Genomic DNA, 56,119 nt, shown 5'->3' with positions numbered 1-56,119 from the left:
AGCCGTACCACGTGGAACTGTCCCTACCGGCCGGCCGCGACGCGGTCTGGGACGCCGTCACGCAGGTCCCGGTGCTGCGGCAGTGGTTCGGGTGGGACTACGACGCCCTGGACGCGGAGATCGAGCAGATCTTCGTGACCGAGGCGCGGCTGTTGGCGCCGGAGCGGATGGGCTGGGCCGACGGCTCCTACCTGGAGGTCACCGGCGACGACGAGGCCTGCACGGTGCGCGCGATCCGGGAGGGGCCGCCGCCGGCCGACCCGGACCGGTACGACGGTATCGAGGAGGGCTGGAAGTCGTTCCTGACCCAGTTGCGGTTCCTGCTCGAGCGGAAACCGCAGGGGCGCCGGCGCACGCTGTACCTCACCGGCGAGACGACCGGACGGCAGGCGCTCGAGTTGGCCGACGGCGACTGGGAACGGTTCGGCAACCGGGTGGCCTGGACGGTGAACGCGGACGGCGACCTCATCGTGGTCTCCGCACGGCTTCCGCTCGACCGTCCGGGCGCCGGGCGCACCGAGGTCACGGTGTCGACCTACGGGCTGGACGACGCCGCGTTCGCGGAGCGCCGGGAGGCCTGGACGAAACGCTGGGCGCCGGTCGCGGCGGGCGCCGAGGTGACGACCGCCGACACTCCGGCACCGACCAGTTGATCCGCTCACGACCCGGCGTAAGTGCCCGCCCATCCGGGTAACGTTCCGGTCGGCCTGGCGCCGGTGAGGCCCCGGGGGCGAAGCCTGTGGGGGGTCACGGCGCCGCGGAAGCGGGACGGCGAGGGGTGGTGAGGGTCGTGACGGACGATGCGGCACGGGCGGACATGCTCGCCGACCCGGCACGCCTCCAGTCGTTGCAGCGGGCCTGCCTGACCGCCGAGCCGGACGAGGCGTTCGACCGGTTCGCCGGCCTGGTGAAGCGGTTGCTGGGCGTGCCCGTCGCGCTGGTCTCGCTGGTCGACGACGAGCGGCAGTTCTTCCCCGGCCAGGCGGGCCTCGCCGAACCCTGGTCCGGCAAGCGCGAGACCCCGCTGTCGCACTCCTTCTGCCAGCACGTGGTGATCGAGGGCCGGCCCAAGGTCTACACGGACGCCCGGCGGGACGCGCAGGTCCGCGACAACCTCGCCATCCCGGACCTGGGCGTGGTGGCCTACGCCGGTGTGCCGCTCACCGACGCCGACGGCCGTACCCTCGGGTCGCTCTGCGCCATCGACACCGAGCCGCGGGAGTGGACCGCGACCGAGCTGGCCGTCCTGGCGGATCTCGCGGCCGCCTGCTCGTCGGAGTTGCGCCTGCGCATCGCCCGGGAGCTCGCCGAGGACGCCCGGCGGCGCACCGAGACCGTGCACGACCAGCTCGCCATGCTGGCCGAACTCACCGAATCGCTGGCCGCCACACTGGACGTCGACGAGTCGTTGCGCCGGCTCGCCGAGGCGGTCACGCCGCGGCTGTCCGACTGGTGCCTGGTCTCCCTGATCGACGCGGCCGGCCGCAACCGCCACGTCGCCGCGGTGCACCACGACGCCCGGCGCAGCGCCGCGGCCCGCCGGTTCACCGAACTGATCGCGGACGAGATGACCGCCAACGCCATCCTGCTCGACGTGCGGCGCAGCGGTCAGCCGGTCCGCAACAACCGGGCCACCGTCGACGACATGCGTACCCGGGTGTCCAACCCGGAGACCGTCGACCTGGCGCTGGAACTCGGGTACGGCGCCCACCTCACCGCGCCCATCTCCGCCCCGGTCAGCCAACGGGTCCTCGGCACCATCACGTTCGTCAACGCGCCGGGGCGGATCTTCAGCGACGCGGACGTGCGCACCGCCCTGGACATCGGCCGGCGGGCCGGACTGGCCATCGACAACAGCCGGCTGTACAACGAGCAGCGCCACGTCGCCGAGGTGCTGCAGCGCAGCCTGCTCACCGATCTGCCGGAGATCCCCGGCATGGAACTGCACGCCCGCTACCTGCCCGCCCAGGACGGCGCCGCGGTCGGCGGCGACTGGTACGACGCGTTCGCCCAGCCGGACGGTTCGGTGATGCTGGCGGTCGGCGACGTGTCGGGGCACGACATCGAGGCCGCGGCCACCATGGGCCAGCTGCGCAACCTGGTCCGCGGGGACGCCTACGGCCGCGACGACGAACCGGGCCCGCTGCTGGCCCAGCTCGACCGGGCGGTACGCGGCCTGCACATCCCGGCCGCCGCCACCGCCGTCCTGGCGCAGGCGACCAGGCGGGACGGCGGGTACGCGGTGTCGTTCTCCAACGCCGGGCACCCGCCGCCGCTGCTGCTGCGCCCGGACGGCGAGGTGGACGTCTGGTGGACGCCGACCGAGCCGCTGCTGGGCCTGCTGCCCCGCACGGTGCGCACCACGCACCGGCGGACCGTCCCGGCCGGTTCCACGCTGCTGCTCTACACCGACGGCCTGGTCGAGGACCCGGCACACCTGATCGACGAGGGCATCGGCCGGGTCGCCGCGGTGCTGCGGGCCAACGCCGGAGCCCCCGGCGAGGACGTGTGCTCCCGGTTGATCGAAGCGGCCACCCGCCGGGCGGACGACATCGCCCTGCTGCTGATCCGGATGTCCTGAGCCGGCGGGATCAGCCGGCCCAGACCCGCAGGCCGTCCTTCGTGGCGGCCGCCTGCAGCCGCCCGTCCGGGGTGACCGCCTCGACCCGCCCCTTGCCGCCGACCACGACCGTGCCGTCCGGGGCGAACGACAGCCGCCCGGTCGACGCCGTGCACACCCCGTCGATCTGATTCCGGATGTCGCCGCGCCGGGACCACACCCGCACCGCGCCGTCCGCGCAGGCGGTGGCCAGCAGCGCGCCGGTGTGGTCGAAGCAGACCGCGCTCAACGCCCCCGGGTGCGCGCGTTTGAGCAGTACCCGCCCGGTCCGCACCTCGCGCAGCTTGAGCTGGCCGTCGTGCCCGGCGGTGGCCAGGTAGAGATCGTCGGCGGAGAACGCCACCGCGGGCACCGGTGCGCCGCACAGGTCGTGCATGAACTGCCGGGCCGGCCGGCCGGTGGCCAGGTCCCAGATCACCACCAGGCCGTGCGACGTGCCGACGGCCAGCAGCGTGCCGTCCTGGCTGAACGCCAGGCCGGCGCAGTGGTACTCCGACGTCGGCACCGCGAGGGCGAGGCGCTGGTCCGGGCCGGGCCCGTCCACGTCGAGCATGCTCCGGAGCGAGGACGCCGCGGCGGCGGGGTCACCGGCCGGAAACTCCGGACCGGCGGTCGGTGCGCTGCCCGCCGGACGCCCCAGGTACAGCCGGTAGGTCCGCTCGGGGGCGGCCAGATCCAGTCCGGGAACGCCACGCCGGCTGCGCAGCCAGCGCACCCCCGTTGCGGCGCGCGGCACGTCGAACACCACGCCGGTGTCCGTGGCGAACAGGAACCGGTCCGCGTCGACGCTCAGCCGGCCGGCCCGGGTGTCCGCCCAGGACACACGGAACCGTCGCGCCGAGGGGTCGTACCAGGCGGGCACGACGAGGGGGTCGCCCACACCGTCAACTCAAGCACCCGCCGCGTCCTCCCCGCCAGGGTCGGACGGCGACAGATCGGGCGCGGTTTCCGGCGGTCCGCCGTGCGTCCACGGGGTGTCCGCCGGGTCGGGGAACGTCGCGCCCGGGCGGTACGCCTCGCTGAGCGTGGTGAGCAGCAGATCCTCCCCGACGCCCGGCACACTGCCGGGCTCGGCGACCAGCTTGCGACCCATGCCGCCGGACAGTTCCAGCAGCACGTCCGTGCCGGCCGGGGTGGGCGTGAGCGACACGACCCGGGCCTTCTGCGCGGGGCGGGCCGGCGAGGTGAGCGTGGCACCCGGCTCGACCCGGACCGGTTCCGCGGTGGCGACCATGATGCGCGGGCGCAGCACCGGGCGTTTGCCGGTGTCGTCCACCCGGTCCGGGTCGGCCAGCGTGACCCTGCCGGTGAACGCCTGCCCGGTGAGCCGGTAATCGGCCATCACCAGCGGGTCGTCGAAGGCGCGCTGCACCGCGTACCGGCCCGCCGCGTTCTCCAGCCGGTGCAGGCGGGCGGCCGCCGCGACCGCGCCGTCCCGCCGGGGCTGCGGGGCGCCGCCGTCCGCGAGGTACTGCACGTACGCCGAGAACGTGTCCCGGTCGCCGTCCCAGCGCCCGGCCACCCGGTCACCGGCCGGCAGCGCGCGCAGCAGATCCAGCGACCGCCACACCTGTTCCCAGGCCGGGGTCATCTGCTCGCGCAGCACCGCGGTCAGCGCGGCGACGTCGGGTTCCGGGACGGACATCAGCGGGGCCAGCACGGCGTTGTCGAAGTCCGGGTCGGTGGCCGGGCCGGCCGGCGGTTGGAGTTCGGCGTCCCGGGCGGCCTCGACGCCGGTGCGGCCGGCGGGCGGCTCGATCCAGGCCAGCAGCGCCGCGAGATGCGCGTCCTCGACGCTGCTCTGCCCGGTCGCCCAGTGCAGCCCGAGCGCCTGCACCGCGTTGAGCAGCAGCGACGAGCCCGGCATCTCGGCGGAGTTGGCGAAGAACGTCAGCCACCGGCCGAGCAGCGGCACCGACGGCGGAACCGGATATTCGCCGTCCACCGACCGGAACCGGGTGGACCGCCCGAGCAGCCGGACGAACTCGACGCCACCGGTGTTGGGCACCCACAGCTGCGGCGCGTCGACGTACCGGTGCCGCACGTCCCGCCCGCGGTCGACGGCCACCGCCTCGGTCTCGCCGATGCACGAGTCCAGGTAGGCCAGAACCCGTTCGGCCAGCGCGGCGGCGAACGCGAAACGCTGGTCCCGGTTGCGCGGCTGCGCCACCACCAGCAGCTCCGGCGCGGCCCGGTCGGTACCGACCAGCGCGGCCAGCGGCGCGTTCGCCTCGCCCGCCATGGCCAGCGGCACCAGCACCAGCGGACGGTCGTGCACGTGCAGGTGGCGGACCGTGGCGATGGGCAGCGCCCGGCCACAGGCGAAGGCCTGCGCCCGGGCGAGGGCGGTGAGCGTACTCACCGGGTCAGGGCCTCCGCGCGCAGCCGGGCCGCGGTCCGCAGCAGCGCGGCCGCCTCGGCCTGTTCGGCGGCCGGTTCCCCGGTGCCGGCCGCGAACGCCAGCACCTCGTCGATCGTCTCGATGCCACCGAGCGCGTCCCGCACCGGCCGGCCCAGCGTGGCGGTGGTGCCCGCGGACTCGTGCCGGCAGAACACGGACAGCTCGCAGGTGGACAGGCATTCCGGCGCGTACCGGGCGGCGACCTGGTCGAGCGCGGCGATCAGCTCGGCCGGCGGCAGCGCCAGGTCGAACCGGACCGACGGCGGCAGCGCGGCGATCAGGCCGGACACGGACGCCAGCCGGGTGAGCTGGCGGCGCAGCGTGGCAAGCTGCTTGCGGACGTCCAGCACCACCGCGGTGGGCCGCAGCGAGAAGTTCTCCGGGCAGACCAGCACCACGTCGTGACTGACCAGCGTCTCGTCGTGGCCGAGTTCGGCGAGCAGCCGGCGCAGCGCCAGCACGTAGACGGCGGCCTGCACCGCGGCGCCGGAGACTTTCGCGCCGTCCGCCTGGCCGTCCACCACCGCGAACGACTTGATCTCCACCACGTGCAGCCGTCCCCGCACCTGCAACGCGATCAGGTCCGGTTCCAGGAACACCTGCTGACCGGCCACGTCGAGGGTGAGCAGCGGATGGTCGATCAGCGCCGCCCCGGCCGCCCCGGCCAGCAGCTCCCGGGTCCGGGCCTGCCGCGCGGCGAGCGTGTCGTCGGCGTCGGAGCCCAGATCGTCGTACCCGACGTCCGGCGCCTCCAGCCCCACCGTGTCCCGCAGCAGCGCGAGCAGCAGCGCACAGCCGTCCGCCTTGAGCATCGCCTCGAACCCGTTGCCCCGCGCCAGCGCGAACCGGGACTGCCCGAAGCTGCTCGGAAACCCGATCCGCTGCGCCAGGCGAGGCTTGTCCACCCCCGCCGCGTCCAGCACGGCCCGCCGCGTACACCCCGGATTACCGGTGAGCGCCGCGATGGTCCGGGCGTTGTGCCGCTTCGCCGGAACCGCACCCCGCAGCCGCGCCAGCTCGGCACCGCCCGTCACCCGAAACTCCCGCCCGACGCACACACACTGATCCCCGCCGGCGCGAACCCACGAGCCGGCGCACGCACACCGGCCCCCGCCGGCGCGAAACCACGAGCCGACACACGCACGCCGATCACCGCCAGGGCGAACCCACGAACCGACACACGCACACCGGCCCCCGCCGGCGCAGAACCACGAGCCGACACGCTCACGCCAGGCCCCGCCGGCGCGGAACCACGAGCCGACGCACTCACGCCGGGCCCCGCTGGTGCGGGACGGTGGCCATGCCGAACAGCTGCTGGCGCCGGGAGAGGAGGCGGGCACGGTCGGCCGCCGCGGCCCGGGCCGGTTCCTCCGCGGCCACCGCGTCGGCCAGGGCCGGGTCGGCCAGCGCGGCCCGCGCGACGTCGGCCAGCGCGGCCGGGTTCAGCGGATCGAACGCCTCCACCCCGTCCGGCACGCTCTCGGCGAGCCGGCGGAGGAGGGCCGCGGTGCAGGCGCCGGGACGCATCGGGGCAATCTCCGCGATCCGCACCACCATGGTGAGCGCGTCGGCCCGCGCCGCCGCCGGCGAACAGATCCGGTCCGCGACCGGCCAGGACCCCAGCGTCACGGTTCCCCGCGCCGGGGTGAGATCAAGGTGCAGACCAGGACAAATAAGGTACGACGAACGCCCAGTCCCGTCCCCACGCCAGCCTTCCGCGGTGGTCCAGGCCGTAGCGCCACCATCCGGCCCGCGTCCATCCCACCCGTGGGCCTCCCCGGCACCGAGCGCACCCGAACTCCCCACCCCACTTACCGAGCCCCCGCCGTGTGCACTTCCGGCACCCAGCGCGCCCGAACTCCCCACACCACTTACCGAGCCCCCGCCGTGTGCACTTCCGGCACCCAGCGCACCCGAACTCCCCACACCACTTACCGAGCCCCCGCCGTGTGCACCTCCGGCACCCAACGCACCCGAACTCCCCACACCACGCCCGGACCCCACGCCGTGTGCACCTCCGGCACCCAACGCACCCGAACTCCCCACACCACGCCCGGACCCCGAGCCGTGAGCACCTCCGGCACCCAGCACGCCCGAACTCCCCACACCACCCGCCGAACCCGCGCCGGGGGTATCTCCGGCGCGAAAGGCGTCCAGGGTTCCCGCGCTGCCGGTGAGCGGCTCCGCGCTGTGCGGATCCGGGGTGTGCGGATCCGGGGTGAGCGGATCCGGGGTGAGCGGATCCGGGGTGTGCGGATCCGAGGTGTGCGGATCCGGGGTGTGCAGCGCGCCGGAAGTCCCCACGCTGCCCGGTGGTGGCGGTGGGTCGGTGAAGTGCCGCTCCTCGTCGCGCAGCAGCGCGGCCAGCGCCGGCACGGACAGGTCGCCGTCGAGCAGGGCCGCGTGCACCTCGGCCACCAGCCGGAGCGGGGCCGGCACGCCCAGCAGCAGCAGGGCGTGGTGCGCCTGCTCCAGGGTGCTCGGCAGCGTGCTCAGGCGGGTCATCTCGGCGCTCTCGTCGCGGGATACGGCCAGGTCGACACTAGATCTTCGCCCACGGACCCGGCAATGTCCGTACGACCCACCACGATTCACCCAGCGGAGCTGAATAACCCCCACATATCGGACGGTGGTCGAGAGGCGCGCTACGTTCGGGATATGCCGAAGGCAATCTGGAACGACGAGATCATCGCCGAGAGCGACGACACCGTGGTGATCGAGGGCAACCACTACTTCCCGCGGGAGTCTCTGCGGGACGACCTGGTTCGCCCCTCCGACACGCACACCGTCTGCCCCTGGAAGGGCAAGGCGTCGTACTACAGCCTGCAGTCCGGCGAGGTGGAGAGCCGCGACGCGGTCTGGTTCTACCCGGACCCCAAGCCGGACGCCAAGGCGGTCCGGGACCGGGTGGCGTTCTGGAAGGACGTCAAGGTCGTCGACTGACCCGTAGGGCCACGTGGGCCGAGTGGCCCGCCCGCGTCAGGCGATCCGCGGGTGGGCCTCCTCGATCGTGGGCACCTCGAGGTAGTCCAGCATGTCCTGCTGCTCGGCCTGCCCCAGGGCGTAGAACGCCTCGTACGCCGCGGCCCGCGCGTGGGTGGTCTCGGCGGCGAGCAGCGCGATGATGCCCGACCAGGCCAGCGACACCCGGTCGAACAGGCGGGCGTCACGCAGCGACCGGAGCCGGCTCAGCATCGCCACCTTGGTGGCCGCGTCGTCGTCGGCCGCGATCCGGTCGGACAGCTCGAACAGAGCCTTGCCGCGGTACGGATGCTCGGCCTCCACCATCCGCGCCAGCTCGGCGTTGCTCATCTGCTCCACCGGCGGCGCCGGTCCCCGGCTGGGGAGTGGCGTGTTCATCTTCCGTCCTTCCTTGCCTGGCGTCAGCGTGCCCGGCTGTCGCGACCGCTCTCGAACCCGCCGCCCGGTGCCTGGTGCGGCAGCGACGGGCGGTTCTGGAACGTCGGAAACGGCGGCGGTGACGGCATCACCGGCGCCGCGGGCTCGTCGTCCGGCTCACCGGGGAACCGTTGCGCGAAGCTGTCCAGTACGGCGCGGCCGGTCTCGGTGTCGGCGCCGACCGTCTCGTCGACCGCATCGGCGACCCGCTCGGACAGGCCGGCCTGGGCCCGCCGCATCACCCGGAGGATCTCGGCGGACAGATCGGCAGCGGAGAGCCGCTGGACCCGGTCGGTCAGCTCCAGTGCGGTGACGTTGCCCGAACTGGCCACGGTGACCCGGACGCCGTCACCGGTCGCCGATGACGCCAGCCCCGCGACGCGGTCCGCCAGCGCCGCCGCGGCCTCGGCGCCTCCGGAGACCTGGGCGCTCCAGGAGCGGACCCATTCCTCGGCGTCGTCCAGATTTCGACCCAGCACAGTTTGTCCTCCGTTGCCGACTTTTCCCTGTGTCGGCGTTCTATGAGATCACGGCCGGGCAAACTCTTGCGACCCCCAGGGCGGCCACGCCGCCACATCACCCGACCCGGCGACCGCACCGTAATCTGGCGGCAATACATTGACCGTTGCCGGTCGGCAAATACCCGCCCGGCAGGAGGTAGGTGCCTTGCCCGAGGATGCGGAACCCGAGTGGCGCTCGGCGATGGTGGATCTCTCCGGCATGTCGCTGGCCGCCCTCACCGACCTGACCGAGGACGACGACTCCGCGCTGGCGCAGGCCGTGCGCCGGCTCGCCGACGACCTGGCCCGGCCGGGCGAGCCGATCGCCGGTTTCAACTCGGCGTTGTAGCGGCGTGGACCGGCTCAGCCTCTCCGACGCCGCGTACGCCGCGCTGGGCGCCGGGCGGCCCGACGCCGCCACCCTCGCCCACCTGCGCCGGGCCGCGCTCAGCCGGCACCTGCTGCTGCTCCGGGAGATCGTCCGGGCGGCACCGGACGAGGCCGGCCCGTGGTACGCACGCCTGTGCGCCGAGGAGCGCACCGCACCCGAACAGACCCGCGCCCGGCTCGCCGACCCGCTGTTCGGTGCGTGGGCGGCACACCGCCTGCGGGCGCTCCGCCACGGCGGGCCGCGGCCGGCACAGACGACAGAGCCGCACAAAACGGATGGAAGGCACGCAGCAAGAGCTCCGAAAGACGCGCGGCGGCTGAGCGTCGAGCACGACGGCCTCACGCTGCGCGTCCGGCTGGACGACACCGACCCGCGACGGGCCCTGCTCGGGCTCGTCCCGGCCGACCGGCTCACCGCGGCGGAAACCGCCCACTGGCAGACCTGCCTCACCGCGGCCTGGCGGCTGCTGGTCGAGCGGCACCGCCCGGACGCCCGCATCCTGGCCGCCGTGCTGGAGCTGGTGGTCCCGGTCCGGCCGGACCCGTCCGCCCGCGGGATCAGCGCCACCTCGGCCGACGCGTACGGCGCGGTGGCCATGTCGGCGCCCGCGGACGGCACCGCGCTCGCGGTCGGGCTGCTGCACGAGGCGCAGCACAGCGTCCTGAACGCGGTGACCGCCCTCTTCGACCTGGTCGGGGCGCCGGCGGTGCCGGACTACTCGCCGTGGCGGGACGATCCGCGCCCGCCGTCCGGGCTGCTGCACGGCGCGTACGCCTACCTGGCCGTCACCCGGTTCTGGCGGGCCGAGGCCGCCGCCACCGGTGATCCGCTGGCCGCCTTCGAGTTCGCCCGGTGGCGGGAGGCGGTGGCCGGCACCGCGGACCGGCTGCGGGCCGGCGGTGCGCTGACCGCGGCCGGGGCCCGGTTCGTCGACGCGCTGCGCGCCGAGGTCGGAACCTGGCTGGACGAGCCGGTCGAGCCGCGGGTGGCCCGCCTGGCCGGGCACGCCAACGCGGACCATCGGCTGCGCTGGCGCCTGCGCAACCGGGCGGTCGACCCGGGCGACGCGGCGGCGCTGGCGGCGGCGTGGCGGCGCGGGGCACGGCCGCCCCGGGTGGAGTCCCGGCTGGTGCCGTCGCCGCGCCGGGCCCTGGAGAACAGCGCCCGCCTCGATCTGATGCACCACTCGTTGCGCGGGGACACCGGGCCGGTGACCGTCCACCGGCCCGGCGGCCGCGCCTCGGCCGGAGACGCCGCCCTGCTGGGCGGAGACCACGGGACCGCACTGTCCGCGTACCAGAAAGGGATTGTCGCGGAGCCGGCGGACGACGCCGCCTGGACGGGCCTCGCCCTGGTCGCGGACCGCCTGGATCGCCTGGAGGTGGTGGTCGCCGGATACCGCGCGCTGGGCGCCCGCCCGGACCCGCTCGAGTTCGCCTCCTGGATTTCCGGTTAGCTCTGCTCATGTCGGCCGGGGTCGGGCCGATGTGCTCACCCGGAGGTGGAGCATGGCTCAGAAGACCGGTGGAGCGATGGACCGCGTACGACGGGGTACCGACGACGCGATGATCGTGACTTCCGTACTGATGGTGCTGTGGCCGTTGCTGTTCGCGGACCGCCAGCCGGGCCCGAGTGGCCTCCTGGTCCCGATCGGCGTGGTCGCGTTGACCGGCGCGGGACTGATCGCACTGACCCGCCGCTGGGCCCTGCTGCGCCACCTGCCGGTGGCCACCGCGGTCGCCATGGCGGCGTTCTGGCACTACCGGGACGGCAACGTCGGCCCGGAGCTGACCTGGCTGCTGATCGCGGTGTCGGCGATCCTGCTGATCCGCCAGTTCATCGGCACCCGCACCAACCTCACGTTGATGCGGGACCTGAGCCGGCAGCGCGCGGTCCTGGCCCGGCAGGCCTTCCACGACCCGCTCACCGAGCTGGGCAACCGGAAGATGTTCATGGACCACGCCACCGACACGCTGGCCGAGGCGGAAGACACCATGACCGCCGTGATCCTCGTGGACCTGGACGGGTTCAAGGAGGTCAACGACGTGTACGGGCACGCCATCGGCGACGAGCTGCTGCGGATCGCGGCGGAACGCCTGAACGCCACCGTGCGGGCCCACGACACCGTGTCCCGGCTGGACGGTGACGAGTTCGTGGTGCTGCTCCCCCGGCTGGTCGACGACCAGATCGCCGACACCGTGGCCAACCGCATCCTGCGTGACCTGGCCCAGCCGCTGATGATCGGCGACACCGTGCTGGCCATCCGGGCCAGCGCCGGCATCGCGCTGACCCGCGGCAACAGCAAGGACCTGGACGAGGTGATGCGCGAGGCGGACCTCGCGCTGTACCAGGCGAAGGCGGACGGCAAGGGCGTCGCGCGGCGGTTCGACCCGGCCCAGTTCGCGGCGGCCCAGCAGCGGCGCCAGGACGAGGCCGAACTGCGCCTGGCCCTGGCCGAGGAGCAGTTCGAGGTCTTCTACCAGCCCATCGTGGACCTGGACGGGGAGCACACGGTCGGCGTCGAGGCGCTGGTGCGCTGGCGCCACCCCGAGCGCGGGGTGCTGCCGCCGATCGCCTTCCTGGACATGGCCGAGTCGCTCGGCATGCTGCCGCAGCTCGGCGGCTGGGTGCTGGAGCAGGCGTGCCGGCAGGCCGCCGAGTGGCAGCAGCACCAGCCCGGCTTCGAGTTGAACGTCAACCTGTCCGCGTCCCAGCTGGGGAACCCGGAACTGGTCGACGAGGTCCGCGCGGTGCTGGAGTCCACCGGGCTGCCGCCGCACCTGCTGGTGCTGGAGCTCACCGAGTCGGTGGCCCTGGTCGACCTGGTGGAGTCCGCCCGGGTGCTGAGCGCGCTGAAGACGCTTGGCGTACGCATCGCGCTGGACGACTTCGGCACGGGCTTCTCGTCGCTGAGCCACCTGGGTGTGCTGCCGGTCGACGTGGTCAAGATCGACCGCTCGTTCGTGCAGGCCATGCAGGGCGGCAACGGTGCTTCGGTGGCCGAGGCGGTGCTGCAGATCGCCCGCACGTTCAACCTGGCGCCGGTGGCCGAGGGCGTGGAGGACGCGACCCAGGCGGAACGGCTGCGCGAGCTGGAGTGCGCGCAGGCGCAGGGTTACCACTTCGCCCGCCCGATGCCGGCGTCCGACCTCACCGACCTGCTGTCCCGCGAGTCGTCGCTGCGGCCCTGACCCCCGCCCGCTACAGCGGGGGCAGGTCGATGTCGGTCTCCAGCCGGGCGCCGGCCTGGGCCAGCCGGATCACCGGATGGTTCTCGCCGTACGCCTTGGTGAGCGAGTTCAGCGCCTGCTGCTGAGCGGTCTCGTCGGCGGCGTCCAGCGCGACGTTCCAGGCGCAGGCCGCGGTGTCCGGGTGGTCCGTCCCGCGGACCGTCCGGGACCGGGTCAGGGTGTCCGCGGCCAGCTCCCGCGCCGGTTGCGCCTCGCCCAGGTGCACCAGGTCGGCGGCCAGCCCGTTGGCGCAGCTCAGGGTGAACGGATGGTCGGCGCCGACGCTGCGCCGCAGACCGCTGAGCGCTTCCGCGTCGATGGTCCGGGCCTCCGCGTACCGGCCGCCGGCCCGCACCACGCCGGCCAGGTCCGCGGCCGCGGCGAGCGTGAACGGATGCTCGTCGCCGAGCACCGCGTGATAGCGGGCCACCGCGCGTTCGAGCAGCCGGTGCGCGGACTCCAGATCGCCGTCGACCCGGGCGGAGTTGGCCAGCGACACCATCGCGCCGAGCGTCTCCGAGTTGAGGTCACCGAACTTCTGCCGGAACAGCGCCACGTTCGCCTCGGCGAGGTCCCGGGCGTGCGGCTGGCCGCACCGGCGCGCGGCCATCGCGGCGTACCGGCGCACCAGCAGCACCATCGGGTGGTCGTCGCCGAGCGCGCCGGCGGGCCCGCCGGCCAGCAGTTCCGCCGCCCCGGGGTAGTCGCCGAGCCCGAACAGGTCGAACCCGAGCGCGCCGCGCGAGGACAGGGTCTCCGGGTGTCCCTCCACCAGCACCGCCTGCCGGTGCCGCAGCACCTGCTCGTCCAGTGCCCGGGCGCCCCGGAAGTCGCCCAGCAGGCGCAGGTCGGCGGCCAGGTTGTTGGCGCAGCGCAGCGCGGTCGGGAAGCTCTCGCCGAACAACCGCCGGTAGCGCACCAGGTTGTCCGCGTCGAGTTGCCGGGCCTGCCCGAAGTGGCCCTGCATGCGCAGGTCGGCACCGACGCTGTTGGCGGTGGCCAGGGTGGTCTCGTCGTCGCCCCCGAGCACCTCCCGCTGCCGCCGCAGCGTCTGCGCGTTGAGTGTGCGCGCGTCCGCGATCCGGCCTACCGCGCGCAGCGCGTTCGCCAGGTGGAACGAGGCCAGCAGCGTCTGGTCGTCGTTCTCGCCGACCAGGTCGCGCCAGCGGGCCACGGCCTGCGCGGCCAGGTCGCGGCTGCTGTCGTAGTCGCCGCGGGCGTAGAGGAACCGGATGCAGTTGACCACCAGTTGCCGGATGTCCTCGGTGTCGCCGCCGAGCACGTCGGAGTGCACCAGGTGGGCGGTGAGTTCGGCGTACCGGGGCCAGTTGGTCGGCGCGTCCGGGTCGCCGGGGTCGGCGGCGGCCAGCATGGCCCGGACGGTGCGCAGCTGGGCCGCGTGCCGGTCGGAGCTGAGCTGCTGCCCGAGCATGCCCCGGACCAGCGGGTGCACGGTGAGGCGCTCGCCGGGCGGGTCCAGATCGGCCAGTCCGTATTGTCCGATCAGGCGCATGGCGGCCTTGAGCCGGCGATCCAGGCGGACGGTGTGCGCGAGTTCCGGCGACAGGTCCAGCCCGCGGACCGCCCACAGCAGCTGCCACGGCACCGGCGCACTGGCCAGGAACGCGGCCAGTTCGAGCAGTTGGTAAGCGGACGGCGAGGCGGCCCGCAACGCGGTGGCGGCCAGGTCCCAGGCCACCCGGAACGGGGTCGGGAAGGCCAGCTCGGCGGCGCGCCGGTCGTACCGGCGCAGATATTCGTCGACCGACCAGCCGGTGGCGGCCCGGACCGCGGCCGCCTGTTCCAGTGCCATCGGCACGTCGTCGAGGTGGGCGGCGAGCCGGTCGGCATCCTCTGCGGACAGTTCCGGCGCGCCGCGGCGCAGGAAGTCCACGCTGTCCGGGCGGTCGAACACCGGCACCGGCACGGCCTGCGCCACCTCGGAGGTCCAGCGCGGGTTGCGCGAGGTGACCAGTACGTGGCCGGCGCCGCTCGGCAGGTACGGCTTGATGTCCTCGGGCCGGTTCGCGTTCTCGAAGACCACGAGCCAGTTCCGGTACGGCTCGCCGCGGCTCAGCGCGTCCCGGACCGCCCCGAGCGTGCGGTTGATGTCGCGCGCCTCGGGCAGCCCGAGCCGCTGGGCCAGCCCGACCAGCCCGGCCCGCATGCCCGCGGTCTGCTCCGCCGGGATCCACCAGACCAGGTCGTAGGTGTCGCCGTAGCGGTAGGCGTACTCGACGGCCAGCTGGGTGCGCCCGGTGCCGCCGAGCTGGTGTTCGGCGGGCGGCAGCAGCACCACCGGACCGTTGCCGAGCAACCCGCGCACGTCGGCGAGCAGGTGCTCCCGCCCGACGAAACGGGGGTTGCGTGGTGGCAGTCCGCCCCGGATCGGCACACCGCGCCCCTTCCACAAGTCGTTGTGCCGATTACCGTACGTGGAATCATCGCCACCGCGGTAGCGCTCGTATGCTTTGCTCGGCGATGACTGACGGAAGGCTGTGCGTTGTCCGAGGAACTTGTCACCAGTCTGGACCGTGCGGCCGACACGGTCACCGTCGCCCTGCGCGGCGAGGTCGACGTGGCCACGGTCGATCAGGTCCGCGTCGCGCTGGCCGACGCGATCGCCGGCCGTCCGCGCGCCGTGGTGGTGGACATGACCGACCTGTCCTTCATCGACTCGACCGGCCTGGGCGCGCTGATCTTCGGATTCCAGCGCTGCCGCGACGAGGGGATCGCGTTCCGGCTCGCTCACCCCTCGCGCGGTGTACGCCAGATCCTGGTGCTCAGCGGCCTACTGGAAGTCGTGGAACTCGCCGACTGAGACCAGCGCAGCCGAGCGGAAGTTCGCGTCCACGGTGCGCAGTTCGCCGGCGCTCGGGTACGCGTTGGTGCAGGACACCGGGGCGCTGCTGCCGGACATCAGATCCGTGCACAGTCCGGTGCGCCGGTCCGGCAGCCCGAGCAGGTGCCCGAACTCGTGCGCGGCGATGCGCGGCTGGTGGTAGCCGTCGTTGACCGCTTCCCGGCCCATGTACCACCGGCCGTTGCCCAGCGAGGTGGTGTAGGCGCGGGGCCAGCCGTTGTCGGCGTACACCCGGATGTTGGGGGTGCGCCCGGCCGGGACCGGCTCCAGCCGGACGTTGGCGGCCCGGCTGTTCCAGATCTGCGCGCCCTGGTCGACCACGGCCCGGAATTCCTGGGCCTGGCTGGCGTCGTAGTACAGGATCCGGGGCGCGGCGGTGGCCGGCGCGGCCGTGGCGACCTGCAGGCCGAGGACCGTGGCGATCGCCAGCAGCGCGGCGGACAGACTGCGTCTGAGCATCGGGGGACCTCCTGGTTGGGGCCTCCCAATCTAGTCAAAGAGTGATGTCAGTCGATGGAATGCGGTCATACCGGTTCCTGCCTGATGGCGGTGTGATGCACGGCCAGGCCGATGCCCGGTGCGATCGGCCGCATCCGCTTGCCGGCCAGCAGCATCAGGCTCAGCAGCGCACCCAGCAGCGCCAGCGCCCCGGCGCCGTACCAGGCCCAGTCGTACGAGCCGAGCGAGTCCCGGACCAGGCCGGCCGCCGTGGCCGCGACCGCGGCACCGATCTGGTGGGAGGCGAACACCCAGCCGAACACGACGGCACCGCGGGCGCCGAAGTACTCCCGGCAGAGCGCCACCGTCGGCGGCACCGTGGCCACCCAGTCCAGGCCGTAGAAGAGGATGAACACCACCATGCTGGGGTGTGCGGTCGCGGCGAACAGGGACGGCAGGACCAGGAGCGACAGGCCGCGCAGCGCGTAGTACGCGCCGAGCAGCAGGCGGCTGTCCACCCGGTCGGTGAGCCAGCCGGACGCGATGGTGCCGACGATGTCGAACAGGCCGACCAGCGCGAGCAGCCCGGCGGCCGTGGTCTCGGTCATGCCGTGGTCGTGCGCGGCCGGGATGAAGTGCGTGCCGACCAGGCCGTTGGTGGTCGCGCCGCAGATCGCGAAGCCGCCGGCGAGCAGCCAGAACGGCCGGGTGCGGGCCGCCTGGCCGAGCGCGGACAGCGCGTTGCGGGCCGCGCTGCCGGCCGGCGCCGCCGGGGGTGGCTCGTCGCCGGGCGCGGCGCCGTAGGCGGTCACCCCGAGGTCGGCCGGCCGGTCCCGCAGCCGCCACCACACCAGCGGTACGACGGCCAGCGCGGCACCGGACACGGTGAGCGCGGCGATCCGCCAGCCGGACTGTGCGGTGAGCGCCGCCAGCACCGGCAGGAAGACCAGCTGGCCGGCCGCTCCCCCGGCGGTCAGCACGCCGGTGACCAGACCGCGACGGCGGACGAACCAGCGGTTGGTCACGGTGGCCACGAACGCCAGCGCCATCGAGCCGGTGCCCAGGCCGACCAGCACGCCCCAGCAGAGCACCAGCTGCCAGCTGGCGGTCATGAACACGGTCAGCCCGGATCCGGCCGCGACCACCACCAGCGCGGACATCACCACCCGGCGCATGCCGAAGGAGTCCATCAGCGCGGCGGCGAACGGGGCGGTGAGGCCGTAGAGCAGGAGGTTGACCGAGACCGCGGCCGAGATGGTGCCGAGCGACCAGCCGAACTCCTCGTGCAGCGGCCGGAGCAGAACGGACGGGGTGGCCCGGAACCCCGCGGCGCCGACCAGCGCCACGAACGCGATGGCGGCGACGGCCCAGGCGGGATGTACTCGGTGGCGGATCACCCGCAAAGTCTGCGGAAGTTCCCGGCTCCCGGCGAGTGGCCGGGAGGCCATCATGCGTAAGAATCAGGCCATGACCCATGCGATCGCGCTGCTCGCCCTGGACGGCGTGGTGGCGTTCGACCTCGGCGTGCCGCCCCAGGTCTTCGGCGCGGCCCGGACCGGCGACCGCACCCCGCTCTACACCGTGGCGATCGGCACCCCGGACGGCGACCCGGTCCGCAGCACCGCCGGCTTCACCGTGCAGCCCGACCACGACATGTCCGTGCTCGCCACCGCGGACACCGTGATCGTGCCCGGCGTCGGGGCCGGGCCGACGGTCACCGACGGCACGGTGGCACCGCCGATCGCCGAGGCGCTGCACGCCGCGCACGCCCGTGGCGCCCGGATCGTGTCCATCTGCACCGGCGCGTCCGTGCTCGCCGCGGCCGGCCTGCTGGACGGCCGGCCGGCCGCCACGCACTGGGCCTGGGGCCGCCGGCTGGGCCGGCTCTACCCCCGGGTGGACTGGAACTTCGACGTGCTGTTCGTCGACGACGGCGACGTGCTGACCTCGGCCGGCGTGGGCGCCGGGGTGGACCTGTGCCTGCACCTGGTGCGCGCCGACCACGGCACCGAGGTCGCCAACCGGGCGGCCCGGCGCTGCGTGGTGCCGCCGTGGCGGGACGGAGGTCAGGCGCAGTACATCGAGCGCCCGGTGCCGTCCGCCACCGGCAGCGGCACCGAACCGACCCGGGCGTGGGCGCTGGACCGGCTGGCCGAACCGGTGAGCCTGGAGGACATGGCGGCGCACGCCCGGATGAGCGTCCGCACGTTCACCCGCCGGTTCCGGGACGAGACCGGGCTCAGTCCGGCCCGCTGGCTGCTGCGGCAGCGGGTGGCGCACGCCCGGCTGCTGCTGGAGTCGACCGACCTGGCGGTGGACGCGGTCGCCCGGCGGTCCGGGCTGGGCAGCGCCACCGCCCTGCGCCAGCACCTGCGGTCCACGATCGGGGTGCCGCCGTCGGCGTACCGCCGGACCTTCCGCGGCGCGGAGACCGCTGAGAGTGCCGGGGCCGCAGTGGCGCAGTGAGGCGGCGCGGGAGGACGGGCTCAGTTCGGCGTCCGGGTGTCCGATGGGACAGGCGTACACCCGGTCACACCGTGCCCCCGAGGATGACATGGACCAGACGTTCCGCCCGTTGCTCGAGGCGCTCAAGCAGCTCGGCGTCGACGCGGCCGCGGTCGACGCGGCCGCCGCCGAGGCACAGAGCAGTGGGCGGTCGGTCCGGGCCGTCCTGATCAACGATCAGGTGGTCACGGAGGAACAGCTCACCGAGGCGGCCGCGCACGCGTTCGGCCTCAAGACGCTCGACCTGATCGGGTTCTCGCCGGACCCGGCGGCGCTCAAGCGCATCCCGATGCAGGTGGTGCTGCGGCACCGCGTCCTCGGTCTGCAGATCAACGACGACGGCGAACTCGTCGTCGGGATGACCGACCCGGGCGACATCGTGGCGCTCGACGACGTCCGCGCGGCCACCGGCATGACGCTGCGCCCGGTGCTGGTGCAGCGCAGCGAGGTACGCCGGATCATCGAGCGGCTCCAGCGCGAGTCCAGCGATCTCGGCGACATCGTCGACTCCTCGCTCGAGGACCAGGCGATGACCGCGCAGGTCTCCAGCTCCGACGACGCGCCGATCGTGCGGTACGTCAACAACCTGATCGAGCAGGCCGTCCAGAACCGCGCGTCCGACCTGCACCTGGAACCGACCGAGGACGACATGCGGGTGCGGTACCGGATCGACGGCGTGCTGCACGAGCTGGACACCGTGCCGCGCGGCGTGATGGCCGCGCTGACCTCCCGTCTCAAGATCATGTCGGGCGTCGACATCACCGAGAAGCGGGTGCCGCAGAACGGCCGGATCACCGTGGCGATCCGGGACCGCACGGTGGACCTGCGTACCGCCACGCTGCCCACCGTGTGGGGCGAGAAGATCGTGCTGCGGGTGCTGGACACCGGCGGCATCGACCTGGAGATGACCAAGCTGGGCTTCACCCAGCACAACCTGGACCGCTTCGCGGAGTCGTTCACCAAGCCGCACGGCATGGTGCTGGTGACCGGTCCCACCGGCTCCGGAAAGTCCACCACGCTGTACGCCACCCTGGGCCGGATCAGCCGGCCGGAGATCAACGTGATCACCGTGGAGGACCCGGTCGAGTACCGCCTCAAGGGCATCAACCAGGTCCAGGTCAACCACAAGGCCGGCCTCACCTTCGCCGCCGTGCTGCCGGCGATCCTGCGGTCCGACCCGGACGTGGTGCTGATCGGCGAGATCCGGGACGGCAACACCGCGCAGATCGCGGTCGAGGCGTCCCTCACCGGTCACCTGGTGCTCTCCACGCTGCACACCAACGACGCGCCCGGCGCGGTCACCCGGCTCACCGAGATGGGCATCGAGCCGTTCCTGGTCGGCTCGTCGCTGGACTGCGTGCTGGCCCAGCGGCTGGCCCGGCGGCTCTGCGACTGGTGCAAGGAGGCGTACCTACCCACCGAGGAGGAGCTGGAGGGCGCCCGCTGGCCGTTCCAGGACCTCAAGGTGCCGGAGGCGCTCTACCGCCCGGTCGGCTGCCGGAACTGCGCCAACACCGGCTACCGGGGCCGGCTCGCCCTGCACGAGGTGATGCCGGTATCGCCGGAGATCGAGTCGCTGACCATCCGGCGGGCCTCCTCGAACGAGATCCGCGAGATCGCCGTCGAGCAGGGCATGTACGACCTGCGCGCGGACGGCCTGGCCAAGGCGGCCGGCGGCCTCACCTCGATCCGCGAAGTCTCCCGCGTGGCTGTCTGACCATCCGCCCCTAAACCCGAGCGGCCGGATGCCGAAGAGGAAGGCGTCAGACCACCGCGAGAGATTGTCGGTACACCGCATGCACTCGGTCGACCAGCACGTGCCGGCGCAGGCTCCGGCCCCGGCGGACGCGCCGTTCTCCTCCCGGGCCGGCGACCTCGCCGTCCTGAACCAGATGCTCGTCACTCTGGTCGAGTCGCGCGGTTCGGACCTGCACCTCACGGTCGGCTCCCCGCCGATGATCCGGGTGGACGGCGCGCTGTGCCCGCTGCCCGGTTACGGCAAGCTCAACTCCGCGGACACCGCGCTGCTGGCCCGCGCCGCCGTCGACGACAACCAGTGGGAGACGTACCAGCGCAGCCAGGAGATGGACTTCGCGCACAGCATCACCGGTGTCTCCCGGTTCCGCGGCAACCTGTACGTCCAGCGCAACTCCTGCGGCGCGGTCTTCCGGGCCATCCCGCACAAGATCAAGCCGCTGGACGAGCTGGGCATGCCGGACAGCGTCGCCCGCTTCGCGCACCTGCCCCGCGGCCTGGTGCTGGTGACCGGCCCGACCGGTTCCGGCAAGACCACCACTCTGGCCTCGGTGCTCGACCTGGCCAACCGCAGCCGCTCCGCGCACATCATCACCATCGAGGACCCGATCGAGTTCCTGCACCCGCACAAGCGCAGCGTGGTGAACCAGCGGGAGGTCGGCTCGGACACCGAGACGTTCGCCACCGCGCTCAAGCACGCGCTGCGCCAGGACCCGGACATCATCCTGGTCGGCGAGCTGCGTGACCTGGAGACCACCTCGACCGCGCTGACCGCCGCGGAGACCGGTCACCTGGTGCTGGCGACGCTGCACACGCAGAGCGCCACGCAGACCATCGACCGGGTCATCGACATCTTCCCGCCGCACCAGCAGCTGCAGATCCGCGCCCAGCTCGCGGCCAGCCTGCAGGGCGTGGTCACCCAGGCGCTGGCGCCCCGGGCGGACGGCAAGGGCCGGGTGGTGGTGTCCGAGATCCTGACCGCCACGCCGGCCATCCGGAGCCTGATCCGGGAGGGCAAGTCGCACCAGATCCCGTCGTTCATGCAGGCCGGTGGCAACGACGGCATGTTGGCGTTCGACCAGCACCTGGCCGAGCGGGTCCGGGAGGGCCTGGTCGCGTTGCCGGCCGCGCTGGAGATCTGCCACTCGGCCGAGGAACTGCAGCGACTCATCGGACGGATGTGACGCCGTGCCGGCCACCAAGACGTTCCACTACAACAGCATCGACGCGACCGGCCGCAAGACGAAGGGCACGGTCGAGGCGCCGAACGAGGCCGCCGCGACGCACCTGCTGCGCGCGCGTGGCGAAGTGCCGCTGGAGCTGAGCGCGGCCGGTCAGGGCCTCAAGCAGGACCTGAAGATCCCGGGCCTGGGCGGCCGGATGAAGGGCAAGGATCTCGCGATCTTCGCCCGGCAGTTCGCCACCATGACCTCGTCCGGCATGTCGCTGCTGCGTTCGCTCTCCATCCTCGAGGAGCAGACGTCCGCGCTCAGCCTGAAGAAGGCGGTCGGCGAGGTGAGCTCGGACGTCGCGGGCGGCACGTCGCTGTCCGGCGCGATGGCCAAGCACGACCGGGTCTTCCCCCGCCTGATGGTCGCGATGATCCGCGCCGGCGAGGCGGGCGGCATGATCGACCGCGCGCTGGAGCAGATCGCGGAGAGCCTGGAGAAGGACACCGCGCTCCGCGGCAAGATCAAGGGCGCGCTCACCTACCCGGCGATCGTGCTGGCCTTCACGTTCGTCCTGATCGCCGCGGTGCTGATCTTCATCGTTCCGGTGTTCGAGGCGATGTTCAAGAACCTCGGCGGCGAGCTACCCGCGATCACCCAGTTCCTGGTCACCACCAGCCACAACATGTGGTGGATCGGGCCGCTGTTCCTGGGCGCCGGGATCGGCGGAACCATCCTGTTCAAACGCCGTCTGCGCGAGAACGAGGGGTTCCGGCTGGCCGTGGACAAGGCGAAACTGCGCATGCCGGTGTTCGGCTCGCTGTTCAGCAAGCTGGCGATGAGCCGGTTCGCCCGCAACCTGGGCCTGCTGCTCAACGTGGGCGTGCCGGTGATGCAGGCACTGGCCGTGGTCGGCGAGACCACCGGCAACGAGGTCATCCACGCCGCCATGAAGGACGTGCAGAACGCCGTGCGCGGCGGTCAGCCGATGTCCTCGGCGATGCGCCTGCACAAGGTCTTCCCCGAGATGGTCGTCCAGATGATCGAGGTCGGGGAAGAAAGCGGTCAAATCAGTCAGATGCTCGACAAGGTTGCCGATTTCTACGACAGGGAAGTCGACAGCGCCGCCGAGTCCCTGACCGCCTCGATTGAACCGATCATGGTGCTCGTCATGGGTGCCGTGGTCGGCGGGATGGTGATCTGTCTGTACCTACCGATGTTCACCATCTACCAGAACATCCAGGGTTGACGCTCTGGAGCGGCCGGTCTCCGGTCGACGTCGGGTGCCCGAACCCGAAGTACTGCCCATTCCCCGCCCCACCGTGACGCCTACTGGAGGCACCACCCATGCAGGACATCATCAACCGGCTGCGCGCCAAGAAGCAGGACGAGGGCTTCACGCTCATCGAGCTGCTGGTCGTCGTGGTCATCATCGGCGTGCTGGTCGCCATCGCCGTGCCGGTCTACCTCAACTACCGCCAGGGCGCGGCCGACAAGTCGGCGCAGTCCGACGTGCGCGGCGCGGTCAGCGCGATCGAGCAGTGGTACACCGACAACGGCAACACCTACCCGGCCAGCACCGCGGTACAGACCGCGAGCTTCTCCCTGGCCGGGGGCTCCGGTGCGGCCAGTCAGATCACGCTCTCGGACAACACCAGCATGATGTACGTCCTGGTCCCCGGCGGCGCCGGCACGTCCGGCAGCTACCGGGTCTGCGCCACCAACTCGGGCGGCACCGGCAAGGTCTACATCTACAACAGCGCTCAGGGCGGCTCCGTCAAGGCGGCCACCACCGCCAACGCCGCCGTAGCGAACTGCGCCACCCTCACCTGATTCCGCTTCGGGTGGCGCCGGCTCCGGCGCCACCCGAAGCCACCCACCGACGCGACCCGGGGAGGACCGTCATGCCCCAGCCCATGCTGCTCGGCATCGCGGCTCTTCTCGGTCTCGCCGTGGGATCGTTCCTGAACGTCGTGATCCACCGGGTCCCCCGCGACGAGTCGCTGGTGCGGCCCGGATCGCACTGCCCGAACTGCGGGGCGGCGGTCCGCAACCGGCACAACGTCCCGGTGCTCGGCTGGCTGCTGCTGCGCGGCCGGTGCGCCGACTGCGCCGCCCCGATCAGCATCCGCTACCCGCTGGTCGAGGCCGGTACGGCGGCCCTGTTCGTCGCGGTCGCCGCGAAGTTCGGGACGTCGTGGGCGCTGCCCGGGTACCTCTACCTCGCCGCGATCGCGGTCGCCCTGGCTCTCATCGACCTCGACGTGATGCGGCTGCCGAACGTGATCGTGCTGCCGTCGTACGCCGTGGCCGTGGCCCTGCTCGGCGGCGCGGCCCTGCTCGCCGGTGAGCCGGCGGCGCTGGTCCGGGGTCTGGCCGCGGCCGGCCTGCTCTGGCTCCTCTACCGGGGCCTCGCCTGGTTCGGCGGGATGGGCGGCGGCGACGTCAAGCTCGCCCCGCTGCTCGGGTTCTACCTGGGCTGGCTGGGCTGGGACGCGGTCGCGGTCGGCGCGTTCGCCGGCTTCCTGCTCGGCGGCCTCGTCGGGGTCGCGCTGCTCGCCACCCGGACGGCGGGCCGCAAGAGCCGGATCCCGTTCGGCCCGTACATGCTCGCCGGCGCGTTCCTCGCCGTGTTCGCCGCGGCACCGGTTGCCGACTGGTACACCGACCTGCTTCTGCCCACCGTCTGACCGCTGACCGAGGAAGGAAACCGATGGCTGGCGTCACCCCGATCGGGTTGGACATCGGCTCGTCCTCCATTCGCGCCGTGGAGGTCCGCCGCACCAAGGACGAGTACGCGCTGACGAACTTCGGTCAGGTCCCGCTGGAGGCCGGAGTCGTGCGCAGCGGCGTCGTCGCCGATTCCGCCGCACTCGTCTCGGCGCTCAAGCAGCTCTGGGCGGCCTGCAAGTTCACCACCAAACACGTCCGGCTCGGCGTCACCAACCCGCAGCTGGTGGTGCGCGAGACCTCGGTGTCCAATCTGCCGGCCAAGGAGATGCGCCGGTCGCTGCCGTTCCAGGTGAGCGACCTGCTCCCGACCGCGGTGGAGAAGTCGCTGCTGGACTTCCGCCCGCTCGAGGAGCCGGGCGTCAATCCGACCGTGCGCGGCCTGCTCGTCGCCGTACCGAAGGACGCCGTGATGGCGCTCGTCGACGCGGTCGAGAAGGCCGGCCTGCACGTGGCCGGCGTCGACCTCGCGCCGTTCGCCCTGCTGCGCGCCGCCTCCCGGCTGGACGCCCAGGTCGAGGCGCTGGTCGACATCGGCGCGGAGGTGACCAGCGTCGTGGTGCACGCGGACGGCGAACCGCTCATCGTGCGGACCGTGCCGCGCGGCGGCAGTGAGATCACCGATGCCATGGCCACCCGGCTCGGCCTGCCGGCGGCGGAGGCGGAGACCCTGAAGTGCCGCTTCGGCCTGCACGGCGACGGCTCGCCGGCCACCGCGGACGCCGCCGCCGACGCGGTCCGCCCGCTCCTCAACGAGCTGCGCAGTTCGTTCACGTACCTGGCCTCCGGCGAGCGGCAGAAGCAGGTCACCCGGGTCGCGCTCTGCGGCGGGGGCGCGCTGATGCCCGGACTCGCCGAACTTGTCCAGGAGAAGCTCAGCGTGCAGGTCATGTACGCCGACAGCGCCGCCCGGCTGCGCGACATCCGCAAGGCCCGGGAGCGCGGTTTCGACCGTTTCGTACCGTCCGCCGCCGTGTCGATCGGCCTGACCCTGGGAGCGGCTGCCTGATGGCCACCACCCTGCTGCCCATCGACCCGCAGATGTCCCCGCAGCGGGTCAACCGGATCCTCACGATCTCGGCGAACCTGCTGCCCGCGGAGGTCGTCGTCGCCCGTCGTGCGCGCCGGGCCCGCACCTGGACCGCGGTCGTGGTCCTGTTCGCCGTCGCGCTGTGCGGCGGCTGGTTCGCGCTCGCGTACCACGGCAAGCAGGTGGCCGAGCGTGACCTCGAGGCCGCCACCGACACCGTGGCCACGTTGCAGTTCAAGCAGCGCGAGTATTCCGGTGCCGTGCAGGTCCGCAACGAGAGCACGGCGCTGTCCGCGCAACTCGACGCGGTGATGGCGAACGATCTCGACTGGGGCGCGCTGCTCGAGACGCTCCGCACGACCGCGGCGCCGTCCCAGATCGTGGTCAAGGGAGTGAACGGCAAGCTGCACGGCGACGAGAAGGGCGCGGCGCTGCCCGGCGCGACCACCACCGCCACCGTCGGCGCGCTCGTGGTGACCGGCACCGGCCCGGACAAGCGGGCCGTCGCCGCGTTCGTCGACGCGCTGGCCGAGCAGTCCACGCTCGCGAACCCGTACGTCACCAGCGTGACGACGGAGGACGAGGGCGTCACGTTCGCCCTGAACGTCGACCTCGCCGAAGCCGCGTTGTGCGGCCGGTTCACCGACCCGTGCAAGACCGGAGGCAACTGATGCGGATCACCGCGGACCGGCTCTGGATGATCGGCGGTGCCGTCGTCGTCGCCCTGCTGGTGGCGCTCACCGGACTCATCCTGGTTGCCGACCAGCGCAGCCAGGCGGACGGCTTCGACGAGCAGCGGGAGTCGGCACACACGCAGGCGGCGCAGCTGCGTACCCGGACCGCCAAACTCAAGGCCGACCAGGACCGCATCGGCGAACTCACCGCCGAACGGGACATGCTGAAGGCGGCGCTGCCGGCCGGCCCGGCCGTGCCGGCGTTCCTCCGCCAGCTGCAGGCGACCGGTACCGCCGTCGGCGTGGACGTCAGCGGCATCACCGTCGGCGACCCGGTCGAGGAGGAGAAGGTCAAGGACGTCTGGTCGCTGCCGATCCAGCTCACCGCGAGCGGCACCGCCACCCAGATGGGTCAGTTCCTCGACCAGCTCCAGGGTTCCGGCCAGAAGCGTGCGGTGCTGATCGAGACCGTGAACGCGGAAACCGGCGCCGACCCGCAAAGGCTGACCCTTGCGCTGACGGTCAAGGCGTTCGTGGCTCCGCCCGCGGGGGCCGGTGCGCCCACCGTCACCACGAACTGACGTGGGCGACGTCGAGGGAGCCATGCAGACCCCGGACGGCGTCTGGCGGGTCGAGGTGGTCCGCCGCCGGAACGGCCGCTGGTACCGGATCGTGCACGGCGAGGACGTCATCGACTGGCTGTCCATCGCCGCCGTGGAACGCATCCTCGACGAGGCCGGGGTCGACCGCCGCACCCTGACCGACGCCGGCCCCGCCGCGTAACCCACCCGGGAAACCTCAACCGCCCACGGGTTCGGCCGATGGAAGGGTGTCACCTCTCCCGCGCCGGCGAGCACCGCGGCACTGCGCACAGGAACGGAAGGCATGCGGACCGATCGAGCCATCACCGCGACGCGGCCCGGTCCGCGCCGGCCCGCCGCCGACGCCCGGGACGGTGGCTTCACGGTGCTCGAGGTGATGGTCGCCATCGGCATCATCGGCACCCTGATGACCGCCCTGACACCCTTCCTCGCCCGGTCCATGGTCGTGGTCAACGACCAGCGGAGCTTGCAGGCGACGGTGGAGGTGGCCAACGACGCCGTCGAGCGGGTACGCGCCCTCGACCCGTCGTCGCTGTCCTCCGGCCGCAGCGACCTCGCGACCGAGGCGCAGTGGAACGCGGCACCGCCCGAGGTGCAGGCCTACCTGGCGAACACCCAGCGGGACTTCGACTGGCAACTTCCGGTGAACTCGGTGGCGGGCGAGCGGGCGCCGTTGCCCACCACCCCCAACCGGATCACCACCGACAACGCCGTGTACGAGCAGCGCTGGTACGTCGGTCGTTGCTGGCAGGCCGCGCCGACCGACCGGACGCAGGCGGTGACGGCGATCAGCGAGTGCACGGCACCCGAAACGCCGCAGGCCACGGTTCCCTTCTTCCGCGCCGTGGTCTCGGTGACCAGGGTGGCGCCGGCGTGCGACCGGGAACGGTGCATCTACGTCACGGCGACCCTGGTGAGTGCCGGCGGCGACCCGACGTTCGACCTGAACCGTCCGCCGCCCACCGTCGCCGACCCCGGTAGCCAGTTCGGCTACGTCGGCGACCTGGTCAGCCTGCCGCTCACCGCCGCCGGTGGATGGATGCCGCGGACGTGGACGGCCACCGGCCTGCCGGCCGGGCTGGCCCTGGACCCGGCCACCGGGGTGATCTCCGGGACGCTCACCACCGCCGGGCCGTCCACCGTCGTCGCCAGGGTCGCCGACCGCGACGGGAAGACCGACGACATCACGTTCGCCTGGACCGTCTACGCCCGGCCGACGCTGGTCAGCCCCGGCAACCGGACCACCTACACCGGCGACCCGGTCTCGGTGTCCGTACCGGCCACCGGCGGACGCACCCCGCGGACCTGGACCGCCACCGGCCTGCCCGGCGGCCTGACGATCGGCCCGTCCACCGGCGTGATCACCGGCACCTCCCTGCCCGCACACCAGCAGGCCGCGCTGCCGGTCACGGTGACCGTGACCGACGCCGGCGGGCAGACCGCATCCGTGACGTTCACCTGGCGCGTCATCGTCCGCCTGACGGCGACCAGCCCCGGCGACCAGACCACCCAGGTCGGGGAACAGGTCTCCGTTGCCGTTCCCGGCACCGGCGGGACGGCGCCGCTCACCTGGGCGGTTACCGGCCTGCCCGGCGGCCTGTCGATCAACTCGTCCACCGGCGTGATCAGCGGCGTCTCCTCGCCCGCGCAGGCACAGAGTGCCTGGCGTCAGGTCCGGGTGACCGTGAGCAGCACCGACGGCCAGACCTCCGCGGTGACGTTCAACTGGCGGGTGCTCACCCCGCCGCAGATCAACGGCCTGCCCAGCAGCTACACCGACGAAATCAACACGAACATCGGCACCGTCCGGCCGAACGCCACCGGTGGCGTCACACCGTACACGTGGTCGGCCCGGGACCTGCCGGACGGTGTGTCCATCAGTCCGAGCACCGGGGCGATCACCGGCACGCTGCGGAGCGGCAGCCGGTACATCACCACCATCGTCGTCCGGGACGCCGCAGGCGCTACGGCGACCGCCACCGTGGTCGTCACCGTGACCCACGACAACAGCGGGGACCTGCGGGTGACGAACCCGGCGCCCGGCAACCCGGACCGCACCACCGCACTCGGCGCCTGGGTGTCGCTGACCGCCGACGCGGCTCCGGGCGGTGGGAGCCAGACCTGGTCGGCCACCGGTCTACCGCCGGGGCTGACCATCACCCCGGCCGGCGTCATCAGAGGCAATCCCACCGAGCGAGGCACCTGGGTCACCCGGTTGACCGTGGAGAAGGGCAACAAAGAAGCCCACCTGATGTTCACCTGGAGGGTGACATGAGCCGGCCGGCCGCGCGGCGGGACGACGCCGGCGTCTCGCTGATCGAGGTGCTCGTGTCGATGGGCGTCATGAGCATCGTCATGGCGCTGTTCACCACCGCGATCCTGCAGGCCTACCGGGCCACCGGGAAGGTGGAGAAGATGTCGATCGTCCAGTCCGAACTGCACCGCGGCTTCCAGCGGTTCGACCGGGAACTCCGGTACGCCTCCTGGATCGCCCAGCCCGGCACGGTCGGCACGGGCGTGAACATCGTCTACTACGTCGAGTTCGCCAGCGCGAACGGCACGGAGTGCCTGCAACTGCGCCTGGAGCCCGGTAACCAGTCCGCCGCCACCCGCGACGGTGAGGGGATCCTGCAACTGCTCAGGTGGACTCCCGGAGCACCACCGGCCCGCACCGCCCGGGGCCAGACCGTCGCGTCCTACCTCGTGGTGGACGGTACGGCCGCACCGTTCGCCTGGCGGGACCCCAACAGCACGCCGTCCGCCTCGCCCTCCCCCTCGCCGTCGGTTTCCGCCTCCGCCGCCCCGCCGTCGGACTTCGTCCCGGACTTCCAGCAGTTGCGGATCCGGCTGAAGAGCCGCTTCGACGGCGCCACCGCCCAGATCGACACGACCTTCACCGCGCTCAACACCTCGCGGTCCACCGCGGTGGCGCACCCCTGCCAGGAAGGGAGACCGACACCATGACGCACCGAGTCCGGCGGGCCGTCTCCCGCCTCGGCGCCGGGTCCGACCGGGGATCCCTGCCCATGGCCATGCTGGTCATCCTGGTCGGCATGCTGCTCAGCGCCGCCATCACCCCGGTGGTGGTGAACCAGGTGACCGAGACCCGGACCGTCGCCGGCCGCACCCAGGAGATGCAGGCCGCCCAGGCCGGGATCGACGTGGCCCTCGGCCAGATCCGGGCCGCCACCAACGCCGGCGGCGCCGGCCTGTTCGAGAACCTCCCGCCCTGTGTGCTGACCGGCGCCATGGACGCGTCCGGCCCGGCCGAGCAGTGGGGCTACCGGGTCGCGATCACGTACTACACGTTCCCCGACGCGAACGACGTGCCGCAGCCGCTGACCTGCCCGCTGCCGGACGTCCCGATCATCACCGCGACGCTGACCGCGACCGGCGGCCGGCTGTCCGCCGGCCCGGTCACCGAGGACCGCTCCGGCACCCGCACCCTGGAGGCGACGTACACGTTCCGCACCAGCAACGAGAACATCACCGGCGGGGCGATCCCGCTGGCGTCGACGACCCCGGCCCAGCTGTGCATGGACGGCGGCGCCAGCGCGTCGCCGGCCGACAACACTCCGGTGTGGATGCGGTGGTGCAAGCCCGGCGGAAGCAGCGAACAACGGTTCGCGTACACCAAGGACCTGAACATCAAGCTGGTCGGTTCGGAGACGAGCAGCGCGCCGGACGGGATGTGTCTGGACGCTCCGGTGCCGCGGGTGAGCGGTACCACCCCGATCCTGTTCCAGAAGTGCCTGGGCCTGCAACCGCGCCAGCAGTGGGGTCTCGACGACGGCTCCAACTTCGTGGGCGCGGGGACGGGGCCGAGGGTTTGCCTGAACGTCCGCGTCCGTGGAGACGAAAGTGAGCTGATCGCCGGCGCGTGTGGCAGTGGCGACAACGCCAGCACCTTCCGGCCCCAGCCGGAGGCGGGAGCGGGAATGGCTTCCCTCGACATGGGTCAGCTGGTCAACTTCAAGCAGTTCAGCCGCTGTCTCGACGTCACCAACTTCAACCGGCCGCAGCCCGCCACCTACATGATCGTGTGGTTCTGCAAGCAGGATCCCAACGGCAACATCGCCTGGAACCAGAAGTGGAACATCCCGGCGCAGATCACTCCCGACACACCTCCGGTGGGGCGTACGCCGGACAAGATCTGGACCACCGACGAGCACGGTGTGCGGCAGTGCCTGCGCAGCCCCGGCTCCACCGCGGCCAACGTGTACGTGACCGTGACACCCTGCTCGGGCGCCGTGTCCGGCCAGGGGTGGATGGTCTACGGCGACACCGGCTCCTACGCCACCAGCTACCGCATCGTCGACTCCTTCGGATACTGCCTGACCCCGACCGACCTCACCGTGACCCCCAGGGACACGCACACCGACGGCACCGCCAAGGTGAAGGTCGCCGTGTGCACCAAATCGGACCTGCAGAAATGGAACGCGCCGCCCGACCTGACGGAGCCGCTCGCGCTGACCGACACGAAAGAGAAGTAGCGGAACCGGTCTACCTGGGTGGGGTGCGGGTCACACCGTCTGCTCACGGTGAGTAGGCTTGCGGTATGTCTTATGCGGTCCCGCCGACCCGCACGGCGGCGGTCGTGCGGCAACTTCGCAATGAAATAGTCACTGGGGAGTTGTCGCCCGGCACCCTGATCAAGGACGCTGAGCTGGCCGCCCGCCTGGGCGTCAGCATCACGCCGGTGCGCGAGGCGATCGCCCAGCTCTCGGTCGAGGGCCTGATCGACATCGCGCCGAACCGGACCCGGCACGTCACCAAGGTCACCCAGAAGAACGCTCTGGAGCTGATCGACGTGATGGGCGTGCTGGCCTGCGCCGGTTTCGAGTGGGGCGTCGAGAACCTCACCGAGACGCATATCGTCCTGCTGCGCCAGCGGCAGAACGAGTTCGTCGAGGCGCTGAAGGCCGGCAACGTCCTCGCCGCCGGGGCGGCTGGGGCGGACTTCAGCACCACCGTCATCCTGGCCAGCGGCAACCGCGAGTTGCAGTCCATGGTGGACCTCGTGGTGGCCCGCACCACCCGGATACTGGCGATGACGCCTGACAGCAACCTCTGGCAGACCTGGATCACCGGCCACAACGAGATCCTGAAACTGCTCGAGGCCGGTGACCGGGCCGGTGCGGTGAGTCGCTACCGCCAGATCTACGTGGACTATCGCGCCGAGGTCGAGGCGCATCTGTTCGAATGACGGCCGGCCACACAACTTCCTGACAACGCGCCGCGATCCTACCTCCGTTGTGACCTGACCGACGGAGGGATCGACCATGGGTAGACGCAGGTCAGCCGCACTGCTCACCACGGCCGCACTGCTGGCCGCGGCCGGGTGCACGTCCGACCCGGAACCGCGGGCCGCACCGGAGATCGCGACGCTGGCCAGCGCCGGCAGCAAGCCGCCGGCGTCGGCCCCCGCGTCCCCCGTGCCGGAACGCCCCCGGGAGCGGCTGGACGACGACGCGGACGACTGGGAGGTGATGATCCGGCCGTACGAGAAGTGCATGGCGGGGTACGGCGTGTCGCCGAAGGGAATCCGGCTGCAGGGCAACGCCGGCGGCGGCCCGGCGGAGGCCGGTGTGGTCGACGAGAAGGCGTTCAAGAAGGCGGAGGCCGACTGCCGCCCGAAGTACTACCCGCTGCCGCCCTGGGAGCACGACCCGGCCAACCCGGAGGCCAAGGACTTCGTGCGGGACGTGGTGAAGTGCCTCAAGGGCAAGGGCGTGAAGTACGTCGAGCCGACCGAGGACGGGCTGTGGTACTCCTTCGGCGGCCCGCAGAACCACGCCGATTCCATCTCCCGCGGAATGAACAACGTGGACGACTGCGAGCGGGACGTGGCGACCCGGCGCAAGTGACCGGCGGGGGCGCGGCGCAGACCCCCCGCCGCGCCCCCGCGTCACACCGAGGCCAGCGCTTCGGTCGGGGTCAGCCGGGACGCGCGGATCGACGGGTACACCCCGGCGACCACGCCGACCAGCACCGCGCCGCCGAGCCCGGTCAGGGCCGAGGACAGCGGCACCACCACCGGCCACCCGTGGTATGCGGCGTAGATCGCCGTGCCGGCCAGGCCCATGCCGGTGCCGGCGATGCCGCCGAGCGCGGCGAGCACCACCGACTCGGTGAGGAACTGGCCCCGGATCTGGCCCCGGTTGGCACCCAGCGCCCGGCGCAGACCGATCTCCGACCGGCGTTCCAGCACCGAGATCACCATGGTGTTGGCCACGCCGATGCCACCCACCAGCAACGCCACCGCGGCCAGGCCGAGGAACAGGGCGGAGAAGGTGTTCTCGGTGGCCCGCTTGGCGGCCAGCGCATCGGACGGCCGGGTGACGATCACCTGGCCGGGCTGTTCCGGGTGGATCGTCTCCGGCAGTACCGACCGCACCGCCTCGACGGCGGACTCCACCGACTGGACATAGAGGACGGTGGGATGGCCGTCGAAGCCCAGTTCGCTGCGTGCGACCGGCCAGCCGACCAGCACCGAGCGGTCGATGTCCGGGGAGAGCGGGGTGGTGGCCAGGATGCCCACGACGGTGAACCACTGGTCGGCGATCATCACCTGCGGGCCGGGTCCGGAGTCGGGCACCTCGGCGAAGCCCAGCCGGGCCGCCGCCACCGAACCCAGCACCACGGTCGGGAACTTCTCGGTGACCGGGGTCAGCCACTGTCCGTCGTGGATCCGGGCGTTGATCGCCTCGGGCAGGTTGAGCCGGGTGGCCAGCACGGTCAGCCCGGACCCGTCCCGGGGGTCGAGGCGGTCGGACCGGCGTACCACGGTGTGGGTGTTGGCGACCGCGCTCGCCACCTGGACCGGGCCGATCCGGTCGACCATCCCGACCGACTCCTCCGGCAGCAGTGCCGGCGGATCCTGATCCGGCGCCGGCATCGCCTGCAGCATGCCGGCACCCAGCGCGGACAGTTCCTGCATCAGCGCGGCCTGGCTGGACGCCGGGATGCCGGTGACCACGATCATCGTGGCGATGCCGATGGAGATGCCGAGCGCCGACAGGGCGGCCCGCAGCTTGCGGGTGCGGATGCCGAGCAGCCCCAGCCCGAGCATGTCGAACGGCGCCAGCCGGACCGGCCGCACCTCCCGGTCGTCGGTCGGGTTCATGCTGTGCCTCCGCTGTCCCGGACCAGGCGCCCGTCGCGGATCTCCACCCGCCGGGGCAGCGACGCGGCGATGTCCCGGTCGTGGGTGATCACCGCAATCGTGGTCCCCTCGGCGTGCAGCCGGTGCAGCAGATCCAGCACGGCCCGGCCGTTCGCCGTGTCCAGGGCGCCGGTCGGCTCGTCCGCCAGCACCAGCCGGGGGTTGTTGACCAGGGCTCTGGCGATGGCCACCCGCTGCCGTTCGCCACCGGAGAGCTGATTCGGCCGGTGCCCGACCCGGTGCGCCAGCCCCACCCGGGCCAGCGCCTCCACCGCCAGGTCGTGGCGTCTGCGGCGGGGCACCCCGGCGTAGAGCAGGCCGGTGGCGACGTTCTCCGCGGCGCTCAGCCCGTCGGTGAGGTGGAACTGCTGGAAGACGAAGCCCAGCCGCCGACCGCGCAGCGCGGACAGCCGGCGGTCGGACAGCCCGGCGACGTCGTGCCCGTCGATCGACACCGTGCCGCTCGTCGGCCGGTCCAGCGTCCCCATGATGTGCAGCAGCGTCGACTTGCCCGAGCCGGACGGGCCGACGATGGCGAGCAGCTCGCCGCGGGCGATGTCCAGCGACACGTCGTCCAGTGCCACGACGTCCCCGGGATAGACCATGCCGGCGTTGCGCACCGACAGCACCGGTGCGCCGGTCACGACGTCGTCACCACGGACGCGCCCTCCTCCAGCCCGTCCGCGGTGACCTCCACCAGGCCCTTCGCGAACATGCCGACCTCGACCGCCACCAGGCCGCCGCCGGCCAGCTGGACCGCGTACCCGCCCTCGCTCAGCGCGACCAGCGCGCCGATCGGCACCGCCAGCACGTCCTCGTGGGTCTCCGCGGCGAACTGGACCTCCACCTCGGCCGAGTCGATCTTGCTGACCACCTTGGGGTCGTCCAGGGTCACCGTGGCGGCCAGCTTCGGCGCCGCGTTCGGGTCGGCCGACTCGCCGTCCGGCGGTTTCACCTCGGTGCCGACCGCGGTCACCTCGCCGGGCGAGGTCTTCTCCCCCGGCAGCAGGACGCTCACCTTGTCGCCGCGTTCGATCGCACCGGCCTCACCGGCCTCGACCGACACGGTGATCACCTTGGCGGTCGGCGTCACGTTCATCAGCGGTGCCGCGACCTCGTCGCCGACCGCCGCGGTGACCGAGTCGACCCGGACCGCGTCGCCGACCACCACCACGTCCGCGGGCGCGACGGTACCGGTCACCGGCCGGCCCAGGTCGGCCTGCCAGCGCTTGATCGCCCGGATCAGCGACGCGGTCAGCACGCCCTCGCCCTTGCGGACGGTGACCCGGGTGGTGACCGTGGCCGGCGCCGCCTTGGCCGGCGCCGTGCTGCCCGGACGGGGCTTGCCGGTCGGCTCGGGTGCCGCCGGCGCCGGACGGGTCTGCGACACCCGCTCGCCGACGCTCGGCTGACGGCCGATCGCGTACCCCAGCGCGTCCAGGTTGCGGGCCACCACCCGCACGTCGCGGCCGACCGTGTTGCGCTTGCCGAGCGCGCGGTACAGCGGCAGCGCGCCGTAGAACAGCACCACCGGCTGGTCGTCGACCCGGTACAGCTGCTTGCCGCGCTTCACCGACGCGCCCGGCTTTGGCAGCCAGGTCACCGTGCCCTCGCCGCGGCCCTTCACGGCGACCGCCGCGCCGTAGCCGAGCCGGCCGGGCAGCGACTCGACGGTCGACATGTCGGTCCGGACCACCTCGGCGGTCGCCACGTTGATCTTCTCCCCGGCGGGCTGGTCGGCACCGTCGGCCCGGCTCCACCAGACCGCCGGCACCGTCACCGCCACCAGGACCACCGCGACGGCGGCGGCCCAGCCGGCGCGCCGCCGGGTCAGCATGGCCACACCGGCCGGGCCGGCGGGACGGAAGAGGTCGTTGGGCACATGGCGTCGATCTTGATGGGCGGTTGTGTGGAACCTGTCAGACCGGTACAACGATTCCGACGGCGAAATGAGCTGCGTTCGCGTCCTATAGTCGGCGTCGTGTGCGCACATGTGCTGGTCGCCGAGGACGACGTGAAGCAGGCCGAGGTGCTGCGCCGGTACCTGGAGGCGGACGGGCACTCCACCGTCGTGGTGCACGACGGGCGCAGCGCCCTGGACCACGCCCGGCGGCAGCCGCCCGACCTGCTCGTGCTGGACGTGATGATGCCCCAGCTCGACGGCCTCAACGTGTGCCGGATCCTGCGCCAGGAGTCCGACCTGCTGGTGCTCATGCTCACCGCCCGGGCCGACGAGGCCGACCTGCTGCTGGGGCTGGATCTGGGCGCCGACGACTACCTGACCAAGCCGTACAGCCCGCGGGAGCTGATGGCCCGGGTCCGTACCCTGCTGCGCCGGGTCCGCCCGGCCGCGACCGGCGCCACCGCGGTCCGCCGGGTCGGCCCGCTGCGCATCGACCCGTCCCGGCACGAGGTGTCGGTGGACGGCCGGCCGATCGACTGCACCCCGGGCGAGTTCGCCATCCTGGCCGCCATGGCGGAGCAGCCCGACCGCGTCTTCACCCGGGCCCAGCTGCTGGAACACACCAGCGGCTTCGATCGCAACTCCACCGACCGCACGATCGACGTGCACGTGATGAACCTGCGCCGCAAGATCGAGGCCGATCCACGGCGGCCGGCCCACCTGGTCACCGTGTACGGCATCGGCTACAAGCTCACCGAGGGCGCCGGCTGATGCGCCGCCGCCGCGTACCGGTCCGCCGCAGCCTGGTGGTACGGCTGCTCGCCACCTCGGTGCTGGTGGCGGTGTGCGCGATCGTGGCGACGGCGTGGCTGGCCGTGCAGTCCACCACCCGGGCGATCCGGCAGGAACAGGGCCGCTCGCTGGCCGACGACAAGAGCGTGTACGACACCCTGCTCGACTACGCCGCCACCCATCGCACCTGGTCCGGCGTGGAGAAGGTGGTCGCCGAGCGGGCCGGCAAGCTCAACCGCCGGATCACGCTGATGACCGAGGACCGGCAGATCATCGCCGACTCCCATCCGGGCCCCTCGCTGCTGAGTGCCCGCCCGTCCGCCACCGTCGATCCGTTGCGCGTCGACCTCAGCCTCACCGGCGGCACCCAACGGATCGACCCCCGCGTCGTCGGTCCCTACAAGCCGACCGCCCGGCAACGCGAAGAACTCCGGAGGTATGCCGAGTTCCAGGTCCAGTGCCTGAACAAACTCGGCATCGAGACGAAGATCGTCACCGGCCCGGACGGCAGTCCCACGGTCCAGTCGGACCAGATCAACGCGGTACCGCTGCCCGCGGAGTGCCCACTGGCGGATTACGGCCCACGAGCGGACGTCGGCGCCAAGCCCCGTAAGCAGCTCGCCGAACGTACCGCACGCTGCCTCGGCATCTCCGACAAGGCGGTGGACATCTCGCCGGACTTCACCATCCTGGTGCTCGAAGGCCGGAAGATCGTGGCCGAGTCGCCCGCCTACCGCCGGGCGACGACCTGCCTGGAGAAGTCCCGGGTGGAACAGCTCCGGCCGTACGCACCGCCGCCCGCGCTGCTGTTCGTCACCGAGCCCGGCAACGTGGCCCCCGAGCCGGTGTTCAACCTGTCCCGCACGAACGCGGTCCGGATCGCCACCGTCACCGGTGCGGTCCTGGTCGTCGCGCTGCTGATCACGGTGGTGGTGGGACGCCGGCTGGTGCGGCCGTTGCAGGCGCTGACCGAGGCGGCCCGGCGGCCGGTCGACGACCAGGCCCGGGTGCCGGTGACCACGAACGACGAGATCGGCTACCTGGCCACCGCGCTGAACGACCTGTCCGAGCGCCGGGCCCAGGCCGAACGCCTGCGCAAGGCGATGGTCAGCGATGTGGCACACGAGTTGCGTACCCCGCTGACCAACATCCGCAGCTGGCTGGAGGCCGCCCAGGACGGCCTCGCACCGGCCGACCCGCAGCTGCTGAGCCTGCTGCTGGAGGAGGCCGTCCTGCTCCAGCACATCATCGACGACCTGCGCGACCTGGCCGCCGCGGACGCCGGCAGCCTGCGCGTGCACGCCGAACCGTGCCAGATCGCCGACCTGCTCGCCCAGGTCGCCGATGCGCACCGCAGCGCGGCGGAGACCGCCGGCGTACGGTTGCGCACCGAGATCCACGGCGATCCGGCGGCGGTGGTCGACCCGGTACGGCTGCGCCAGATGGTCGGCAACCTGGTGTCCAACGCGGTACGCCACACGCCGGTCGGTGGCCGGGTCACCGTGAGCGCCGGCTTCGACCAGCAGGGACTGGTCATCGCGGTGCGGGACACCGGAATCGGCATCGCGCCGGACGACCTGGACAAGGTGTTCGACCGGTTCTGGCGGGCGGACACGTCCCGTACCCGGGCGACCGGCGGGAGTGGCCTGGGGCTGGCGATCGCCCGGAAGCTGGCCGAGGCGCACGGCGGCGACATCACGGTGGCCAGCCGCCTGGGCGCCGGCACGGTCTTCACCATCCGGCTCCCGACCCCGGCGCTGCAGCACCCATGATCGCGGTCTACCCCGGGTCGTTCGACCCGTTCACCGCCGGCCACGCCGATGTCGCGCGGCGCGCTCTGCAGGTGTTCGACCGTCTGGTGGTGCTGGTCGCGGTCAACCCGGAGAAGGCGCCCGCGACCGCGTCGGACCGGCGCGCCGAGCTGATCCGGGCCCGGCTGGACGACGACCGGGTACGGGTCGAGGCGTGGACCGGTCTCACCGCCGAGTACTGCCTGCGGCACGATATCCCGGTGATCATACGAGGGGTCCGTAACGCGACCGACGCGATCCAGGAGTACGCGCTGGCCGCGATGAACGCCCGCCTCGGGGTGCAGACCCTGTTGCTGGGAGCCCGGCCGGACCTGGCCACGGTTTCCTCCACCACGGTACGGTCACTCGACCGCCGTACCTGATGACCTGGGACACCGCGCTGCTCGGCTTCGCCGCCGGGCTGCTCATCTCCGTCGTCACCGCACCGGTCGGCGTCTCCGGCGCGGTCTTCCTGCTGCCGGTGCAGCTCAGCGTCCTGCACGTACCCAGCCCCGCCGTCACGCCCACCAACCTGTTGTTCAACGTGGTGGCGGGGCCCGGCGCGCTGCTCCGCTACCGCTCCCGCGGCGGGCTGGCCGGCCCGCTGACCCGCCTGCTGCTCGCCGGCACGCTGCCCGGCGTGGTCGCCGGCGCGGTCATCCGGGTCTTCGCGGTGCCGGGCCCCCGGGTGTTCCGCCTCATCGTGGCCGCCGTCCTGCTGCCCCTCGGCGTCTGGCTCTGCGCGCGTGCGCTGCGCCCGGCGCCGCGGTCCGCCGCGGCGCCGCCGTCCCGGCGCACCGTGCTGGCCCTGGGCCTCGCCGCCGGCACCATCGGCGGCATCTACGGCATCGGCGGCGGGTCGCTGCTCGGCCCGGTCCTGGCCAGCCGTGGTACGCCGATCACCCAGGTGGCTCCGGCCGTCCTGGCCTCCACGTTCGTGACCTCGATCGCGGGTGCCGCCACGTACGCCGTCCTCGCCCTCGGCACGACCGGCGACATCGCGCCGCAGTGGACGCTGGGGCTGCTCTGCGGCCTGGGTGGCCTGGTCGGCGGGTATCTCGGCGCCCGCCTGCAACCCCGCCTGCCGGAACCGGTGTTGCGCTTCCTGCTCGGCGCGCTCGCCACCGGCCTCGCCGTGCTCTACCTGATCGAGGCGGCCCGCTGAGCCGGGACGCGGCGGCTCCGGACGCCGGATGGCGTCCCGACTTCCGCCGGCTGTGGGCGGCGTACTCGGCCAGCGAACTGGGCAGCGCGGTGGGGTACTCGGCGTTGCCGATCGTGGCGGTCCTGGCGCTGGACGCCTCCGACTTCCAGGTGTCGCTGCTGTCCGTGCTGGCCGGCGTGGTCAGCGCCGTGATCGCGCTGCCGCTGGGCCCGCGGATCGAGTTCCGCCGGAAGCGGCCGGTCATGATCGCGGCCGACCTGGTGCGGTTCGCCGCGGTCGCCTCGGTCCCGGCGTTCGCCCTGCTCGGCTGGCTGACCTACGCGCAGCTCTGCGTGGTGGCGATCATCCGGGTGGCCGGCACCATGGCGTTCAACGCCGCCGGTGGCGCCCATCTGAAGGCGATCGTTCCGGCCGGGCACCGGGCCGAGGCGAACAGCCGGTTCGAGACCACGCTGTGGACCGTGAACACGGTGGGACCACCGGTCGGCGGGGTGCTCATCTCCTGGCTGGGCGCCACCGCCTCGATGGTCGCCGACGCGCTCAGCTTCCTGGTGTCCGCGGTCGGCATCGGCCGGCTGCGTACCCCGGAACCGCCGCCCCCGGTGCGGAACGCCGACCACCACTGGGCGCGGGAGATCACCGACGGCTGGCGGTCCATCTTCCGCCATCCCGGCCTGCGCGCGCTGTTCCTGAACTCGCTGGTGTTCGGCGGCGGACTGATGGCGGCGGTGCCGCTGCTGACCGTGTTCATGCTGCGCGATCTGGGCTTCAGCACCTGGGAGTACGGCCTCGCGTTCGGCGTGCCGAGCCTCGCGGGTGTCCTCGGTTCGCTCCTGGTGCCCCGGATCGTCAAGCGGGCCGGCCTGCACCGGCTGCTGCTGTTCGCCGGCGTCGGGCGCAACCTGTGGCTGATCCTGATCCCGTTCGCACCCGGCTCGACCGCCGGGCTGATCCTGATCATCGTGGCCGAACTGCTGCTCACGCTGTTCGCCGGGCTGTTCAATCCGGCGTTCGCCACGTACCGGATGAACGCCACGCCGGACCGTTACCTGGCCCGCGTCCTCACCGCCTGGTCGATCAGCACCAAGGTGGCCCAGCCGGTGTGCGTCGCGGCGGCCGGCCTGTTCGCCACGGTCACCAGCCCGAAGGCGGCGCTGATCGGGACCGGGCTGGTCCTGCTCGGCGCCACGCTGCTGCTGCCCTGGCGGGAACCGGTCACACCGCGGGCGGACGAGTGACGTCGTGCCGGTCCCAGTCCAGGCGCCAGAACGACTCCAGGCCCTCGGTGCCGATGTACTCGGCCTCGGAGTCGTGGATCGGGTAGAGGCCGTACAGGTGGATGATGTCGCTGTCCTCCTGGCCGGGCGGCCCCACCTCGGCCCGGGCGCTCTCCGGGTCCAGCACGGTGGACGCGAAGACCAGGAACGCGGTCATCTTCGAATCGGGCGCGATCGGCGTGTCGAACCGGATCAGGTCGCCGTACCGGAACGGGCACTGGCCGCGCAGGCTCTCGGCCATCACGCCCAGCGCCTCCGGCCAGCTGTCGTCGGACGAACGCACGCTGAGGCACAGTTCGGGCCGGCCGGACGTCCAGCTCTCGTGCTCGGCCAGCGACACCCCGTAGGTGAACGAGGTCTGCAGATCCTCGGGCAGGTTCGGGTACGCGACGACGGTCACGTCCTTGAGGTCGTCGTGCGTCGACGGCACCGCGAGGAAGCGCGGTTCCACGCCCCCGGACAGGGCGTCGAGGTGGGTCAGGAACCGCTCGGCGCGGCTGGTCGGCTCGGACATTGCCACAGCCTACCGAGCCGCTCACGCCCCGGCCGGTGACACCTCCGCGGCGTCCGGCAGCGGCCGGCCGGTCTCCAGTAGCGTCTTCAGGCTGGACAGCAACGCCGGCCAGCCGTCGCCGACCATCTCGCGGAGGATGCTGCCGGGCTCGAACCCGTCGTGGATGACGGTCAACTTGACCAGGTCACCCTGCTGCTCGAGATCGAAGGACACCGCCGACCGGCGCTCCGCCGAGGCCCGGCGGAGGAACTCGGCGTCGAACCCGTGGGCCGCGGCGAACTCGGGCGTGACGGTGTGCCAGGTGTACGCCAGCCGCCGGTACGGCTTCGCCTCCAGCACCACCTGCTCCGGGTCGGCCGTGGTGACCCCCTGCTCGGTCCACGTCATGGCCGACCCCTCGGCCCAGTCGGTGTCGAACGTGACGCCCCAGTAACGGCTGGTGAAGGCGGGGTCGGTCAACGCCTGCCAGAGACGTTCCGGCGTGGTGTTGATGTAGGTCGTGTAGACGAAAGCGCTGTCCGTCATGGGTGGGCCCTCCAATGCGGCCTTGAGGTCGGCGAGCGCGCGGGCGCGTTCGCGGTGGTAGCGGTTGATCCACCGGTCGGCGATCGCGTTGATCGGCTCGGCGTTGAGGTAGTGCAGCTTCTCCCGGCCGCGGCGCACGGTGGTCACCAGATGTGCCGCCTCCAGCGCCGCGAGATGCTTGCTCACGGACTGCCGCGCCATGCCCAGCCCGGCGGACAGTTCCCGCAGGGTCTGCCCGTTCCGGCTGTTCAGCCGGTCGAGCAGCTCGCGGCGGCTCGGGTCGGCGAGCGCCTTGAACACCTCGTCCATCTCCGCCATCCGTCGCGATAGGCACCCGTTCGGCTGCCTTTAACATAGGCAGCCGACGGGCTGCCCGTCAATGCGCGGCGATAGTAGTCTCGGGGTATGCCGGTGCACCGCGTGCTCGCCACCCGGTCCTGAGCCCGTGCACTTCATCGGCCGCATCGCCATCTCGGTCGGCCTCGCGGCGGTCTGGATCGCCGGCCTGTCCCTCTACTTCACCCTGACCCGGGGCGGCGGGTGGCTGCCGCTGGCGGTCACCACCGTCGGTTGCCTGGCGCTGGTGTTCCGCCGCGGGCACGCGGTCCTCCCCTGGCTGATCTCCCTGGGCGGCACGGTCCTCCTCGCCTGGGAGCATCTGCTCTGGCCGGTGACCGCCACGATGAGCCAGCTCGCCCTGGCACATCTGGTGTCGGTCCGGGGGCGGCGTACCACGGTGGCGGCGGCCGCGACGACGTTCGCGGCGCACTGGCTCTGCCTGGTGTGGCAACGGCCGGTCGACGACTTCTGGTTCCTGTCCGCGGGCCTGCTGGTGTGGACCGTGGGATCGGTCTGCATCGGCACCGCCTTCCGGTTCCGGCGGGAACACGTCACCGGCATGGAGGAACGGGCCCGGTGGGCGCTCGAGTCCCGGGAGGCCGAGGCGCGGCGGCGGGTGACCGAGGACCGGCTGCGGATCGCCCGGGAACTGCACGACGTGCTCGGCCATCAGATGGCGGTGATCCGGGTGCACGCCGGGTTGGCGCGCCGGACACTGACCACCGATCCCGCGAAGGCGGCCGCCGCGCTGAGCGAGACGGAGACCGCCGCGCAGGCCGTGCTGCGCGAGATGACCGGCATCCTCCGGCTGCTGCGGGAGCCCGACGCGGACCCCACCACCGCTCCGGCCCCGGGCCTAGACGACCTCGACAAACTGATCGACGAGGTACGCCGCAACGGGCTCACCGTCACGGTCGCGCAGCAGGTGGACGCGGGCCGGGTGTCCAGACTGGTCGGCGTCACCGCGTACCGGGTGGTCCAGGAGTGCCTGACCAACGCCGGCCGGCACTCGACCGGTGCGGTCGAGCTGTCCCTGCGTACCGAACCGGAGGTGCTGGTGATCGAGGCGACCAATCCGCTGCCCGCGCCGGGCCGGACGCCGCCGGGCGGCGGCTTCGGCCTGATCGGGATGCGGGAGCGGGTGCGCGCGGTCGGCGGCCGGCTCACCGCCGCCGGGAGCGGGGGGTTCTTCCGGGTACGCGCGGCGCTCCCGCTCACCGCCGGAGTCGACCTGGAGGCGCAGCAGTGAAACCGCCGGTACGCGTCCTCGTCGCGGACGACCAGACGCTGCTCCGCGCCGGGTTGCGCGGCATCTGCGAGTCCGAACCGGGCATCGTGGTCGCCGGGGAGGCGGCCGACGGCGCGGCGGCGGTGGCCGCGGTCCGGGCCGGCGGGATCGACGTGGTCCTGATGGACCTGCGGATGCCCGGCATGGACGGGGTCGAGGCGACCCGGCAGCTGACCGCCGACCCGGGTGCGTCGGCCGGCGTCGCGGTGCTGGTGCTGACCACGTTCGAGACCGACGAGCACGTGCTCGACGCGGTGGCCGCGGGCGCCCGCGGATACCTCGGCAAGGACGCCGACCCGGAGGTGCTGCTGGACGGCATCCGGACGGTGGCCCGCGGCCAGACGCTGCTCTCGCCGCGGGCGATGGCGGTGCTCGCGGCGCGGGCCGGCGGGCCGTCCCGGACCGTGGCGATGCCCGATCCGCCGCCCGCCCTGGCCACGCTCACCGACCGGGAACGCGAGGTCGCCACGCTGGTGGCGCGCGGCCTGTCCAACGCCGAGATCGCCCGGCACCTGGTGATCTCGCCGCTGACCGCGAAGACCCACGTGAACCGCGCGATGGCCAAGCTCGGCGTGCGGGACCGGGCCGCCCTGGTGGTCGCCGTGTACGCCGCGGACGTACCGCCGCCGCAGTAGCCGCACCGGCCTGCTGCCCCGGCGGTACGCACAGTTGCCGCCACGGGACGACGACACCGGCCGCCCCGATCACGATCCTTGGGCACCATGGCTCGTCTACTCTTCCGCCTCGGCACGGCCAGCGCCCGGCACCGGAAACTCGTGTTCGTCGTCTGGGGACTGGCGTTCGCCGTCCTCGGCCTCACCGCGGTCCGCGGGACGGAGTTCAGCGACGACGCGTTCGTCCTGCCCGGCTCCGAATCCAGCCGGGCCCTGGACCGCACCGACCGCTACTTCCCCGGCACCGACGACGACGGCACGCTGCAGCTCGTGCTGACCGCGCGGGACGGCTCGCCGATCACCAGCGCCGCCAACCGGGCCCGGGTCGCGCAGACCCTGGCGGCGGCCGGGACGCTCGGGCGCGCCGGCGACCCGTTCGACCGCGAGCGCCCGTACGTCTCACCGGACCGGACCACCGCGGTCTCCACGGTGGAGCTGACCGACCCGACCGAGGCCGCGTACCACCGGGTGCTGGCGGTCGCCGCCCAGGCCCGGGCCGCGGGTCTGGGCGCCGAGGTTGGCGGATCGATCGTCGACCCGGCCGAGGAGAGCAGCCCGGCCGAGGCGGTCGGCGTGATCCTGGCGTTCCTCATCCTGCTCGTCACGTACGGCTCGCTGGTCGCCGCCGGCGCCAACATGCTCGGCTCGCTGATCGGCGTCGCCGTCGGCAGCCTCGGCGTCCTGGCCTTCTCCGCGATCCGGCCGATCGGCGACACCACACCCACCCTGGCGGTGATGATCGGCCTGGCGGTCGGCATCGACTACTGCCTGTTCATCCTGGCCCGGTTCCGCACCGAACTGCGCGACGGCAGAACCGTCGAGCAGGCCATCGGGTACGCCGTGCGGACCGCCGGTGCGGCCGTGGTGTTCGCCGGCACCACCGTGATCATCGCCCTGGCCGGCCTCGCCGTGGTCCGGATCGAGTTCCTCACCGAGATGGGCATGGCCGCCGCCTTCGCCGTCGTGGTCGCGGTCCTCATGGCGCTGACCCTGCTGCCCGCGCTGATGCGCTCGATGGGCCGCCGGGCGCTGCCCCGACGGGAGCGCCGCACCGGCGTCACCCCGCACCGGGGGACGTTCCTGAAACGGTGGATCAACCTCGTCGTCCGGCGTCCCGTCGCCGTCCTCGTCGTCGCGGTGACCGCGCTGCTCGCGCTGGCGACCCCGGTGCTGTCCCTGCACACGTCGCTGACCACACCCGGCGGCGACGACCCGGCGTCCACCCGGCGCGCCGCGTACGACCGGATCGCGGCCGCGTTCGGTGCCGGCCACCAGGGCCCGCTGATCGTGCTCGTCGAGGGCCGGAACGCCGAGCGGAGCGTCCCCGCGGTGACCCGCCTGCTCACCGGCCTCGCCGGGGTCACCGCCGTCGCCCCGGCCGGGGTCACCGCGGCCGGCGACGCCGCGCTCGTGCAGGTCGTCCCGGCCCGCGACGCGGTCGACCGGGCGACCCGCGAACTGGTCCACGACATCCGCGACCACGCCGGCGACGTCGCCGGGGTACGGCTGTCGGTCACCGGCTCGACCGCGATCGACATCGACACCACCCAGGCGCTCAACCGGGCGCTGGTGACCTACCTGTTCGTCATCGTCGGGCTGTCCCTGCTGCTGCTGATCGTCATGTTCCGTGCGCTGGTGGTGCCGCTGATGGCGACGCTCGGCTTCCTGCTGTCGCTCGGCACCGCGGTCGGCGTCACCGTCGCGGTCTTCCAGTGGGGCTGGGCCGCCGCGGTGTTCGCCGCACCGTCCGGCAACCCGCTGATGAGCATGCTGCCGGTGCTGCTGGTGGCGATCCTGTTCGGCCTCGCCATGGACTACCAGGTGTTCCTGGTCTCGCGGATCCACGAGGCCCGCCGGCCCGGCCGCAGCCCGGCGGACGCGGTGCTCGACGGCTTCGGCCGGGCCGCGCCCGTCGTGGTCGCGGCGGCCCTGATCATGACCGCGGTCTTCGCCGGCTTCGCGCTGAGCCCCACGCCGATCGTCGCGTCGATCGGTCTGGCCCTGGCCGCGGGCGTGCTGGCCGACGCGTTCGTGGTGCGGATGCTCATCACCCCGGCGCTGCTCGTGCTGCTGGGCGACCGGGCGTGGTGGATCCCGCGCACGCTGGACCGGATTCTGCCGCACCTCGACCCGGAGGGCGCGGCACCGGACGCCGAGCCGGCGGCCGCGGCGGCGCCTTCGGGTCCGGCCGGCTCCGGTCAGCCCTGATCGCGGCTGCCGGGCCGACCGGTCCCCGCCTGATCAGCCGCCGTAGTACCGGGGCCGGCGCGGGCGGTACCCCGGCCGGCGGTTGCGCACCAGCTGCCGGGTGGCGAACGCTCCCGCGGCCGACCCGGCGATCAGCGCGGCGAGCACCAACGGCACGTTCAGCCCGGACGGCTCACCACCCACCGAGGCCGACGACAGCACCTGGGCGGGCGCGCTGGTGGCGGCATCGGGCGGCGGGGCGGTGGGCAGGGCCCGGAAGTCGACGATCCCGCTGCTCTCCAGCAGGGTCAGGTGCGTCATCACGAACTGGTTCGCCTGCTGCGCGAGCTTGCGTACGTCGTCGTTGCGGGTGCTCGACCGGATCGTCGCGATGGCCGGGAAGATCTTGCCGTGCGCCGCCCGGAGCCGGTCGACGTAGATGTCGTCGAACTCCTCGCCCTCCGCCGCCTCCATCTCCGCGAGCCAGCCCTGCTGGTCCTTGTTGGGCTTGCCGGGAAGCTTGAGGTCCAGCTTCTTCGCGGTGTTCCGGGCGAGTTCGTCGAGCGCAATGTGCTGGTCCGCGATGGTGCGGCCGATCCGCTTGATCCGCGCGTTGTCGGACCTCTCCTGCGCCATCTCCCCGGCCGGGATCTCCCACAGCCCGGCCAGGCGCACCTTGATGACGAAGTCCCGGTCAGCCTCCGAGACGTCGCCCCGGCCCCGGTCCAGGAGCAGGTTCTCCGGTGGCACCGGCACGTCCGGGGCCGCCCGGGCCTTGTCCGGTACGAGCAGGATCAACGCAACGGAGAGAAACGCCGTGCCCCACATGCGGCGCCATGGGGACGACAAGCCGACAGCGGCCACCAAACCCTCCTCGACTCAGCTCTGCTTCGAGCACCTTCGACACCATGAGATACGGAGCAGTAACCGGATCGGATCAGTCTCGACGGGGCCAATATCGACGACGGTCAGGCAGCGCGGCCACCACCGCCGGCCGGCGTCCCGGTCAGGGAAGGCCGGGAGTGCCGCCGCCGCTCAGGACGTCGCGCACCGACGGCCAGCCCTCCAGCACGCGGCGTACGCCGGCGTGTTCCTCGTCCCGCAACGCCCGGGCGTAGGCGCTCTCCAGCACGTCGCCGACCAGCTCGGTGCGGCCGCTCGCCGCCGACCGGACCGCCGCTTCCACCATCGCCAGGCTCATCACGTTCTCGTGCACCTCGCCGGAGGGACGGTCCCCGGTCCGCAGCGCCTCGACGAACACCCGCAGCGCGCCCGCGATGCCCGAGTACGGCGACGGGTCGGGCCGGCCGATGTCGCCCTGGGCGTCCAGCACCGGTTCGTCGTCACCGTTCCAGAGCGCGGTGCCCCGCTCGCCGCTCACCCGCCAGGCACCGTTCCACGACGTCACGGCACCCGGGCTGCACCAACTGCCGGTGAAGACGTACCGGGTGCCGCCGTCCATCTCGAACACCGCCGTGGCGTTGGCGTCGCCCGCGTACCAGCTCCACGACGGGTTGTACGTCTGGCAGTACACCGACACCGGCTCGGCGCCCAGCAGGAAACGCGCCGCGTCGAAGGCGTGGATCGCCATGTCGACGAGCAGCGGGTGCCGCATCTGCTCGCGGAACCCGCCGAACCGCTCGGACCGGAAGAACTCGGTGGTCACGCCGCCGATCGCGCCCAGCTGCCCGGTCATCGCGCGCAGCGCCGACAGTTGCGGGTTCCACCGGCGGGACTGGCTGACCATGAACAGCTCACCGGTCAGCTCGGCCGCGGCGGCCAGGGACAGCGCACGGCTCACGTCCTCCGCGACCGGCTTCTCCCCGAGCACCGGCAGGCCGGCGAGCAGCGCCGCGGTGGTCACCGGGTGGTGCGCCTCCGGAACCGTCACGTTGATCAGCGCCTGCGCCCCGGTCCGGCGGGCGAGCGCGACGGCGTCGGTGCCGACCGGCACCTCCGGCCGGCCGGCCGCGGCGGCCGCCGCACGTGCCACCGCCGGGTCCAGATCGGCGACGCCGACCACCTCCGCCTCGGCCGAGGCGATGACCGTGGCCAGCCACGCGCGGCCCATGCTGCCGGCGCCGGCCAGCACCACGCGCAGCGGTTCGTCCGCGGTGGACCGGACGGTCCGGAACGTCACTGCGCCGGCCCCGGGAAGAAGTCGCCGGTGTCGTGCCGCCGCAGCGTCGGATACCGCCGCTCACCGGGGTTGTCGCTGCAGGTCCAGCGGACGCCGTTGGCGATGACCCGGCGCACGTCGGAGTGGTGGTAGGTAGGGTACGCCTGGTCGCCGGGACGGAAGTAGAAGATCTTGCCGTGCCCGCGGCGGAAGGTGCAGCCGCTGCGGAACACCTCGCCGCCGCTGAACGAGCTGACGAACACCAGTTCGTCCGGGGTGGGGATGTCGAAGAACTCCCCGTACATCTCGTCGGAGTCGATGACGATCGGGTGCGGCACCCCGGCCGCGATGGGGTGGGTGGGGTTCACCGTCCAGACGAGTTCGCGGTCGTGCTCGGCGCGCCACCGCAGGCTGCACGTCGTACCCATCAGCTTGATGAAGATCTTGGACCAGTGCCCGGAATGCAGGACGACCAGGCCCATCCCCGACAGGACGTGCCGGTGCACGCGCTCCACCACCTCGTCGGCGACCTCGCCGTGCGCCGCGTGCCCCCACCAGGTGAGCACGTCGGTCTCGGCGAGGACGTCCTCGGTGAGACCGTGCTCGGGCTCGTCCAGGGTCGCGGTGCGGACCACGCATCCGCCGCCGAGGTTCTCCCGGATGCCCTCCGCGATCGCCGTGTGCATGCCGTCCGGATAGATCGCCGCGACGTGCTGCTCGGTCCGCTCGTGGCGGTTCTCCCCCCACACCGTCACGCGGACCGGATGCGTAGTTGCCGTGGTCACATCGAAACCCTTCTGCTGGCACGCAGGTGCGAATGGAGATCGCCATCAGGATATTGCCCGGCCGAGAGCGTCGAGCACCTCGTCCTCGCCGCGCCCGGCCGGCAAAGGGCGACATCCCGGCATCTGATTCGATCGGAATCGACGAAATGAACAGCTCCACGCAAGTTCACGGCACGTTCAACCGCCACCGGAACACGGACGCATAGCATCCCATCGACATCAATTGTGGGGAGCAATCCGTGAAGACGTGGTCCCGAAAGCTGCGGATGCTGGCCGCCGCCGTGGCGCTGAGCCTGCCCGTCGTCGCCGTCGCTCCGGCGGCGCCCGCGTACGCCCTCAACCTGGTGGCCTGCAACGAGGGCGGCTACCTCCGGATCTGGTACTGGTCGTGGACCAGCGACGGTTTCGAGTACGAGGACAGCCGGTGCTGGGCCAATGCGGGCGAGGACGACCAGCTCTACATCCGGCGCGCCACGCGGTTGTGGTCGGGAAACAATGCCGGATACGTCGAGATCGACGACGAGCGCCGGGTGAACTTTCCCAAGGACAAAGAAGTGAAGCTCGACGAGGGAGCGGTGACCTTCCTCAAGATTTACTGAGCTCGGTCACTATCGTGTCCGTCATGCGGTCGGACTTCACCGTCGTGCTGCGCGGCTACGACAGGGATCAGGTGGATCGGCTCTTCGCTCGGGCGGATGCGGCGGTGGCCTCATCGGACGACGCGGTGCGCGCATCCGCGCTCAGGCTGCTGCGGAGCCCGGGGTTGCCGGTGGTCCTCCGCGGCTATGCGCGTGACCAGGTAGACGACGCTGTCCGCGATCGCTTGGCCGCATTGGGATCGACCGCCCCGGACGATTCACCGCACCACCCCGGGTCGTCCTCCTTCGTCGTGGCGCTGCGCGGGTACGACATGGCGGAGGTGGACGACGCCTTCGGGCGGGCCGAGGCGGCGACCCGGTCGAACGACGTATTCGTGCGGGCCGCGGCGCGAGAGGCGCTGCGTGCGACCACCTTCCGTGTGCGCATTCGCGGCTACGCCCGCGCCGAGGTGGACCGCGCCGTGCGGGAAGCAGTGCGTCGGCTTTCCTGACGCGCCGCGCGGGCATCGGATACCGGCGCGGTCTCCACCGCCTCCCGTCGTGGCCCGCCTCGGCCGGCGCTCGGTGCCGGGACGCACCGGAGCGGTGGCCACACTTTGTCATGGTGATTCACCCCGCAATTGGCTACGTTGCCCTCACCTAGGCCGATTCCCACAGGGGGTGGCAGCCGTGCGGCAGGAGCACAAGATCTTTCGGGCGATCGAGGTCGGCGCCGGCGGCGACGGGCGGTGGGCCGCCTACGCCCGGGGCCTGTGGCAGGAGATGGAGGGCCTGCTGACCGAGGAGGGCCGGACTCCGGAGGGCGCGGATCGTGTGCGGACGCTGTTCCGTGCGCACATGCCGGAACTGGTCCCGGTTCTGGACCGCCTGGCCGGCCAACTCGACCGGCCCGAGGCGGAAGTCTTCCTCACCCACGCGGCACTGCGGCCGTTCTCCCAGGCGTGCACCCAGATCGCCCGGAACGGCACGCTGCTGCGCAACTATGACCTACGACCCGACCAGTGCGAGGGGACCATCGCCTCCTCCTGCTTCCTGCGCCCCGTGATCGGGATGCAGGACATGCTGTGGGGCCTGTTGGACGGGATGAACGACGCCGGTCTCGCGGTCTCGCTCACCTGGGGCGGACGTTCCGTCTACGGACGCGGCTTCGCCATTCTCATTCTCGTGCGCTACCTGCTGGAGACGTGCGACACCGTCGACGAGGCGGTCGGCAGGCTGCGATTTCTTCCGGTCGCCGTCCCCCAGAACCTCACCCTTGTCGATCCCACCAAAGCGGTGACGGTGTTCGTGGGGCCGGACATGTCACCGACGGTGGCGCCGGATGCCTGCGCCGCCAATCACCAGCACCTGCCGGTGACCGACGAACAGGAACGGGCCATCCGGACGCAGGAGCGGCTGCGCGCCATCCGCGCCGCGGGCACGGACGTGGCGGCGATGCTGGAGCCGCCGCTCTACCGGTCCGTCGACGAGCAGGGGTCGCGAACGCTCTACACAGCCCACTACCGGCCCGCCGAGGGCCGTGTGACGTACCACTGGCCCGGTGCGTCCTGGCAACAGTCCTTCGGTGACTTCACCCCCGGATCCCGCACCGTGACCTTGGGCCGGACCAGCTGAACGGCTTTCCGGACCCCTGCCCACCCGGCATGAGAATCCGGCAGAAACGTGATGTCACCCGCCGCCGAGGAGCGCGCGTCGCCGGACCGGTGTGGCGGAAAGCCTCAGCCGGTGCCGGTTGACGCGGTAATGCCGGTACGCAGTAGTGCGACCAGACGGCGGGCCTGCGCGGCGTCGGCGGTCAGGGCCGCTCCGCCGGCCAAGGTCAGCACATCGGTTGCGGTGAGGTCAGAACGGAGTGCTGGCTGCGCGCGTCGGACAAGGCGATCGGCGATCGAGGTGATCGACGCGTGCCAGTCACGGAACAGTGCGGTGCGGCGTTCGTCGGTGCCTTCCGTCGCGGCCAGGGCAAGGGGACGTTTGGTGGCCACGTGCACCACGAATTCATCGAGCCAGGCGAACAGCGCGCCCGTCGGCTCCGCGGACTCCAACAACTGCTCGCCGCGTTGGCACAGGGCGGCGACCTCGTCGGCGTAGACGGCGACGAGCAGGTCGGCGCGCGTCGGGAAGTGGCGGTACAGGGTGGCGTTGCCGACCCCGGCGCGTCGGGCGATCACGTCGAACGCGACGTCGTTGCCGGCCTCGGCCAGCGCTTCACGGGCGGCGGCCAAGAGCCGCGCACGGTTACGGGACGCGTCGGAGCGCGAGCCACGCTTGCCATCCGGGGACATCCCCACATACGGTACCGGCAGCTAAGCGGGGAGTTCCCCATCTAGGTTGCGGAGGAATCGGGATGCCCCTCACCATGGAGGACCGGATCACCATTACGGACCTGATCAACTCGCACGGCCACCTGACCGATCGCGGCGACTTCGACGGCCTGGCGACGCTGTTCACCGAGGACGTCGTCTACGACGTGTCGGCTCTCGGCGGCGGCACATTGGTCGGTCTCGCGGCAGTCCGCGAAGCCGGCCTGGTCCTGGCGGACGCCAACCCGGTAGCCCACCACGTGACCAATATCGTGCTCCGCAAGACGGCGGACGACACGGTCCAGGCCCTGTCCAAGGGATTCGGGGTCATGGCTGACGGATCGACCGGCAGTGTCACGTACGAGGACACCGTCGAACGGACCGCGGCCGGATGGCGCATCACGCACCGAATCGTGCGCGCCCGCCGCACGCCCCTCCATCAGGACTGACTTCGACAGGATGGAGTGCCCGCTCAGACCGGCGAGCGTGCGCGCCGGCGATCAGCAACGACGTCGAAGCGGCCGGGCGGCGTCGGTTATTCGATGTCCTTCGGCCGCGAACGTCGCGATAGTTGGCTGATGATCGAAAAATTCAACCCGCCGACCGTCCATGAACCGGACGGCTACAGCCACGTGACGATCTCCCACGCCGGTCGGCTCGCGCATCTTGCCGGCCAGTGTCCGCTCGACCTCTCCGGCGAGGTGGTCGGCGAGCCCGGCGACTACGCCGCCCAGACCGACCAGGTGATGACGAACTGCCTGGCGCTTCTCCAGGCCGCAGGTGCCACCCCGGCCGACGTTGTGCGGTCGGTCGTCTACGTGGTGAGCCCGGACAGCGCGGTCCTGTCCGCGGTATGGCGACAACTCAACGCGTCGCCGCTGGCCGAAGCTTTCACCACCGCCAGTACGTTGCTGGGGGTGGCATCCCTCGGCTATCAGGGACAACTCGTCGAGGTGGATCTCACCGCAGCGCTGCCGGACTGACCAACGCTCGCCATTCCGCCCCTTGTTTCACGCCCGCGACCATGTCAGGTGATGAGTCGAACCCGCGTCGCACCGCGGCCCCGCCGCCCCGCGGGCGGATACAGCTGCTGGGCGGGGTCCTGCCGAGCGAACTTCTCCTCCATCTGCTTCTCGGTGTACGGCCAGTCTTGACCGGATCGCCGGTCGACCTGTGAGACATCGAGCATGAGAAGCTCCTCCCCAACAAGGATGGGGTCGGCGGGAAGTCGGGCCACCACCAGCTCACTCCACCACACTTACATTTCGATGCTCTTCTATGTGAGTTACGAAAGTATTACTGCCCCAGGGGGATCTGAGGAAACCAGGTGGCGACCTCCTGGCCGCATGACGACGGTGTTCCGAAGCCCGGCTCACACCGCCGCCGCGAGCTCGTCGGGACGCTCGAGCGGCAGGAGTGCCCGCAGTCGACGTGCCGCACTCGGACATCGGCGAAGAACTGGTCGAGGTCGCTGGGCCGGCCGTGGAGCAACACCGCGCCGGGGCCGGGCCGGTCGTAGACGAGCCTGAACCCGTCAACGAGCCGTGCCGACGAGCGGGATTCGTCAGCGAGCCGTCGACTGCGCTCCGGCGCTCTCTCGTTCGGCGATGGCGGCCTGAATGCGACGCAGCGTACGCAACGCCTTCTTCGCCGCAGCGCGGACTTCCCCGTCGAACACGGTCACGCCCCGGTCGCCGGCCATCAGCCGCTCCAGCGTCGGGACCGCCCGGTCGTCGCCCGTCGATCCCAGCGCGACGGCCGCCCAGTACCGCTGATCCGGATCCGGGCTGCCGGCCGCGGCCAGCAGCCGGGGCACCACCTCCGGCGCGAACAACGCCAGCGTGCTGGCGAGATAGCCGATCCGGGGGAACCGCCGGTGCTCGAACTCGTGCCAGAGTGCCGCCAGCGCCGCGTCGCCGCCGATCCGGGCCAGGGCGTCGGCGGTGCGCTGGCGGAGCCACTCGGCCTGGTCGCCGAGCAGCGGTTTCAGCGCGGGTACGACCGAGGCGTCGCCGAGGCGGCCGAGGGCGGTCACCGTCTCGCCCCGGACGATCCACTGCGGGTGGTCGAGGAGCGTGACGAGCTGTGGCACGGCGGCCCGGATGTCCATCGCCGCGCAACCCATCGCGGCCCAGGCCTGACAGTTGTATCGGGTGTCGCCGAGCGCGGCGAGCAACGGCTCCTGCAGCCCGGGGTCCGCGAAGACGGCCGCCTGGTTCATCGCCCGCGAATACAGCGACCGGTGGAACTCCCGGTAGTCACGGACGAGCACGTGCAGCGCCGCGACGGCCGACTCGTCGCCGTGCGTCCTGGCCCGGTCGAGCAGACGGTGCACGTGCGTTTCGCGGGTGTCCAGGTCTCCCGATCGAAGGCCCTGCAGGTCGGCGGGATTCACCGCCCGACCATACGCGCCTCCGGCGATCACTCGAACCGGGCCTGTTCCTCGCACTTCTCCTCGATCTTCCAGACGTCCCGGGAGAACGCGTCGCCCTCCTTGCGGTAGTCGACGAAGGGGCCGTCGCCGCGCGGGGTGACCTCCACGCCGGCGGCCTTAACGCAGGCGACGTAGGCGCGGAACCGGTCGGCGTACTCCGCGTAGTCGTGTCGTTTGAGCCGGTCCACCGCGAGCTCGGGATTCTTGACGTGACAGGCGGCGAACGCGGCGCGGTGCTTGCCGCCCTCGGCCTGCTCGGTGGGCTTCCAGTACCCGCGGCCGACGTCCTGACCGGGCACGCCCTGGTCGCGCAGGCACAGGTTGTAGGCGTTCAGCATCTTGTTGACCTCCTCCTGCGAGGTGTCCGCGCGGATCAGCGGACGCTGATCGTCGGCGGCGGCGGAGGGTGTCGTCGTGGCGGGCTTGCTCTGCAGGGTGGCCACCTCCGGCCGCGCCTGTTCCGCCGCCGGCGAGTCGGTGCAGCCGGGCACCGTCAGGGCGGCCAGGATCGCGGTCGCCACGCATATCTTCCGGTTGATCACCGGCGCCAGTGTTCCCGGGGGGTGTCAGAAAGTTGTTCGGACCGCAGGCGGCCCGGTCCGGCCCGGCCGGCTTCCGCGCTGAGCTCCCGCCAGTACTGCTCGACCAGGAATCAGTTGCTCGGCGGCGGAGTCGACGACTCCGGTCCGGGGGTGCTGGCACTCGGCTGCGGACCCAGGACCTCGCCCACGGTGATGTCGGAAGTTCCGCTGCTCTGGTAAGCCTCGGTGGCCAGGATCTGGTAGTGGTGCGTGCCCAGTTGCGCACCGTACCGGACCCACGCGTCGAAGTGGTTGCCGACGGTGATCGTGCCGCCGACGCGCTTCTGCCGCCGGACGCTCCAGTACTGGTAGAACGTCGCGATGCCGTCGATCGACAGCTGGTTCACCCGCAGGGAGCGGTAGACGTCGTAGGTGCCGCCGTCGCTCTGGATCGTCCCGAGCCGGCTGGCGCCGGCGGTGGGAATCAGGGTTCCGAACGTCTCGACCACGTAGTACTCGACCAGCGGGTTACGGGTCCAGCCGTACAGCGCCAGCCAGCTGTTGCCGTTGCTGCGCCAGGTGCCGGAATAGTTGACCACCCGGCGGGTGCCCGGGTTCCAGCCCTTGCCCACGACCGTGTTGTTGGTGCCATTGGCCCACCGGACCCGGTAGTTGCCGGCGGGGCCCAGCGTCATCGTGACGTCGCCGCTGTCTTTCCAGTACGAGAAGAAGTACCCGTTGTGGGTGCCCTCCTCGTTGGCGGTGATGGTCCGGTCGGCTTCGGCGTGGGCGGTTCCGGCCACGGTCACCCCGGTCACGGCCAGCACGACGGCGCAGGCACCACCGAACAGCGCCCGCACTCGACCACCTCGCTGGCGCACCGGCCTGACGGAAATCTCGGTCATCTGTACTCCTGCCTCGGCCGGCCGACCACTGTGGAGTCCCAAGAGTCAACCCAGTGATGAAGGTCGATTTCTGGGGATGGGCACCAGTATTCGGTGGGGTCCGCGACAGTGTCAACAACTTCCGGAAATCCCCCGGAAATCTCGGTCGGATGTCACCGCAGGTTCTGCAGACGACCGCAATCCTGTCCGGTGGCAGCCTCGACTGGCTCGTGGCCGCCGTCCGCCTGGCTGAACGGGCGCGGTCAACTGCTCGACCTCGTCGACCGCGCGGAGGTTCGCGACGCCACGGCCGGGTGGGCCGCCTGATGGCTGTGTCGGCTGGGGCCGTGTGTGTCGGGCGAGACGTTGATGTCATCACGCTGGTGGGGGGCGGTGGGCCTCTGGTTCGACCGGTCTGAGCGGCGCATTAACGGTGGTCTCAGATTCGCTCGGTACGAAGTCGGCATCAGATGAGCGAGTGACCGGTATGCAGGAGGCTTGTGATGGCAGTCAACGTAGCGCGGCCCGGGGAAGCACGGCGCGGGGAT

56 protein-coding genes (1 of these 56 cut by a window edge) are annotated in these 56,119 nt (G+C 72.1%); 35 read left to right on the top strand and 21 right to left on the bottom strand.

Annotated elements, in window-relative coordinates; genetic code table 11:
- A protein-coding gene (locus LDL48_RS21190; protein ID WP_225256929.1) for an SRPBCC family protein crosses the window boundary here: on the top strand, positions 1–653 show its 3' portion. 22 nt of this gene lie to the left of the window's left edge; 653 of the gene's 675 nt are visible here — the last part of the coding sequence; its start codon lies off the left edge, out of view; the stop codon is at positions 651–653.
- A gap of 137 nt (positions 654–790) precedes the next feature.
- Positions 791–2,581 (top strand): GAF domain-containing SpoIIE family protein phosphatase, encoded by a 1,791-nt coding sequence (locus LDL48_RS21185; protein ID WP_308016476.1) that lies wholly within the window; start codon positions 791–793, stop codon positions 2,579–2,581.
- Between the two features lie 10 nt (positions 2,582–2,591).
- Here LDL48_RS21185 and LDL48_RS44585 read toward each other — a convergent pair whose 3' ends face one another.
- The 4 genes from LDL48_RS44585 to LDL48_RS21165 all read right to left on the bottom strand — a co-directional run bounded on the left by LDL48_RS44585 (position 2,592) and on the right by LDL48_RS21165 (position 7,526).
- Complete coding sequence (locus tag LDL48_RS44585; protein ID WP_225256928.1) at positions 2,592–3,500, bottom strand: WD40 repeat domain-containing protein; 909 nt, start codon at positions 3,498–3,500, stop codon at positions 2,592–2,594.
- Positions 3,501–3,509: 9 nt separating this feature from the next.
- Positions 3,510–4,982, bottom strand: a complete 1,473-nt coding sequence (locus tag LDL48_RS21175) for a hypothetical protein (RefSeq protein ID WP_225256927.1) — start codon at positions 4,980–4,982, stop codon at positions 3,510–3,512.
- Positions 4,979–6,055 carry a hypothetical protein gene (locus LDL48_RS21170; RefSeq protein ID WP_225256926.1) on the bottom strand — a complete coding sequence of 359 codons (1,077 nt, stop codon included), beginning with the start codon at positions 6,053–6,055 and terminating at the stop codon, positions 4,979–4,981. The genes LDL48_RS21175 and LDL48_RS21170 overlap by 4 nt, the downstream gene beginning before the upstream one ends.
- Positions 6,056–6,287: 232 nt before the next feature.
- Positions 6,288–7,526 (bottom strand): hypothetical protein, encoded by a 1,239-nt coding sequence (locus tag LDL48_RS21165; RefSeq protein WP_225256925.1) that lies wholly within the window; start codon positions 7,524–7,526, stop codon positions 6,288–6,290.
- A gap of 153 nt (positions 7,527–7,679) precedes the next feature.
- Between LDL48_RS21165 and LDL48_RS21160 the strand changes: the two genes are divergently transcribed.
- Positions 7,680–7,964 carry a DUF427 domain-containing protein gene (locus tag LDL48_RS21160; RefSeq protein ID WP_225256924.1) on the top strand — a complete coding sequence of 95 codons (285 nt, stop codon included), beginning with the start codon at positions 7,680–7,682 and terminating at the stop codon, positions 7,962–7,964.
- Between the two features lie 36 nt (positions 7,965–8,000).
- Here LDL48_RS21160 and LDL48_RS21155 read toward each other — a convergent pair whose 3' ends face one another.
- Positions 8,001–8,381 carry a hypothetical protein gene (locus tag LDL48_RS21155; protein WP_225256923.1) on the bottom strand — a complete coding sequence of 127 codons (381 nt, stop codon included), beginning with the start codon at positions 8,379–8,381 and terminating at the stop codon, positions 8,001–8,003.
- Between the two features lie 23 nt (positions 8,382–8,404).
- Entirely contained in the window at positions 8,405–8,899 is a 495-nt protein-coding gene (locus tag LDL48_RS21150; protein WP_225256922.1) for a hypothetical protein, read from the bottom strand.
- Between the two features lie 187 nt (positions 8,900–9,086).
- Between LDL48_RS21150 and fxsA the strand changes: the two genes are divergently transcribed.
- From fxsA to LDL48_RS21135, 3 genes are all read left to right on the top strand, one after another.
- A complete protein-coding gene (gene fxsA, locus LDL48_RS21145; protein WP_225256921.1) occupies positions 9,087–9,269 on the top strand; it encodes an FxSxx-COOH cyclophane-containing RiPP peptide in 183 nt (60 codons plus the stop codon).
- 4 nt (positions 9,270–9,273) lie between these two features.
- Entirely contained in the window at positions 9,274–10,767 is a 1,494-nt protein-coding gene (locus tag LDL48_RS21140) for an aKG-HExxH-type peptide beta-hydroxylase (RefSeq protein ID WP_225256920.1), read from the top strand.
- A gap of 76 nt (positions 10,768–10,843) precedes the next feature.
- Entirely contained in the window at positions 10,844–12,502 is a 1,659-nt protein-coding gene (locus LDL48_RS21135) for a putative bifunctional diguanylate cyclase/phosphodiesterase (protein ID WP_225256919.1), read from the top strand.
- A 10-nt stretch (positions 12,503–12,512) separates the two neighbouring features.
- On the opposite strand, the gene fxsT is transcribed toward LDL48_RS21135, so the two are convergent.
- Positions 12,513–14,936, bottom strand: a complete 2,424-nt coding sequence (gene fxsT, locus LDL48_RS21130; protein ID WP_225256918.1) for an FxSxx-COOH system tetratricopeptide repeat protein — start codon at positions 14,934–14,936, stop codon at positions 12,513–12,515.
- A 108-nt stretch (positions 14,937–15,044) separates the two neighbouring features.
- Here fxsT and LDL48_RS21125 point away from each other — a divergent pair, with 108 nt between their 5' ends.
- Positions 15,045–15,362 carry an STAS domain-containing protein gene (locus LDL48_RS21125; protein WP_225256917.1) on the top strand — a complete coding sequence of 106 codons (318 nt, stop codon included), beginning with the start codon at positions 15,045–15,047 and terminating at the stop codon, positions 15,360–15,362.
- Here the strand turns inward: LDL48_RS21125 and LDL48_RS21120 are convergent.
- Both LDL48_RS21120 and LDL48_RS21115 read right to left on the bottom strand, forming a co-directional pair.
- Positions 15,333–15,863 (bottom strand): snapalysin family zinc-dependent metalloprotease, encoded by a 531-nt coding sequence (locus LDL48_RS21120; protein WP_225256916.1) that lies wholly within the window; start codon positions 15,861–15,863, stop codon positions 15,333–15,335. The two genes, LDL48_RS21125 and LDL48_RS21120, sit on opposite strands and share 30 nt — an antisense overlap.
- Before the next feature lie 65 nt (positions 15,864–15,928).
- Positions 15,929–17,239 (bottom strand): MFS transporter, encoded by a 1,311-nt coding sequence (locus LDL48_RS21115; RefSeq protein WP_225256915.1) that lies wholly within the window; start codon positions 17,237–17,239, stop codon positions 15,929–15,931.
- A gap of 52 nt (positions 17,240–17,291) precedes the next feature.
- Here LDL48_RS21115 and LDL48_RS21110 point away from each other — a divergent pair, with 52 nt between their 5' ends.
- The 15 genes from LDL48_RS21110 (at position 17,292) to LDL48_RS21040 (ending at position 32,174) form a co-directional block, all read left to right on the top strand.
- Complete coding sequence (locus tag LDL48_RS21110) at positions 17,292–18,308, top strand: GlxA family transcriptional regulator (RefSeq protein ID WP_225256914.1); 1,017 nt, start codon at positions 17,292–17,294, stop codon at positions 18,306–18,308.
- Between the two features lie 88 nt (positions 18,309–18,396).
- Positions 18,397–20,064 (top strand): GspE/PulE family protein, encoded by a 1,668-nt coding sequence (locus LDL48_RS21105; RefSeq protein ID WP_225256913.1) that lies wholly within the window; start codon positions 18,397–18,399, stop codon positions 20,062–20,064.
- Between the two features lie 79 nt (positions 20,065–20,143).
- Positions 20,144–21,286 carry a type IV pilus twitching motility protein PilT gene (locus LDL48_RS21100; RefSeq protein ID WP_225256912.1) on the top strand — a complete coding sequence of 381 codons (1,143 nt, stop codon included), beginning with the start codon at positions 20,144–20,146 and terminating at the stop codon, positions 21,284–21,286.
- Positions 21,287–21,290: 4 nt separating this feature from the next.
- Positions 21,291–22,520: a type II secretion system F family protein gene (locus LDL48_RS21095; protein WP_225256911.1), complete on the top strand. Its 1,230-nt coding sequence runs from the start codon at positions 21,291–21,293 to the stop codon at positions 22,518–22,520.
- Positions 22,521–22,618: 98 nt separating this feature from the next.
- Positions 22,619–23,104 carry a type II secretion system protein gene (locus tag LDL48_RS21090; RefSeq protein WP_225256910.1) on the top strand — a complete coding sequence of 162 codons (486 nt, stop codon included), beginning with the start codon at positions 22,619–22,621 and terminating at the stop codon, positions 23,102–23,104.
- Positions 23,105–23,175: 71 nt separating this feature from the next.
- Positions 23,176–23,961 (top strand): prepilin peptidase, encoded by a 786-nt coding sequence (locus LDL48_RS21085; RefSeq protein ID WP_225256909.1) that lies wholly within the window; start codon positions 23,176–23,178, stop codon positions 23,959–23,961.
- 23 nt (positions 23,962–23,984) lie between these two features.
- Entirely contained in the window at positions 23,985–25,010 is a 1,026-nt protein-coding gene (gene pilM / locus LDL48_RS21080; protein WP_225256908.1) for a type IV pilus assembly protein PilM, read from the top strand.
- Positions 25,010–25,702, top strand: a complete 693-nt coding sequence (locus LDL48_RS21075; protein ID WP_225256907.1) for a PilN family protein — start codon at positions 25,010–25,012, stop codon at positions 25,700–25,702. The genes pilM and LDL48_RS21075 overlap by 1 nt, the downstream gene beginning before the upstream one ends.
- Positions 25,702–26,286 (top strand): type 4a pilus biogenesis protein PilO, encoded by a 585-nt coding sequence (locus tag LDL48_RS21070; RefSeq protein WP_225256906.1) that lies wholly within the window; start codon positions 25,702–25,704, stop codon positions 26,284–26,286. The genes LDL48_RS21075 and LDL48_RS21070 overlap by 1 nt, the downstream gene beginning before the upstream one ends.
- A gap of 1 nt (position 26,287) precedes the next feature.
- On the top strand, positions 26,288–26,488 hold the full coding sequence (locus LDL48_RS21065; RefSeq protein WP_225256905.1) for a hypothetical protein: 201 nt from the start codon (positions 26,288–26,290) through the stop codon (positions 26,486–26,488).
- A gap of 102 nt (positions 26,489–26,590) precedes the next feature.
- A complete protein-coding gene (locus LDL48_RS21060) occupies positions 26,591–28,582 on the top strand; it encodes a putative Ig domain-containing protein (protein ID WP_225256904.1) in 1,992 nt (663 codons plus the stop codon).
- Positions 28,579–29,271: a prepilin-type N-terminal cleavage/methylation domain-containing protein gene (locus LDL48_RS21055; RefSeq protein WP_225256903.1), complete on the top strand. Its 693-nt coding sequence runs from the start codon at positions 28,579–28,581 to the stop codon at positions 29,269–29,271. The genes LDL48_RS21060 and LDL48_RS21055 overlap by 4 nt, the downstream gene beginning before the upstream one ends.
- The gene (locus tag LDL48_RS21050) at positions 29,268–30,800 is read left to right on the top strand and encodes an RICIN domain-containing protein (RefSeq protein ID WP_225256902.1); all 1,533 of its coding nucleotides are present in this window, start codon (positions 29,268–29,270) and stop codon (positions 30,798–30,800) included. Before LDL48_RS21055 ends, LDL48_RS21050 begins: the two co-directional genes overlap by 4 nt.
- A 65-nt stretch (positions 30,801–30,865) precedes the next feature.
- Positions 30,866–31,513, top strand: coding sequence for a GntR family transcriptional regulator (locus LDL48_RS21045; protein WP_225256901.1), 648 nt, complete (start codon positions 30,866–30,868; stop codon positions 31,511–31,513).
- Positions 31,514–31,589: 76 nt separating this feature from the next.
- On the top strand, positions 31,590–32,174 hold the full coding sequence (locus LDL48_RS21040; RefSeq protein WP_225256900.1) for a hypothetical protein: 585 nt from the start codon (positions 31,590–31,592) through the stop codon (positions 32,172–32,174).
- Between the two features lie 41 nt (positions 32,175–32,215).
- Here the strand turns inward: LDL48_RS21040 and LDL48_RS21035 are convergent, their stop codons facing one another.
- The 3 genes from LDL48_RS21035 to LDL48_RS21025 are packed head-to-tail and all read right to left on the bottom strand — an operon-like array spanning position 32,216 to position 35,354.
- Positions 32,216–33,433 carry an ABC transporter permease gene (locus LDL48_RS21035; RefSeq protein ID WP_225256899.1) on the bottom strand — a complete coding sequence of 406 codons (1,218 nt, stop codon included), beginning with the start codon at positions 33,431–33,433 and terminating at the stop codon, positions 32,216–32,218.
- Positions 33,430–34,077 carry an ABC transporter ATP-binding protein gene (locus LDL48_RS21030; protein WP_225257065.1) on the bottom strand — a complete coding sequence of 216 codons (648 nt, stop codon included), beginning with the start codon at positions 34,075–34,077 and terminating at the stop codon, positions 33,430–33,432. The genes LDL48_RS21035 and LDL48_RS21030 overlap by 4 nt, the downstream gene beginning before the upstream one ends.
- Before the next feature lie 35 nt (positions 34,078–34,112).
- Positions 34,113–35,354, bottom strand: a complete 1,242-nt coding sequence (locus LDL48_RS21025; protein WP_225256898.1) for an efflux RND transporter periplasmic adaptor subunit — start codon at positions 35,352–35,354, stop codon at positions 34,113–34,115.
- Between the two features lie 99 nt (positions 35,355–35,453).
- Between LDL48_RS21025 and LDL48_RS21020 the strand changes: the two genes are divergently transcribed.
- The 5 genes from LDL48_RS21020 to LDL48_RS21000 are packed head-to-tail and all read left to right on the top strand — an operon-like array spanning position 35,454 to position 40,360.
- The gene (locus LDL48_RS21020) at positions 35,454–36,146 is read left to right on the top strand and encodes a response regulator transcription factor (protein WP_225256897.1); all 693 of its coding nucleotides are present in this window, start codon (positions 35,454–35,456) and stop codon (positions 36,144–36,146) included.
- Positions 36,146–37,939 carry a sensor histidine kinase gene (locus LDL48_RS21015; RefSeq protein ID WP_225256896.1) on the top strand — a complete coding sequence of 598 codons (1,794 nt, stop codon included), beginning with the start codon at positions 36,146–36,148 and terminating at the stop codon, positions 37,937–37,939. Before LDL48_RS21020 ends, LDL48_RS21015 begins: the two co-directional genes overlap by 1 nt.
- A complete protein-coding gene (gene coaD / locus LDL48_RS21010) occupies positions 37,936–38,340 on the top strand; it encodes a pantetheine-phosphate adenylyltransferase (protein ID WP_225256895.1) in 405 nt (134 codons plus the stop codon). The genes LDL48_RS21015 and coaD overlap by 4 nt, the downstream gene beginning before the upstream one ends.
- Positions 38,340–39,122 (top strand): sulfite exporter TauE/SafE family protein, encoded by a 783-nt coding sequence (locus tag LDL48_RS21005; RefSeq protein ID WP_225256894.1) that lies wholly within the window; start codon positions 38,340–38,342, stop codon positions 39,120–39,122. The genes coaD and LDL48_RS21005 overlap by 1 nt, the downstream gene beginning before the upstream one ends.
- Positions 39,119–40,360: an MFS transporter gene (locus LDL48_RS21000; protein ID WP_225257064.1), complete on the top strand. Its 1,242-nt coding sequence runs from the start codon at positions 39,119–39,121 to the stop codon at positions 40,358–40,360. The genes LDL48_RS21005 and LDL48_RS21000 overlap by 4 nt, the downstream gene beginning before the upstream one ends.
- On the opposite strand, the gene LDL48_RS20995 is transcribed toward LDL48_RS21000, so the two are convergent.
- Positions 40,338–40,913: a suppressor of fused domain protein gene (locus LDL48_RS20995; protein ID WP_225256893.1), complete on the bottom strand. Its 576-nt coding sequence runs from the start codon at positions 40,911–40,913 to the stop codon at positions 40,338–40,340. The two genes, LDL48_RS21000 and LDL48_RS20995, sit on opposite strands and share 23 nt — an antisense overlap.
- A 21-nt stretch (positions 40,914–40,934) precedes the next feature.
- Positions 40,935–41,747 carry an ArsR/SmtB family transcription factor gene (locus LDL48_RS20990; RefSeq protein ID WP_225256892.1) on the bottom strand — a complete coding sequence of 271 codons (813 nt, stop codon included), beginning with the start codon at positions 41,745–41,747 and terminating at the stop codon, positions 40,935–40,937.
- A 136-nt stretch (positions 41,748–41,883) separates the two neighbouring features.
- On the opposite strand from LDL48_RS20990, the gene LDL48_RS44580 reads away from it, so the two are divergent.
- From LDL48_RS44580 to LDL48_RS20975, 3 genes are all read left to right on the top strand, one after another.
- A complete protein-coding gene (locus LDL48_RS44580; RefSeq protein ID WP_225256891.1) occupies positions 41,884–43,026 on the top strand; it encodes a sensor histidine kinase in 1,143 nt (380 codons plus the stop codon).
- Positions 43,023–43,700 carry a response regulator gene (locus LDL48_RS20980; RefSeq protein ID WP_225256890.1) on the top strand — a complete coding sequence of 226 codons (678 nt, stop codon included), beginning with the start codon at positions 43,023–43,025 and terminating at the stop codon, positions 43,698–43,700. Before LDL48_RS44580 ends, LDL48_RS20980 begins: the two co-directional genes overlap by 4 nt.
- Before the next feature lie 87 nt (positions 43,701–43,787).
- The gene (locus LDL48_RS20975) at positions 43,788–45,947 is read left to right on the top strand and encodes an MMPL family transporter (RefSeq protein ID WP_225256889.1); all 2,160 of its coding nucleotides are present in this window, start codon (positions 43,788–43,790) and stop codon (positions 45,945–45,947) included.
- A 33-nt stretch (positions 45,948–45,980) separates the two neighbouring features.
- On the opposite strand, the gene LDL48_RS20970 is transcribed toward LDL48_RS20975, so the two are convergent.
- From LDL48_RS20970 to LDL48_RS20960, 3 genes are all read right to left on the bottom strand, one after another.
- Entirely contained in the window at positions 45,981–46,790 is an 810-nt protein-coding gene (locus LDL48_RS20970) for a DUF4142 domain-containing protein (RefSeq protein ID WP_225256888.1), read from the bottom strand.
- Between the two features lie 142 nt (positions 46,791–46,932).
- Positions 46,933–48,066, bottom strand: a complete 1,134-nt coding sequence (locus tag LDL48_RS20965) for a Gfo/Idh/MocA family protein (RefSeq protein WP_225256887.1) — start codon at positions 48,064–48,066, stop codon at positions 46,933–46,935.
- Positions 48,063–48,830: a ThuA domain-containing protein gene (locus tag LDL48_RS20960; RefSeq protein ID WP_225256886.1), complete on the bottom strand. Its 768-nt coding sequence runs from the start codon at positions 48,828–48,830 to the stop codon at positions 48,063–48,065. Before LDL48_RS20960 ends, LDL48_RS20965 begins: the two co-directional genes overlap by 4 nt.
- A gap of 239 nt (positions 48,831–49,069) precedes the next feature.
- Here LDL48_RS20960 and LDL48_RS20955 point away from each other — a divergent pair, with 239 nt between their 5' ends.
- The 3 genes from LDL48_RS20955 to LDL48_RS20945 all read left to right on the top strand — a co-directional run bounded on the left by LDL48_RS20955 (position 49,070) and on the right by LDL48_RS20945 (position 51,043).
- Positions 49,070–49,429 carry a hypothetical protein gene (locus LDL48_RS20955; protein ID WP_225256885.1) on the top strand — a complete coding sequence of 120 codons (360 nt, stop codon included), beginning with the start codon at positions 49,070–49,072 and terminating at the stop codon, positions 49,427–49,429.
- A 23-nt stretch (positions 49,430–49,452) separates the two neighbouring features.
- The gene (locus LDL48_RS20950; RefSeq protein WP_225256884.1) at positions 49,453–49,920 is read left to right on the top strand and encodes a hypothetical protein; all 468 of its coding nucleotides are present in this window, start codon (positions 49,453–49,455) and stop codon (positions 49,918–49,920) included.
- A gap of 178 nt (positions 49,921–50,098) precedes the next feature.
- Positions 50,099–51,043 carry a C45 family autoproteolytic acyltransferase/hydrolase gene (locus LDL48_RS20945; RefSeq protein WP_225256883.1) on the top strand — a complete coding sequence of 315 codons (945 nt, stop codon included), beginning with the start codon at positions 50,099–50,101 and terminating at the stop codon, positions 51,041–51,043.
- Positions 51,044–51,147: 104 nt separating this feature from the next.
- Here LDL48_RS20945 and LDL48_RS20940 read toward each other — a convergent pair whose 3' ends face one another.
- Positions 51,148–51,714 (bottom strand): TetR/AcrR family transcriptional regulator, encoded by a 567-nt coding sequence (locus LDL48_RS20940; RefSeq protein WP_225256882.1) that lies wholly within the window; start codon positions 51,712–51,714, stop codon positions 51,148–51,150.
- Positions 51,715–51,776: 62 nt separating this feature from the next.
- Here LDL48_RS20940 and LDL48_RS20935 point away from each other — a divergent pair, with 62 nt between their 5' ends.
- Together LDL48_RS20935 and LDL48_RS20930 are read left to right on the top strand one after the other, a co-directional pair.
- Positions 51,777–52,181 (top strand): nuclear transport factor 2 family protein, encoded by a 405-nt coding sequence (locus LDL48_RS20935; protein WP_225256881.1) that lies wholly within the window; start codon positions 51,777–51,779, stop codon positions 52,179–52,181.
- A 15-nt stretch (positions 52,182–52,196) separates the two neighbouring features.
- Positions 52,197–52,715, top strand: a complete 519-nt coding sequence (locus tag LDL48_RS20930) for a RidA family protein (RefSeq protein ID WP_225256880.1) — start codon at positions 52,197–52,199, stop codon at positions 52,713–52,715.
- Between the two features lie 581 nt (positions 52,716–53,296).
- On the opposite strand, the gene LDL48_RS20925 is transcribed toward LDL48_RS20930, so the two are convergent.
- The 3 genes from LDL48_RS20925 to LDL48_RS20915 form a co-directional block, all read right to left on the bottom strand.
- A complete protein-coding gene (locus LDL48_RS20925; protein ID WP_225256879.1) occupies positions 53,297–54,127 on the bottom strand; it encodes a HEAT repeat domain-containing protein in 831 nt (276 codons plus the stop codon).
- A gap of 26 nt (positions 54,128–54,153) precedes the next feature.
- Positions 54,154–54,687 (bottom strand): hypothetical protein, encoded by a 534-nt coding sequence (locus LDL48_RS20920; protein ID WP_225256878.1) that lies wholly within the window; start codon positions 54,685–54,687, stop codon positions 54,154–54,156.
- Between the two features lie 131 nt (positions 54,688–54,818).
- Positions 54,819–55,592, bottom strand: coding sequence for a glycoside hydrolase family 11 protein (locus LDL48_RS20915; protein ID WP_308016475.1), 774 nt, complete (start codon positions 55,590–55,592; stop codon positions 54,819–54,821).
- Between the last annotated feature and the right edge of the window lie 527 nt (positions 55,593–56,119).

The organism is Jidongwangia harbinensis, assembly GCF_020216025.1.
GTDB classification, from domain to species: Bacteria; Actinomycetota; Actinomycetes; order Mycobacteriales; family Micromonosporaceae; genus Actinoplanes; species Actinoplanes harbinensis.
Note: the sequence above shows the minus strand (reverse complement) of the source record. Positions and strands in the feature narration are given on the sequence as shown.

What these genes read in the sequence shown, in the direction of transcription:
- LDL48_RS21005 (WP_225256894.1), top strand. Translation starts at nt 38,340, where the DNA reads ATGACCTGGGACACCGCGCTGCTCGGCTTCGCCGCCGGGCTGCTCATC.
- LDL48_RS21135 (WP_225256919.1), top strand. Translation starts at nt 10,844, where the DNA reads ATGGACCGCGTACGACGGGGTACCGACGACGCGATGATCGTGACTTCC.
- pilM (WP_225256908.1), top strand. Translation starts at nt 23,985, where the DNA reads ATGGCTGGCGTCACCCCGATCGGGTTGGACATCGGCTCGTCCTCCATT.
- LDL48_RS20975 (WP_225256889.1), top strand. Translation starts at nt 43,788, where the DNA reads ATGGCTCGTCTACTCTTCCGCCTCGGCACGGCCAGCGCCCGGCACCGG.
- LDL48_RS21030 (WP_225257065.1), bottom strand. Translation starts at nt 34,077, where the DNA reads ATGGTCTATCCCGGGGACGTCGTGGCACTGGACGACGTGTCGCTGGAC.
- LDL48_RS20935 (WP_225256881.1), top strand. Translation starts at nt 51,777, where the DNA reads ATGCCCCTCACCATGGAGGACCGGATCACCATTACGGACCTGATCAAC.
- LDL48_RS20915 (WP_308016475.1), bottom strand. Translation starts at nt 55,592, where the DNA reads ATGACCGAGATTTCCGTCAGGCCGGTGCGCCAGCGAGGTGGTCGAGTG.
- LDL48_RS20950 (WP_225256884.1), top strand. Translation starts at nt 49,453, where the DNA reads ATGCGGTCGGACTTCACCGTCGTGCTGCGCGGCTACGACAGGGATCAG.
- LDL48_RS21085 (WP_225256909.1), top strand. Translation starts at nt 23,176, where the DNA reads ATGCCCCAGCCCATGCTGCTCGGCATCGCGGCTCTTCTCGGTCTCGCC.
- LDL48_RS21050 (WP_225256902.1), top strand. Translation starts at nt 29,268, where the DNA reads ATGACGCACCGAGTCCGGCGGGCCGTCTCCCGCCTCGGCGCCGGGTCC.
- LDL48_RS21035 (WP_225256899.1), bottom strand. Translation starts at nt 33,433, where the DNA reads ATGAACCCGACCGACGACCGGGAGGTGCGGCCGGTCCGGCTGGCGCCG.
- LDL48_RS21040 (WP_225256900.1), top strand. Translation starts at nt 31,590, where the DNA reads ATGGGTAGACGCAGGTCAGCCGCACTGCTCACCACGGCCGCACTGCTG.
- LDL48_RS21055 (WP_225256903.1), top strand. Translation starts at nt 28,579, where the DNA reads ATGAGCCGGCCGGCCGCGCGGCGGGACGACGCCGGCGTCTCGCTGATC.
- LDL48_RS21110 (WP_225256914.1), top strand. Translation starts at nt 17,292, where the DNA reads ATGCGTAAGAATCAGGCCATGACCCATGCGATCGCGCTGCTCGCCCTG.
- LDL48_RS21070 (WP_225256906.1), top strand. Translation starts at nt 25,702, where the DNA reads ATGCGGATCACCGCGGACCGGCTCTGGATGATCGGCGGTGCCGTCGTC.
- LDL48_RS20990 (WP_225256892.1), bottom strand. Translation starts at nt 41,747, where the DNA reads ATGGACGAGGTGTTCAAGGCGCTCGCCGACCCGAGCCGCCGCGAGCTG.
- LDL48_RS21165 (WP_225256925.1), bottom strand. Translation starts at nt 7,526, where the DNA reads ATGACCCGCCTGAGCACGCTGCCGAGCACCCTGGAGCAGGCGCACCAC.
- LDL48_RS20940 (WP_225256882.1), bottom strand. Translation starts at nt 51,714, where the DNA reads ATGTCCCCGGATGGCAAGCGTGGCTCGCGCTCCGACGCGTCCCGTAAC.
- LDL48_RS20995 (WP_225256893.1), bottom strand. Translation starts at nt 40,913, where the DNA reads ATGTCCGAGCCGACCAGCCGCGCCGAGCGGTTCCTGACCCACCTCGAC.
- LDL48_RS21045 (WP_225256901.1), top strand. Translation starts at nt 30,866, where the DNA reads ATGTCTTATGCGGTCCCGCCGACCCGCACGGCGGCGGTCGTGCGGCAA.
- LDL48_RS21105 (WP_225256913.1), top strand. Translation starts at nt 18,397, where the DNA reads ATGGACCAGACGTTCCGCCCGTTGCTCGAGGCGCTCAAGCAGCTCGGC.
- LDL48_RS21120 (WP_225256916.1), bottom strand. Translation starts at nt 15,863, where the DNA reads ATGCTCAGACGCAGTCTGTCCGCCGCGCTGCTGGCGATCGCCACGGTC.
- LDL48_RS21015 (WP_225256896.1), top strand. Translation starts at nt 36,146, where the DNA reads ATGCGCCGCCGCCGCGTACCGGTCCGCCGCAGCCTGGTGGTACGGCTG.
- LDL48_RS21155 (WP_225256923.1), bottom strand. Translation starts at nt 8,381, where the DNA reads ATGAACACGCCACTCCCCAGCCGGGGACCGGCGCCGCCGGTGGAGCAG.
- LDL48_RS21100 (WP_225256912.1), top strand. Translation starts at nt 20,144, where the DNA reads ATGCACTCGGTCGACCAGCACGTGCCGGCGCAGGCTCCGGCCCCGGCG.
- coaD (WP_225256895.1), top strand. Translation starts at nt 37,936, where the DNA reads ATGATCGCGGTCTACCCCGGGTCGTTCGACCCGTTCACCGCCGGCCAC.
- LDL48_RS21160 (WP_225256924.1), top strand. Translation starts at nt 7,680, where the DNA reads ATGCCGAAGGCAATCTGGAACGACGAGATCATCGCCGAGAGCGACGAC.
- LDL48_RS21090 (WP_225256910.1), top strand. Translation starts at nt 22,619, where the DNA reads ATGCAGGACATCATCAACCGGCTGCGCGCCAAGAAGCAGGACGAGGGC.
- LDL48_RS21075 (WP_225256907.1), top strand. Translation starts at nt 25,010, where the DNA reads ATGGCCACCACCCTGCTGCCCATCGACCCGCAGATGTCCCCGCAGCGG.
- LDL48_RS21060 (WP_225256904.1), top strand. Translation starts at nt 26,591, where the DNA reads ATGCGGACCGATCGAGCCATCACCGCGACGCGGCCCGGTCCGCGCCGG.